The organism is Arthrobacter sp. B0316-5-4 (assembly GCF_059090325.1).
Genome location: NZ_JBNHFN010000001.1, coordinates 229,325 through 286,995 on the forward strand (window position 1 = coordinate 229,325; position 57,671 = coordinate 286,995).

A 57,671-nucleotide genomic window follows, 5' to 3' on the forward strand; every position below is an offset into this window, starting at 1 on the left:
CGTTGGCAACCACAATGCTGCTGTTGTGATAGTAAATGGTGGTCAGCGAGTTGCCCTGGACAACGCCGTGGGAAATCTTCACGCGCCAGCCGCCTCCGTCTGCTGAGTTCCAGCCGGAGTTGAAGACCTCGCCTGCCGCGGCCGCATAGACAGGGGTGCCGCACGCCGCACCGAAGTCGATACCGGTGTGCATGTAACCACCCGTGCCGTAGAAGTCGATGGTGCCCGGCGGCGTGGCCCGCCAACCGAAACCTGACGTGATGGGTACAGCGCTGGCGAAGGGGTGCCGCAAACCGAAGGCTGAGGGCGATCCCACTGCCGGCGGAACATATGGCTGCTCCGGGGGCGCCGGCTTGCCTTGTGCTGCCGCAGCCGCGGCCGCAGCGGCAGCAGCTTCCGCAGCAATCCGCCGCTGCTCCGCTTCCCACGCTTCCCGCAACTTGCGGTCCCGCTCCACGATTTCAGCCGCAACGCTGTCCTGCTCGGACTTCACCCGCGCAAGGTTGGCTTCAATCCCGGGCTTGGCCGCTTGCAGTTGACCATTCAGGCGGGTGGTGTCTTCGATCAGCTTGTCGACTTCGGCTTTCTTGCTCGCAGCCTCATCCCGCGCCGACTTTTCCCGCTCCAGCGCTGCATCTGCCTTTGCCTTCAGGTCCTGGATTTCCTCTTCGACTGCAACCAGCCGTGCCTGTGAGTTCACGTTGGTGGCGTTCTGTTGGGTCAGTTTGGTCATCGCAGCGTTTTGGCTGCGCATGGCCTGGTCAGCCAAATCCATGGACTCGGTCAGGCTTCCGGATTCACTGGACCCGAACAAAAGGGCAATGTTGGTCGGCACGCCGCCTGATTTGTACGCCTGTGACGCAATCTGCCCGATCAGCTTTTTGGTGTCAGTGATTTTCTGCTTATCACTTTCGAGCTGCTCGGTAATCTTCGCCTTGTTCTGCTGGGCAAGCTCAACCCTGGCAGCCAATGCTTCGACTTCCTTGACTGCGCTTGCAACCCGGCCCTGTGCTTCCAGCAGCGCCTGCTGGGCACCCGGGAGGCGGCCTTGGTAGATCACCAAGTCACCGGCAGCCTTCGCGATATTCGCATCAACGAACTCAAGGGAGGCCTGGACCCGGGCTGATTCCGCTTCGAGGGCAGCCTGCTGATCATCCAGGTTGTCGGCCTGCGCTGTCGGGGCACCCGACAGGAGGCTGACAGCCAGGCCCACGGCAAGGACAGCACCCAGAATCCGAGCTTGGCCGGACGCAAGTCGCCGACGCAGGGAGGCCGGGTCCAACGTGGTCATCAGGAGTCCTTTTCGCTTATCAGCACGGTTGTTCGGTGAAATGGCATGGTCACGGCTAAACCTTCAGGTATCGCCGCAAGGTCAATAGTGACGATATACCGGCCAGTCCAGCGCCCAGCGCAATGAGGACCGGCGCGATCACCAGGACCTGCGCTGAAGATATGAACGGCGTATTAAGGAATTGCCTGGACAGGTCGCCGTTGAGCCAGAAGTGAGCCATCAGCCACAAGGTGACCGATGCCAACACGGCTCCAACCACTGCGGCGATGACACCTTCGAGGATGAACGGCAGTTGGATCACCATCTTGGAGGCGCCGACGAGCCGCATGATGCCGGTTTCGCGGCGCCGGCTGAACGCTGAAAGGCGGATGGTGGTGGTAATCAGCAACACCGCGCAGAAAATCATCACCGCAGCCACCCCAATCGCAGCAACGGAGGCCCCGTTCATCCACGAGAAGATGCGTTCCAGAACCTGTCTTTGGTCACTGACTGTCTCAACACCCGGCTGGGAGGAGAACGTCTCGCTGATGATCTGGTACTTCTCAGGGTTCTTCATGTTGATGCGGAACGATGCCGGCAGCTGGTCTTCGGATACCGAGTCCACGATTGGCGAGTTGGAGAACTGTTCCTTGAAGTGAGTGTAGGCCTCGGCCTGTGATTCGAACTGGAAATCGTTGATGTACTGCTTTACGGCCGGCGACTCCAGCATGGCCTTCAGGTTGTCCTGCTGTTCCTGCGTGGCCGGACCGGAAGCGCAGCCAACCGCCGTCGAACCGTCGTTGCAGAGGAAGACAGCCACCTGGACTTTGTCGTACCAGTAGCCCTTCATCTGGTTGATTTGCATCTGCAACATTCCCGCAGCACCGACGAACGTCAGCGAAACAAAAGTCACCAATACTACAGAAATCACCATCGACAGGTTCCGGCGCAAGCCACTGCCGATTTCCCCGAGGATAAACAGGAGCCTCACAGCTGTGCCCCCTGAGCCCGGTCGAGTTCCTCGCCGCTGGCATCGCGCAAACGGCGCGACTCCCCCACCACAGGAATCATCGATGTGTACAGGGCCTTGGCTTCGTCGCGGATGACCTTACCGTTCTTAAGTTCCACCACGCGTCGGCGCATCTCATTGACGATGTCGTCGTCGTGGGTGGCCATAACCACCGTGGTGCCATTCTGGTTGATTTTGTCCAGGACGCCCATAATTCCCATCGAGGTGATGGGGTCCAGGTTTCCGGTCGGCTCGTCTGCCAGCAGGATGCCGGGACGATTCACGACGGCGCGGGCGATCGCCACGCGCTGCTGCTCACCGCCGGAGAGTTCGTGCGGCATCCGGCGTTCCTTGCCTTCCAAGCCCACCGTTTTCAGGACTTCGGGTACTGTCTCGCGGATGATCGAGCGGCTCTTGCCGATGACCTGCATCGCGAAGGCCACGTTGGCGAAGACATTCTTCTGGGGCAACAGTCGGAAATCCTGGAAGACCACGCCGATTCCGCGCCTCAGCTTAGGTACTCGCCAGCTCGAGATGTTGGCAACATTCTGGCCAGCAACGTACACGGAACCGGAAGAGGCTTTGTCTTCCTTCAGTATCAGCCGAAGGAAAGTGGACTTGCCTGAGCCTGAGGCGCCGACGAGAAAAGTGAATTCGCCGCGGTTGATCTCAAGGCTGACAGCGTCGAGTGCCGGTCGGGCATTCTGCTCGTAGACCTTGGTGACATTCTCAAATCTGATCATGGCCCTTTAGAACCCCGCCGGACATGACATAGTCGCCCAGTCCAACAGCCGGAGCGCGGGCTTTCGATGGGGGAAGTGAGAGCACCGGCCACTCGACTATACGCACGGGTAAGGAGCTAAACCGGACCTTTGGCGGGCGTGTCGCCGAATCCGGGCCGACTTCAGACAACCTTTGACAGGCTGCAGGATCGGCTGGTTACCGCGTTGGTGTGCTGGTTGCTGCGTTTCAGCTGGCTGCCGCGCTGCTTAGCTGGCAGCGGCGTTGCGGTTGCCCGTGCGCCACCGAATGCCGGCGTCGATGAAGTCGTCGATGTCGCCGTCCAGCACTGCCGACGTGTTGCCCACTTCATGTTCCGTTCGCAGATCCTTGACCATCTGGTAAGGATTCAGCACATAGGAGCGCATCTGGTCGCCCCAGGACGCTTTGACGTCACCGGCCAATGCCTTCTTCTCGGCGTCCTGTTGTTCCTTCTTAACCAACAAGAGCCGGGACTGCAGCACCCGCATGGCCGCTGCACGGTTTTGGAGCTGTGATTTTTCGTTCTGCATGGAGACGACAATTCCCGTGGGAAGGTGCGTCAACCGTACAGCGGAGTCGGTGGTGTTGACCGACTGGCCGCCAGGCCCCGAAGAGCGGAAGACATCCACCCGGATTTCGTTGTCCGGAATCTCGATGGAGTCCGTCTGTTCAATCAGGGGGATGACCTCTACGGCGGCAAAGGACGTCTGCCGCCGGCCCTGGTTATCGAAGGGACTGATGCGGACCAGGCGGTGGGTTCCCGCCTCCACGCTCAGTGTGCCAAACGCATACGGTGCCTTCACTTCGAAGGTGGCGGACTTCAGACCTGCCTCTTCGGCGTAGGAGGTGTCCATGACCGTGGTTGGGTAACCATGTCGCTCAGCCCAGCGCAGGTACATCCTCATCAGCATCTCAGCGAAATCGGCGGCATCAACGCCACCGGCCCCCGCCCTGATGGTGACAACGGCCTCCCGCTCGTCGTATTCACCCGAGAGCAGGGTAACGACTTCGAGTTCCTCCAACGCCTTGCGGATGGAAGCCAGCTCCTTCGCGGCTTCGGCCATGGAGGCTTCGTCGCCCTCGTCCTGGCCCAACTCCACAAGCACTTCGAGGTCCTCTATACGGGATGCAAGCTTCGACAGGCGCTCAACTTCCGACTGCCGATGGGACAACCGGGACGTGATCACCTGGGCTGCTGCGGGGTCGTCCCAAAGGTCCGGCGCACCGGCTTGCTCGCTCAGTTCAGCGATCTCAGCTTTGAGCGCATCAACATCAGTGACGTTCTCGATGGAGCTGTAAGTTGCGCGAAGGGCGCGGATTTCTGCGGGAAAATCAATGTCAGCCATGGTTATCCCAGCGTACGCTATTCACCGGACTCCCCTGCCGGGGCGACTCCTCGGGCCGGACCATCACTGCGTTAACCTCGACCTGGCAGTGGACTTTGCCTCCACCGCAATACCGTCGGGAAGCAAGAAGCTGATCACCGGCGGATGGGCGATGGAGGTCAGCACCACAACTGCAGTATCCCCCGGCCCTCGGCCTGTTTCAGCCTCCACAGTCAAATGGTCATGGCTCTCGAAAGCATGGCTTTTGGCCAGGTAGGAGCCTGCCGCCGCAAGCACCCTGTTGTCCGCCAAGGCGGTCGACGGCGAACTTCCTTCGCCTATCTCCCCCGCCACATATGAATCGGCGGCCGCGAGCGCTGCTCCGTCTGCCAGTGACAGCAGCTTCTTGTGTTCCAGGTACACCGCTGACGCGGCCATCACCGCTGTTGCCAAGAGGAGGGACAACGCCACGAAGCCGACGATAAGAACCGTCATCTGGCCGTCCTCGGACGTGTTCCTGCCCTTTCTGCAAGCCCTCACCGGTATCGCCCCACAACCTGGGTCGCCGTTGCACTCACCCTGCCCGCGGTCAGATGGCCGGAGTCCGCAAACGGCATCATGGGCAGGGGAACATCCAAGCGCACGACAACGGAAACCGTGGCGCCCGCCGACGAGCAATCCGATCGGTCGCATGAGATTTCAAGGCTGGCCCGGTCCGGAGCGTAGCCATAGTCCTTCAGGGCGATGAGGACACTTTGCTCCGCCGCCGTTTGCGCCTCCGCCGGATCGGGCTGGGCGACGAAGACCTTCGCGGCTTGGTCTGCCGCCCCAACCACAGCGAAGGAACCACCCTGCAGTTGGCCGACTGTGACCACGAAATAGACCACCGGAACCATTAAAAGGAGGGCCAGGAACGTGAATTCGACCACCGCACTTCCTTCCTGCGCCCCGCGGGGAATCGCACTCGGTGCGCGATCGGCCTCGGTTGCCGTTCTCAGGCATAGGGCGTCAGCGAGCCTTTCCCGCATGGCCTTCCACAGTGCCCCCAAGACGTCAGCCCGGGAGTACCGCATGGCCTTTCACCTCCAGCAGTCCGACGGGCCCGATCAATCCGACCAGCGGAAAAGGTGCCCTGACGGTGACCTCCAAGGTGCGGATGCCGTCAATAGTTGCTTCGGCCGAAGAAACCTCCCTCGGGAAGTCAGCATCAAGGGCAGAACCAATCAGTTCAGATGCACGTACTGTGGCGTCGGCAGGTGTCCTGTCCGCCAAGGAGCCGTAGCGCGCGCCTGAGGCCGCAGCATCGATGAGCGTATTACGAATGTGCAGGACCAAGGTGAACTGGATGATCGACAGGAAGAACAGGGTCAGCAAAGTCCCGACCAGCACGAAGTCGACCACCGCGGATCCCCGCTCTTCGGCAGTTGCCAAGGCCACTGACCGGCTACGGATATTCAAGGTACGGGCCCTTCCCCCACCCGGCCCTATTTGGCAACCTGGTGGATGGCCTGGTTGAAGAGGTCATTCAAAGCCGGTGCCGCGAGCGCCAGCAGCCCCGCGACCAGGACAGCTGACATCAAGGTGATCATCACCCAACCAGGCACGTCTCCGCGTTCATGGTCTTCGGCCGCCGTCGTTGTGCGCCCTACCGAGGCCGTGAGCCAGGAGCCGAAGCCTATGATCAGGACCAGTACCGCTGTGGTGCTTTGCGCTATTTTCTTCATGATTTCCCCACTATGTGTCGAGCTGGTGTTCAAGCAGCTTGTTGGTGAACAGGATGATGAGTTGGAGTTGGCCTGGTTCTAGAGGCTGATGTCCAGGGCAGCTATGGCCGGGAAGGCCGCGAAAACGACTGTGAGTGGAAGGACGCCAAAGACGAGCGGGACCATCATGGCGATCTCTTTTCGGCCCGCTGACTCCATAAGGTCCCTCTTTGCGGCGTCACGGACATCAGCGGCCTGCGCCCTGAGAACGGCAGCCAGCGGAGTCCCGCGTTCCACAGCAACCACCAGACCGTCAAAAAACCTGACCAAAGGTGGGAGCTCCGCCCTTGAGGAAAATCCCTGGAGAGCCTCTGGCAGCGGCTTCCCGGAGCGCGCGTCCGCGATGACTATGGCGAATTCGGCGGAAAGCTCGCCGCTGGAGCTACGGGTCACCCTATCCATCGCGCCCATGGCGCTCTCACCGGCAGCAACAGCCAAGGCCATGAGCTCGGCAAGGCTGGGAAATTCGGACAGCATCTTGGCCTCACGACGCTTGATGCGTTGACCAAGGACATAGTCACGGAGCAAATATCCCGCCATTGAACTTCCGATGACCGCGACCACCAGGAGTGCCGGACTGAACTGTCCCGCCGCTGCCCGGACAGCGACCACCAGCACGGCGAGCACGAAGCCGGCACCGGCCCACAGCAACTGCTCCGCCCGGTAATCGAGCGTTGTTTTGGGCGAACCGGCCCGCGCCAGCCGCTTGGCCAAAGCGGCAGAACCGACGTTGAACCGGGAAAGGTAGGTCATTGCATCACGAATCACGGGACGGAGTATTCGTTCCAGTGGCCCGAACGGCGTCAGGTTCTGCGTGGGAGGGCGCAGCAGGCGCGATTCGAGGTTCCTGGACTTCAGCTGCGGTTCGATACGTTCCGCCAAAGTTATGCCGCGCAGGAAAGGCAGGCGAACAATCGTCAGCCACAGTCCTGCCCCAAGCACGAGTCCGCACAGGACCGCGAGCGCCGTCACCGAACTCATCGGAGGATCCGTTCGTCCTCAGGCAACGCGCCAATCCGAAGCATGACTGCGTAGCAGAACACGGAGACCAACAAGCCCTCCAGCAAAACCATCGCGCCAAGAGTCGAGCTGTAGGCCAGCATCGCCTCCGGCCGGCTGGCCATCACCACCAGGACGATCCATGGAGCGGCCACGGCCAGGCGGGCGGCGTTGATCGTCCAGGACTGCCGGGCCTCAAGCTCGCTGCGGGTGCGGGCACTGTCCCGCAGGAACTCCGCGAGGGTGCCAAGCATGCGGCCAAGGTCGGATCCACCCACCTCCCGGGTCATCCGAAGTGCTTCGACGATGCGGTCGGCCACAGGATCAGCCAGTCGCTCTTTTAGCCTGCTCAACGCAGCATCGAATTGCCCACCCGACCTGTAGTCCGCCCCGAAGTCGAGGAACAGCGAGCGCAATTCATCCGGCCCGTTGTGTCCCAGTTGAATCAGCGCCTCCGGCAATGCCAGGCCTGCCCGGATGGCGGAGCGCAAATGGTCCACGACATCCGGCCAAAGGACGCGGAGTGCCGCGCGGCGCTTCTTCGCCCTCCAGCGAACCACGGCGAATGGCACCCAGGAACCGAAGATCGCGAAGCACACAGCGATGGGAAGTGACGCTGTCACCACGAAGAAGACAAGGAGGGCCAGAAGCCCAAATCCTGCGCAGGTCGCAAGAAGCCCTCGAGCCGTCACCTTTTCTATCCCCGCCGATACCAGCAGCACGTCCAATCGCCGTGGTCTGGCCTTCTTCTTTTCTGCGGGCTGCTCCCACGTGGACCACCACACAAGAAATACGCCGAGGCCGCAGAGACTCCCCAGAAGCGGGGCCATCAGTTCAGCTCCAGGAGCGCGGCAACATCAAAGCCTGACCGGGCAAATTTTTCGACCGCGGGCATGGAGTTGGCTTTAGGCTGCAACTGGCCGCCCACGATGCCGAACACTGGCGAGGACTCGATGATCCCGTTTTCCACCCGGCGGCCCAGGGAGAGCACCTCGGTTACTTGCCTGCGCCCGGTGGAGTGGCGACCGCAGTGCACCACAAGGTCTATGCATGAAGCGACCGTGGGTACAACGAAGGCACTGGAGATGTTAGCCCCTGCCAGCAGCGGCAAGGTACAGATCTTGGTTACGGCGTCATGCGCTGAGTTGGCGTGGACAGTACACATACCGGGGAGCCCGGAGTTAAGCGCGATCAGCATATCCAGGCTTTCGGCTTCACGGACTTCGCCGACGATCAACCGGTCGGGCCGCATACGCAGCGCTTCCTTGACCAGCCGACGCAAGGGGATTTCACCCTCGCCTTCCAGGTTGGGTTGCCTGCACTGCAGGCCCACCACATCGCGGAGCGGGAGTTGAAGCTCGAAGATTTCCTCGACCGTTATCACTCGTTCTCGAGAGCCCACGTTTGCCGCCAGGCAGTTCAGCATGGTGGTCTTCCCCGCCTGGGTGGCCCCTGACACCAGAATGTTGAGGCCGCTGGCCACGGCAGCGCCCAGGAACCTGGCAGCCTGGGGTGTCAGGCTTCCCAGCTCCACGAGGTGCTCCAGGCGGCTTGCCCTGGCAATGAATTTCCGGATATTGACTGCCCAGTGCTTCCGGGTGATGTCGGGGATGGCTACATGCAGCCTTGATCCGTCCGGCAGCGCAGCATCCACGAACGGTGATGACAGGTCCAGCCGCCGCCCCGAGCTTTTAAGCATCCTTTCGACGAGGTCGCGGACCTGCTGCTCAGTCAGGCTTATGGCAGTCAGTTCAGATTCCCCGTTACGGGCCACATAGATTTCATGTGGGGCATTGATCCAGACCTCCTCGATGGAGGGGTCATCCAGGAGTGGCTGCAGGGGACCGAAACCTGCGACCGCATCAAAGACGTGGCGGCGGGCTGTCTCGAGATGTCCCAGAGGCGGAAGTGGTCCGAGGAGCGCCCGCTCGTCGTAGTCGCTGACCGCGGCCTCCACGAGGCGCCTCACATCCGCGGTTTGTTCCAAGGGATCCAATCCCCTGCGACGGATGAGTTCGCGTACCTCGCCCTCGACGATTTTTACAGCGTCCACATCTCCCCCAATGATTCCCGGATTGGTCAAACGAGAGGCGTATCTCGAGTGACTCACGCTAGGCGAGCGCCAAGACGCCCTCAAGTCACTCAGGGGCACATGTGGATAAGTAGAAATCACGAGTCACTGCAGTAACCTCAACCCCACTAGTCACTCCAGTTCCGGAATGTTAGGGTAAGGCCGTTAGGAGCTGGCCTTTGGTCCCATGCGCAGGCGCCCGCCCCGGAGCTTGTCCGCAAGCCACACACTGCGCCGCTGAGCCGCGGCACAGGGCCGGAATGAAAATGACAAGATCTTCCCTTGAGGCGCCCCGACGGTTGACGTGGACGCACGCAGGCGTTGCCCTCGCGGTTGCCCTCGTAGCAGGCAGTTGCCTCGGAGCTCCCGCGCAAGCTGTGGCAAGGGGACCCCAGCCGGCTCCGTCGGCCACATCGCAGCCGGCGCCCCCGCAGGGCCCACAGCCCGCTCCGACGGGCACCGGCCCTGCCCAGCCCGAAAAGGACTCCAAACCGGGCATTCCCCCGACCGCACCCGCAGAACCCGAGCCGGGAACCGCCGTCGGACCTTCTCCGGCACTACCACCGCAGTCGGCCGCTGAATCGATGGGTAAGGCCGCGGCCCAGCCGTCCAGCACCACGGCACCGCCCGGCACGAGGCAGGACGCCGCGGCCTTGAACGCCGCCATGAAGGAAGCTATCCCATATGGGGGTGCTGAGATGGGACAGCGCTCTCCGCGAGTATTGGCGGCAACCGCGGATCACGCAACTCCCGCAGCCCGGGACGCGCAGACTTATGGGGACGAGACGGCCCAGCCCCAGGCAGCAGACACCGGCCACTGGCGCCCCTCCATTGGCATTGCAGGTCAGGATGTCAGCGCCTACCAAGGTAACGTCAACTGGCAGAGCCAATGGAACCAGGGCTCAAGGTGGGCTTACGTTAAGGCCACTGAAGGTAACTACTACCTCAACGAGAACTACGCCCAGCAGTACAACGGCTCACGCAACGTAGGCATGGTGCGCGGGGCCTACCATTTCGCCATCCCCAACTGGTCCTCAGGCGCTGACCAGGCCAGGTACTTCGTAGCGAATGGCGGCGGTTGGACTGCGGACGGCTACACCCTCCCCCCTGTCCTCGACATCGAGTACAACCCCTACGCCGGACGCACCATCAACGGGTTCTACTTCGGCAACACCTGCTACGACATGTCCAAGGCCCAGCTTGGGCAATGGGCGGCCGATTTCGGCAACACCGTCAAAGCCTTAACCGGACGTTTCCCGGTCATATACAGCACCACGGACTGGTGGAACACCTGTGTAGGAAACTCCACCTTCGGCAGCTACCCCCTGTGGATTGCCTCGTACTGGAACAACCCCACCAACACGCCTGGAACCTTGCCTCTGAGCTGGGATAGCTACTCCATGTGGCAGTACAGCAGCACCGGGCCGTTCGAGGGTGATTCCAACATCTTTAACGGCAGCTATGACCAGCTCAGGACATTTGCGCGCGGGGTTTCTTCCCCGTCCAATCCTTCCATCGCATCAGGAGCCGACATCCTCGCTACCAGCCCGGGAGGAGGATTGGACGCGTTCCCGGCCAGTGGAACCGGCCGCATCACCGGACCTGTAGCGATTGGCTCGGGATGGTCCGGGGCTTCGGCACTCTATGTGGTGGACTGGAACCAGGACGGCGTCCAAGACATCCTCTCGCAATGGTCAGATGGCACTCTGAAGGTTTTCAGGGGCGCTCCGGGAGGCGGTTTCTACGCTCCCATCCAAGTAGGCTCCGGGTGGCAGGAAATGTCGCTGACTGTTGGGTGGTGGAATCTCACTGACGGATACCCCGGGGTCGTAGGCCAGGACTATAAGGGCAACCTGTACCGCTACCCGAACAACGGAGGAGGCGGGCTCGGAAACGGTGTCCTCATCGGGACGGGTTTCAGTGGCCACCAGCTCAACCAGATTGACTTCGACGGTGACGGCAGCCAGGACATGGTCACCCGCACTGAGGATGGAACCCTCAGGATGTTCAGATCCAACGGCGTGGGCAGCTTCCTTAGCGAACCAAGCACCGTGATCGGGTCAGGCTGGGGTGGAATGACTGCAGTCAGTTCCGCGACGAACTTCTCCGGAGCTGACTCGCAAGGGCTGCATGCTCGCGCCTCCAACGGCGACCTCTACTACTACCCTGCAGGATCCGGGACGTGGGGAACCCGGAGCCTCATCGGCTTAGGTTGGAACGATGCGACCCTGATCAGCGGAATGGCTGTGGATGTGGATTCCACCTTGGGAATCGATCAGGAGGACGTCCTGGCAGTCCGGCCAGATGCCAACCTCTATCGGTATCCCGGCACCGGCACTACGGCACTGTTGCCGGAAGACTTGATCGGATCAGGTTGGGCCGGTCTCACGGCAGGTTTCGTTGCCGACTGGAACGGCGACGGCGCCTTGGACATCGTTGCGCAATGGTCCGACGGAAGATTGAACGTCTACCCGGGCAAGAGCGGCAAGGGATTCGGGGCCCCCATTTCCCTGGGAAGCAACTGGAAGGGCTGGACGCTGAGCGTCGGCACCTGGAAGAAGTCCGACGCCCACCCCGGAATCGTAGGCTACGACTCAAACGGCCGCCTTTACTATTTCAACAACCCCACCGGGAAGACAGTCTCCACCGGAGTTGCCATCGGGACGGGCTGGACCGGTCTGGATATTGTTCAAATGGACTTCGACAAGGACTCCAACGCCGACCTGCTGGCTAAAACCAGCACCGGGGACCTGAAACTGTACCGTTCAAACGGCAGCGGAAATTTCGTGCCCGAACCCGCCTCCTTGGTTGGAACGGGCTGGAACATCATTTCCAGTTTCGATGCCGTCAGTGGCTTCGCTGGCTCCGGTTCCAGCGGAATTATTGCCCGGACCACCATCGGGGAACTCAGGTACTACCCTGTGGGACCGAAGAAATCCTGGGGAACTGCAACCCAGATTGGATCAGGCTGGAACGGCCTGACAATATTGGCTCCGGCAGCGAAATAACCTCACTCGAAACCCCTCTCCGGCACCGTCAACGGAACGGTGCCGGAGGCGGAACTCACGCCTGCAGGCTGAAGACTCCGAGGCAGTTGGCGCACTTAGGCAAGCAGTGAATTCATGGCATTTATCAAGGTTGTCTCCACGCCGTTGGTACCGGCCTTGAAGTGAGCCAAGTGTCCATAGACAGTCATTGACCCCCCTGCAATTCCCGGGAAGTCAGGTTCCCAACCTCCTTCATAACTTCCGAGGGGCATGGATGGCGGGAAAAACTCGTTGCTGGGAATATAGCAGCACGACTCGTTGGCATATCCCCCAACGATGATCCCGTTGGTACCTCCGTTGCGGTTCCGGAAATACGCGGCATATCCACTGACGAGCTCTCCGCCGACCATGGCGATCTTCAACTGTGGGCTGCCGTTGAACTTCCACACCTGGAAGGGCGACGGCACAGCCGTTTCAAAACTGTTGCTGTCGATTCGTCCGATCATGACCTGTGCATGGCGCTGATACCACTGCGGTTGGCCATTGGGATTTCCGAGTCGGGCCACGTAGGCAGCGCGCACTGCAGCCAGATTGGCCGCCGTCGGAGTGATGTCCAGCGGCAGTTGGACTTCCTGGTACCGGGTCACTAGTGGCCCGCTGAGGGCACGGCCTGCGGACTGCATATTCGAGTTCACAGTAGCCCCGAGGGCATCCCCGTGCTGGTCCCTGAGTTCCCAGCTCCGCACGCCGCCCGGGTCCTGGTCCCCAGCAGGGCCCTGGATGAACATCGCAAAGCAATCTGGATTGCGATTCTCGATATAGTTGCAGGCGCCTGCAGCGAAATCCCCATCAAAGAGCGTACGCAGGCCTGCGCTGATCGGGTGGCAGCCGTAACTGAAAATGACAGCAGCCGGCGTGCCATTTCCGCGTCGGGCAACAAGAATGGGCACTGCCGTCTCGGTGTAGGGAAGGCCCACTCTGTTCGCAGAAAAATTCTGCGTCGACACTTTGTAGTCAAAGGTCACGGATGTTTCGTTCGCATCCAGGGCCTCTTGGGCGAGGTTGACAATCGTGTCCTCAAGGTCCGCACTGTAGGAACGCACAAGACCGAGATCTGCCAGACCATAAGCCATGAAGGGATGAAGGGTGTCTATCAGCGCCGGGCCATTGTGCGTATGCGTAGCCTGGATCAGAATGTCGCTGCTCGCCCAGCCCGCGAGACCGAGGATCCTGTCCCGGATGCGCTGGTGCATGGAACGCGGCAACGCCAGAACATCCAAGCTGATGATGATGTGGGGACTTGCGTCCTCCCAGATCAGGATGGCGCGGGCGTACAGAGGCTCAAAGGGCGAACTGCTCGTGGCCTCGCGACCACCATCTGTTGAACCATACCCGGCCATGTACGGATTGGTGCTCAGAGACGGCGTTATATCAGCGCTTGCAGTTCCAATTCGAAACGCCATAAAGATCACTCCCTTGATTGTGCGCAACGGGTGATCTTCGTTTGCCCCCAAACAAAGTCCGTTTCCCGATAACGATGAACAGCCAATACGTGAGACCACCTTCATTAGACCATGTGGTCACACAGTTCAGTACGGTTGAATGAGACGAATCCGCCCCCTGGAATTGCGGTCAATATAAATCGCCGCACCATGCATATTCGCGCATGTGGCTACCAGCTAACCTGCCACCGAAGTCTTGAGCCAGCGTGTAAGCAGGGCCGCCTGCGGAGCTAACGGCGCCAGAGTCAAAGCGCCCTTCACTACCGGGACTCCGTATGCCGCAAGGGACGCCGCGAGATTGCGTGGATCCGTGCGGGTACAGGCCCTGACGATGCGGAGGCATAGCTCTGAAACCTGCCCTGCTGGAGCGCCGGCGGCCACGGCAGCGTTGACTGCAGCCGTCTCCTCGGGGGTCAGCACCAAGGGTTCACTACCGACATACGTCACTTGGCAGTCCGTGATGTGCATGTATCTCGTCGACGCCCACACTTCTTCAAGACTCGAGAACTTGCCGATGAGGCTGCCGTCGGCAGCCGTGCAAGTGAATTGGTATCGAACCTTGGGCTCCGGCCGCTCAACGGCGACTTTGTTGTCCTTTGTGACAACCTGGGCCACATCGAGAGCGGAAGGTTGGGACGTATTTACTTTGATTCCTGAGCAACCGGCCAAGGCAAAAGTTGCCACACCGAGCTGAAGAACACTGCGCCTGCGCATGTCCACCGAGGGATCCCCACTTCATTCGGATGCTCCCCAGCTCCGCATGCATTGGTTATTCGCCCCAAGCCGTTTCCGGCTGCGTCTTAGTACATCTTCCCCCAAATTCCGCATTTGTCACTAGTAAAGTTCTGACCTTCCTCAAGAACCACCTGTTTGCCCGCTTCCGCCAGCCCGCCACGGGCGACCACCGAACCATCCGGTCCGGTGACTGTCCACGCGCATTCGTCGGCATTACCGCTTGGCTTCAGCAACTGGACAGCGCCCCCCACCACGCTGTCGCCCACGGCGTGAGTGCCGTCTCCAAACCTCTCGCCCCGCGCCCAAGCTGCGATGATCTTCCCTTGCGGGCCTTTGGGGCAGTATGCCGCGGAGGCAAGCAACGTCCCACGGCTTGCCCCATCGAAACCTCCCGGACCAGCCTCCTCGCTGATCCGGGCGCACAGGCGGAGGACGTCCAACAAGGTATCGAGACCGTTGCCAGAGCTCTCGCCCTGCGTTGACGCTGATGAAATCGCTTCAGATTCCCGGGGCGTCGGTTCGAAGGGTTCGGACCCCGCATAAGTGACCTCGCATGAGGCCATACGCGTGTAGTTGCTGGCGGCCCATACTTCAGCGAGACTCGATAGCTGAACCTCAGGGGACGCATCAAGGCTTGAGCAGAGGAACGAGAACCGGCCAGGCTCATCCTCCCCCGGGGTCTCATCTCGCCCAGTTACGCCGTTGAGGGTTCCAGACGTTGCTTGCCCGCCTGGGTCCAAGGTGGCCGTCGCGGAGGGGCTGCTGGATGGGGATGTCTCTGACCCCTGTTGGGGTGTAGCCGGCGTTGGTTGAGGCGAGGGGGCCGTGCAGGCGACCAAAAGCATCAGCACCGGCAGTGCAGTAGGAAATAGTCTGCGCATTGTGACCTCCACCTCAATCGTGCGTGGCGGCAGTTACGGGGTCAAGTCATCCTGGCCGTCACGGAATCGGTTTGGGATCGGCCAGGGCCAACGTTGCTGGGAGGCCGCAGAAAGAACATTCCGCAAACAGTAGTGACAAATGGTGCGATTGGTGGAAGATGTACGTAGACGCAGCCGGAGACGGCGTGGGGCGAATAACCAATGCATGCGGAGCTGGGGAGCATCCGAATGAAGTGGGGATTCCTCGGTGGACACGCGCAATCGCAGTGTTCTTCAGCTTGGTTTGGCATGTCTTGCCTTCGCCGGTCGCTCAAGAACCTTTCATCCAGCCACGCTAGCTTCTGCCCGCGGTGCAGCCGCATCGGAGCATCGCCGTCTAAGACTGACCGCGCTCCTGGCCACTGCCAGCTTGGCCACTGCCGCCCTAACCGGTGCGCTGACGGCGGGACCCGCAGCGGCAGACCAAGCCCGCCAAACCGTGACTACCGGTCTGACCAAGGCAGCGGGTTCGTTAGTGGATCCGCACGGCAAGCTGTGGGTTTCAGATGCCCGGGCCGGCTTTTGCCGTGTGACTGAAGCTTCAGGCTCAACGCCTGGAGGCATAGAAGTGGCCACGTGCCTAGGCGGGACCCTCTCTGGCCACGACAATGGACCAGCCTTAGCTGGTACCCCGGCGATGATCGATCCGACACCTGCCGCCGTCGGCTCAGGCGATGAGATCGCTTTCATTCCGGACGCCGCCGTCGGAAGTTCCGACGTCGTCCGTGCCCGCTGGAACTCTGGAAGCAGTACGTTCGAATACGATGGCGCGCTGACCATCTTTGATGGGGACCTGCGGCCGAATGCTGTCAGCGATGGCCCGGACGGCAACATCTACCTCTCGTTCGGGAACGCCCGGTCGATTGTAAAGATCGTGGACCCAACCGCCCTCCACCCGAGCATAGAGTCCATCGCCTCCGTCAACTCACGTTCCTTGGGCCTGGCAGCAACGCACCGAAACAGTGCCGGAAATGTGGTGGTGTATGTCGCTGAGACCTCAGGTTTGACCGTCTTCACAGCCCCGGACGACGGTGAACTGACCAATTTCATCCCTTCCCCTCTTTACAATGTCGGAAAGCCGACTGCCATCTACTACGACTGGCAGTCACCTTTGGTTCTCTACACAGGAACCGCAGGCGGAACCTCCACAGCCGACGCCGGAAAAGACACCATCTCACGCATCGACTTGAGCACGGACACCGTGGACAACAAGTGGGCCGTGGGCTTCAGCATGGTGGGAGGCCTGGGCATCCGGGACGGCAAATTGCTGGTCATGGAAGACCCGGGTCAGCTTGACCCCGCGAAGCCGAGCGAGCGCGGCAGGCTTCTGTCCTTGGGCGGCGTCGTTCCGTCAATCACCAGCGGCCCAACGGCTGCCGATGGCACACAAGCCCCCAACCCGGCGTTCACCAATGACTCCACCCCGACATTCTCTGTGGCATCCACCCCACCCGGCGGAGCCCTCGAATGCAGCTTGCAGTTGAGTACGGCGACGCCGGTATGGCAGGTATGCACGGCAGGCACCTTCACGCCGGCTGCTGCGCTGGCGAACGGGGCCTATACATTCTCCGTCCGGGCAGCGCCTTCGGGACTTCCGGTATCCCGGGCATTTACTGTCGATGTGACAGCACCTGCCGCCCCCGTAATCACGTCACCCGCGGCCGGATCGACGGTCAACGGCTCACCGGTCCTTGGTGCTACCTCGGAGCCGGATTCGACCCTGGCCTGCTCGGTTGACTCCACCACGACGTTCACGGCATGCGCCACTGGTTACGTGTTCAAGCTCGCAACCGCTGGACAGCACGTGCTTCGTGTGCGGGCCACGGATATGGCAGGAAACGTCAGTCCGATCGCGTCTGTAACCGTGACAGCCGACCTGACGGCACCCCAGGTATCGATCTCGTCCCCGGCCGAGGGGGCAACTGTTGGCATCTCGCCATCATTCACGTTCTCCTCCTCGTCCCCGGACATCGCAGGATTCAGATGCAAGCTCGGCAGCAACGCCTTCACGGCCTGCACATCGCCGAAGGCCTACACGAATGTTCCCAGCGGCCCTACCTCATTCACCGTGGAAGCTACTGACACTGCAGGCAATACGTCCACGGCGACAAGGAACGTGTCGGTCTTCGCCGCCGACACCCAGCCACCTGTGGTTTCCGTTGATCCGGCTGGTGGCACGTATGGGTCCAACAAAACCATCAACCTGTCAGTCAATGAGGCGGCCACCATCTTCATCACCACGGACGGGACAACGCCCACAACCGCCAGCACCGTCTACGCGGGACCCATACCGCTGACGTCGATGACCCTGAAGTACTTCGCCCGGGACACCGCCGGAAATACCTCAGCAGTCGCTTCGCAGACCTACGTCCTCGACAACCTGGCTCCAACGCTGACCGTCTCACCGGTCGACGGCGCGTACCCGTCGGGCCAACAGGTCACGATGTCGTCCACTGAGGCCGGTAGCATCTTCTACACAACTGACGGGACCAGTCCAGGCACCGCCGCCGCTGGAAGTACCAAGGCATACACAGCGCCCTTTGCTCTGGCAGGTAACACGACCGTGAAAGCACTGGCCGTGGACGCATTCGGAAACGCTTCTGGCGTGACATCCCGTTTGTACACCGTTCTGGATACAACTCCCCCGGTGGTTACCGTAACTCCACCGGCAGGCAGCTATCCTGCGAACCAGCAGATCACGCTAACGTCCAATGAACCCGGTTCGAGCATCTACTTCACCACCAACGGAACAAATCCGACCGCAACCGCCGGGAACAAGTATTCGTCGCCAATTACCTTGACCGCGGCCATGACCTTGAAGTATTTCGCCGTTGACGCTGCCAACAACAGCTCAACCATCGCTACGCAGGCTTACACGATCTCCGTGCCACCTGCCAATACGTGGAAGGACTACACCGGAGACTCCAAGAACGACGTCCTGGCACGCGACAACGCGGGCACACTGTGGCTCTACCCGGGTAGCGGCACCGGAGGTTGGCTAACGCAAAAATCGTTGGGCACCGGCTGGAACTCGCTGAATGCAATCGTCCCTACCAAGGACTTCAATGGTGACGGACGCAGTGACGTACTCGCCCGGGATACCAACGGCATCCTCTGGTTGTATCCAGGTAATGGGACCGGTGGGCTGCAGACCCGGGTACAGGCCGGGACGGCATGGACAAGCATGACGCTAATCCTGGCCCCGGGTGACTTCAACGGCGATGGAAAGGCCGATGTCCTGGCAAGGGATGCCGCTGGAGCCCTGTGGCTCTACCCCGGCAACGGCACCGGCGGTTTCACATCAAGCGTGCAGGTGGGCGCCGGGTGGAATGCCATGAATGCGATCCTCAGCACCGGTGACTTCAATGGCGACGGGAAATCCGATGTTCTTGCCCGCGACACCTCAGGCATCCTCTGGCTGTACCCCGGCAATGGAACCGGCGGGTGGCTCAGCAGGGTCCAGGTGGGAAGTGGTTGGAGCGGAATGACCGCCATCCTGGGCCCGGGTGACTTCAACGGTGACGGCAAGAACGACGTCCTCGCCCGGGACTCGGGTGGCAACCTCTTCCTCTACCCGGGCAACGGAACGTCCGGCTGGCTGTCCCGCAGCCAGGTGGGTTGGGGTTGGGGAGGATTCACCTCCCTCCCGTAGCTGAACAGGTTGCACAAAAGGAGAGCCCGAACGCATGATGCGTCCGGGCTCTCCCTTTGTCTTCTTGAGAGTCTTGCCTTCTAGGTACGTTCCTTCATGGGGTGCATGGAAGGCCTGTTGGGACTGGCTTGGATATCCAGTTGCAACGAGACCAACAGCATCTGCACACCCAGCACAAACGGCACCACAGCAAGCATCACCGACCCCGCCGTAGGTGAACCGACGCTAGCTGCCAGAACCCAGATCCCGGCCACCAGGCCCATGACGATCAGTGCGATCCCGGCAATGAGCAGGAGGGCCACAGCAGAGAAGGACCACACCATGTACTTCCACCACACCCGGCGCCAGAAACCACCGAAGAGCATCGCCAGCAGCTCCGGGATAACCTTCCGGAGCTTGATGCTGGACACCTCATTGCCGTACACCGCCGGAATGGGAACGTCCACAATCGGCACGTCCAGGATGTTCAGGTGGATGAGAAGGTCGTTCTCGAAGCTGTAGCGGGCCGCTACCTTGTTCATGGGCAGACGGCGGAGCACCTCGGTCCGGATGGCGGTATAGCCATTCTGGGGATCGAAGATGTGCCAGTAGCCGGAAGCCAGCTTCGTCATGAAGGACAAGACAATGTTGCCGAAGATGCGGTAACCGGGCATGCCGGCGAACGATTCTCCGGAGAAGAACCTATTGGCCTTGGCGAAACCATAGCCGTCAACCACAGGGTCCAGCAGCTGCGGAAGATAATCGGGATCCATCTGCGCGTCGCCGGCCATGACGACGTTGATGTCTGCACCCAGTTCCATTGCAGCCTTGTGTGCTGTCAGGACAGCGCCACCCACACCCTGGTTGACCTCGTGGCGGATCAAGGTGACCCGGCCGTCGTCGGCCCGGCGGGCAGCGCCAGAAGTGTCGTCGGGGCTGCAGTCATCAACAATGACGATGTCATCGACAAAGTCGGGCATCGTTTCGATGACCTGTGCAATGTGGTTTTCTTCTTTATAGGCCGGTACTACCGCGGCAATTCGAACGCCTCGATACATCGATTATCCTTCGCTGCTGTTAGGTGTGAGTTTTTGGGCCGGCAAGTCGGAGTCAGGCTCGCCATTTACAGGTTCAGTGGCGTTCTTCACTTGCTTTTGCTGCGGGAAGATCCAGTGCTTGTAGATGAAGTAGTTCCACCCCATGGTGACAATCGTCGCAACTACTTTACCCACTACATATCCGGCCCCCAGGAACTGGAAGAGCTCCACAATGCCCATGACGGCCACGGTGTTGAATGCCAGAAGGACCGAGTACCTGAGAACGCCGCCCAGAGCAGTGCCGCCACCGTTGAAGGCGAAATGGCGCTGCAGGAAGTAGTTGAAGAAGAAGCTGCCCCAGAAACCGGCTCCGGTTGCGAGCCACAGGGGCCAGCCGAAGACCTGGAAACACAGAGCCAGCAGGCCAAGGTCAACAAGGAAGCTCAGGCCGCCAACTATAAGGAACTTGAACAGGCTCGAGGCCATGAACTTTCCGATGAAAGCCTTCATGATCAGCAGATCCTTCCTAGCGGGGCAATGCCATCAGGCTTGGTGTTCTCAAGGATTCCCGAGACACCGTCAAGCTGAAGACGGTCCTTGGATGCGGCGTCGAACGCTTGTTTTCCGCCAGGGAGCTGGCTCCAGTCGATCTGATACAGTGCCGCGTTGCCTTCACGCACCACGAGCTTAAGGTACGGGATGGAATCCGGCTGTGTCAGGCCCGGCTTGGGTTCATCCCACGCACGGATCCGGCCATCGGCGATGTACACCCATTCGATGCCAAGCTCGGAAGCAGCGGCACGGGCGGCGTCGTCGGAGGCGAGGTCACCCAACTTCTGCAGGACCAGCAGCTGCCGGTTGGTGGGCAGGATTTCGAAGTGGCGGATCATGGGCATACGGTTCCCGAGCGCATACATCCACACGGAGCCATCGCAGGAATCGTTCAGCACGGTAGCGTCCTGCGGAACATAACGGTCCATGGTGCTGAGCAGATCCACCTCGGATTTGCTGAGCGTTGCGCCGTCCACCTTGGTGTTGATATTGATCCGCTCCGCGTTTTGCTTGAAGTACGGGATTGCGGCAATGCCGCTCACCAGGAGCACAGCGGCCGCCACGGCAGCCGTCAACACGGTGCTGCCCTTGTGCGACGAGCCCACTTCCCGGTTGGTGGAGCGTGAAGCGCGGACCCTGCCAACGAGCCAGGCAACTGCCTCTGCTATCTGGGCAATACCCAGGCCCGCCAGCGGTATGAGGAGCATGACAAGGATGCCGAAGATCCGCCACTGGTCATCGTAGAAAGGCGCCGTCAATGACATAAAGCGGGGGTTGTCCGTACCCATGGTGTAAACCGACAGGAACGCGAACGCCAGGACGGGGCCGAAATACCACCACATGCGGATCCTGAAGACGAGCGCAAGACAGCCCAGGGCCACCATGGCGGTGAGGATCGGCATCGCCATGGATCCGTGATTCAGGAAAATGATGTTCTGGATGGCACCGTTGCGGTCCGTGTCGGCTGCCCACACCTGCTTGGAAACCCGCTCGGATTCCTTCAGCATCTGGGTAATGATGGGCAGCCCCAGGACCACGGCCAGCACACCCGAGACCGCCAGGTAGACGGTAATTCCCAGAATTCTTCCCCTGCGGCGAACCAGCGCAGAAAGCATCCAGAAAACCAGCACCGGCAGGACCACGAAGGCCAGGGAGGGGTGAACGGCGATCAGGCCCACTGCGCCGAAGGCGATTCCCGGAATCCAGAATTTCCGACGGTCCACAGCACCTTTGACAGCGAGGTAAACGAAGGGGCCCACCAGCAACATTCCGGCAAAGAAAGGAATCAGCGGACCACGCCAGAGCAGGTCATAGGGATACACGGTAAACCAGCCTGACACGGCACCCGCGGCTGCCACTGCGAGGGGGCGACGGGTGACCACCATGGTCAGCGCCATGGTGCTCAGGGGCAACTGGACGCCCATCATCACCAGGACAAAGACGTTCAGGAACACGGGGATGCTGACGCCGCTCATCGGCCAGAAAAGTGAGAGCACGGCATGGAAGGCGATCGGGTAGCTACGGATCGGGGCTTCGGCAATATTGGTGTCGTAGTACGCAAAGTTGCCCGCGATGCTGGGATCCCACTCATGGTTGACCGAGATCAACCTGATCATGTTGGCGTGCCAGGGAATGTCCCAGTCCTGATTGATTCCCAGGAGACCCTCAGTGCCAACAGTCCACGACACCGCGGCGACGGCGCCGCCGGCCACCAGACCTGCGCCGATGACCAACCACGTCCCCTTGAAGTGGTGCTTCCCAAAGATGCTCTTTACCGGAGGATTATCGAACTTGTCCGGGAAACGCCGCTGGAGAGCCAGCCGCGCGACAAAAAGAACCCCCGACAGCAGCACCAGAACCAACACGACGGGCAGCAACTGCCAGCTCAAGCCCAAAGCGTTGCCCATGACGCCGATGACGGTCAGAACGCCCATCCCCAGCAACGGGGCCACCACGGGCAGCAAGATACGACGCACGCCCAGTGCCTCGCCCAGGAGCCAGCCTGGCCCCCACCACAACACAACGATCAGGAGTACACACAACAGCAGCGGGCCGATACCCATTCCTACGATCGCCTTTCTTAGATGCTTCTACTAGCCATCCGTTGACAGACGACTCTTGCAATTTATTCCGGTTAGTGGCGGTCCCGAAGCCATGCCACAGCCTGGTCAGCAGGTCCCTCGAACTGCACTGTTCCCGAGGACAGCACGACACCGCGGTCACAGATACGCGCGATCATGTCGAGGTCATGGCTTACCACCACCAAGGTTCTCCCCTCATCGGAGAGTTGCTTGATCTTGGCCAAACATTTCCGCTGGAAGGGTTCGTCGCCCACCGCCAGGATCTCATCCACCAGGAAGATGTCCGGCTGGGTGTGGACGGCAACGGCGAACGCGAGGCGAAGGAACATACCCGATGAGTAGAACTTCACTTCGGTGTCGATGAACTGCTCGATCTCCGAGAAAGCGACGATGTCGTCGAACTTTTCCTCGATCTCCTGCTCGGACATTCCCAGGATGGCAGCGTTGAGGTACACATTTTCACGGCCGGAAAGATCCGGGTGGAAGCCCGCGCCAACTTCGATCAGGCCTGCCACACGCCCCTTAGTGCGAACAGTCCCCTGGTCCGGCAGGATCACGCCTGAGATCAGTTTCAACAGCGTGGACTTGCCGGAGCCGTTGAATCCCAGCAGGGCCACCGTCTCACCAGGTTGGATTTCGAAGCTCACATCATGCAAGGCATCAAACTTTTTGGTCAGCTCCCCCTTGCGTCCCTTGACGAGCCACACCAGTGTTTCCTTCATGGAATGCGAATGGCGGAGGTTGAAGGTCTTTTTCAGCCCCTTGACGATTACTGCGGCGCCCAACTAAACCTCCTGCGCAAAGTGGCCTTCAAGGCGTCGGAAGACGATCTGGCCGATAACTAGGAACAATGCAGCCATGCCAAGACCAATAAATCCGGTCATCAGCAGGTGTGGTGGCAACTCAACTGGCTGGTTGACAGTCGGGTACCAGAAGGCCCAGTGGAACAGCTCCACAGCAACCGTGATGGGATTGAGCTGATAAATGGTCAAAACCCAGGGTGCGGCCAGGCGCCGGATCATGGTCCAGTCGTAGAGGACCGGGGATGTCCAGGTGACAATCATCATGAGCATGTCCACGATGTTCTCTGCGTCCCGGAAGAACACATTGATGGCACCGGCAAGCAGTCCCAAACCTGTGGCCGTGACCGCAACGATGACGAAACCGAGCAACGCACCGAAAAGCTGCGAAATATCAGGGTGCCAACCGTTGAGCAGCGCTGCTGCCAGCAACACGATCAACTGCGGCAGGAAATGTACTGCCGCAACCCACACCGAGGCTACGGGGAACAGCTCCCGTGGCAGATAGATCTTTTTCACCAACGCCGCGTTCGAAACGATCGACCTTGTGGCATTCGAGAACGCTTCGGAGAAGAAGTTGATGACAATAACGCCGGAGAACATGTACAGCGCATAGTTCGGGATCTGGTCCCCCACACGCAACACGATGCCCAACGCAAAGAACAGCACTACGTATTGAACCAACGGCTTGACGTAGGACCACGCCAAGCCCAGCACCGAGCCACGGTACCGGACACGGAGTTCCTTACGCACAATCAGCTTGAGCAGATACCTGCGACGGTAGACGTCAAGAAGCCCGGCGCCTACTCCGGGGACGGCGTATGTATCAGTGGAGTTCGACATCGCTACTTGGTGGGCTCCGAGGCTTCAAAGGTCTTCCGCCAGGATTCCATGGACGTGATCTCCGGCAGGGCCTCACGGTACTGGGTCCGCAGGGTCTCCCAGTTGGAGAACAGCTGTGCGTGGAGCTTGGCGGACTCAACCACCAGTTGACGGGCCAGCTGGGGATCACGCAGGTGCCATGAGGCACCAGTGCCATCGGCATTGGAAACCACGGCGCTGTCCAGATGCGCCAGGCTCCACCACTTGCCGTCCTGGTGCGCGACGTGCGCCTCAGGGTTGACCTTGGCAGAATCGCGGACCGGAGCCAACGCCTGTTTCAGGACGGTTTTCACTGCCCAGGGAAGCAGTCCAAGCGCGCCCGGCTGCTTGTAGGATTGGGGCTTCTTCGGGGGACGCTTGCGGAAGACTTCCGGGAAAGCAGACGGATCCGTCTTGATCTGGGAATCCTGGAACTCGTCACGCATGGCGCGAAGCTTCGGCATCATGGTGGGCAGTTGATCATGGAGATTCCCCGGGCCCGCCAGGACATCACGGAGAGCCATGATGCGTGCCTGCTCAGGGTAGTACTGCATCGATACCAGGTGTTTGACGTCGGCGTTCAAGCTTTCGCGCAGGATACGTCCGCCCTTGGGGAACGGTGAGTGCAGCAGCGTGGCAATAAGCCTGTTGCGCTCGTGGTAGTACGCCTGCCAGTCAACGGAGTCGTCCTTGTCTGCCCAGGAGACATGCCACACTGCGGCACCCGGGAGCGTGACGGTGGGGAATCCTGCAGCGCGGGCACGCAGGGAGTATTCCGCGTCATCCCACTTAATGAAGACGGGAAGGGACAGGCCAATGGTTTCCACCACTGTCTTGGGGATGAGGCACATCCACCAGCCGTTGTAGTCCGCGTCCCAACGCCTGTGGAGCTGCGGGGTGGACCGGAGGCCGGCAGCAGAGAAGTCGTGGTTGCCGAGACCTTCCACCGGGCCCCAGAGGAAGCGGTAGAAGTTCACTACCTCTGAGTAGGCGTGCAGTACCGACTTGTTGTACATGTCGAACATGTGGCCACCCACGATGGTGGGCTTCCGGCAGAGGTCAGCGAACGCGACAGCGCGCATGACACCCTCTGTTTCGAGCTCAATGTCGTCGTCCAGCAGCATGACGTAATCGCTCTTGTCGGACACGAGCATTTCGTACATGTTGCGGGCGAACCCACCGGAACCGCCCAGGTTGCCCTGGTTGATGACGCGCAGCTGCTCGCCCATGGACTCGGCCACCGAGTCAAAGCCTGCCTCATCGGCGACCTTCTTGTTGCCCTGGTCCACGATGATGAGCTCGGCGAGGATCTCACGGAGACCTGCATCCGCGTCAATGGATTTGATGGTCTCGAGGCAATAGTCCGCACGGTTGAATGTGGTGACACCCAGTGTGACCTTGCCCTGCGGGCGGCCTTCATCCGGCACTGCCCAGTGCGCGCTCTTTAGGGTCATGCCGTCGCCGCCGGCGATCAGGTCGAACCAGTACCAGCCGCCATCACCGAAGGGAGCCAGCGACAACTCGAAATCGTTGGTGGACGCGCCCTCTACAAGGATCGAGTCCACACGCTGCGCAGCACCACGGGCATTGGAACGGTAAACAATGACCGTTCCCTCCCCCTCGGTGTCGAGGTGAAGGACAGTCTTCGTTGCCACGGTCCACTTGCGCCAGTAGCTGGCGGGGAAGGCGTTGAAGTACGAACCGAAGGACAGGCGCTCACCCCTGCGGACCTGGACGGAACCACGGTCAAGGATGTCTTCCGGGTGCAGCTTGCGGGTCATGCCAACTGCCTGCACGACGGCGGTGCTGCCGCCGTCGTCCTTCTGCACCTTGCTGGTGTCCGGGTCGACATAGAGCGGAAGCGTGTCCAAGTCCCGGTTGGCGGGGAACACAACGCGCTGGACGATGCGCAGGGCCTGCTGGGCGGCGCTTTCAGTGGACTGAGCGGCAGTCATGCCTGCCTCCTGGCTTTCGTTGGTAGTAGTGGTCATGCGTCCACTCCCCCGCTTTCAAGCTTTGCGCCGCCGGTGAAGTGCGGCTTGATCTTGTTGTCGAACATGGACAGTGCCGAGCCGATGGCCATGTGCATGTCCAGGTACTTGTACGTGCCGAGACGGCCACCGAACAGCACCGACTTCTCGCCACGGGCGAGGTCGCGGTAGGCCAGAAGCTTCTGGCGGTCATCAGAGGTGTTGACCGGGTAGTAGGGCTCGTCGCCCTTCTCGGCGAAGCGCGAGAATTCGCGCATGATGACGGTTGCGTCCTTGGTGTAGTCACGCTCGGGGTGGAAGTGACGGAACTCGTGGATCCTGGTATATGCAGCTTCCGCGTCCGGGTAGTTCATGACCGCGCAGCCCTGGAAATCCTCGATGGGAAGGACTTCTTCCTCAAGGTCAATGGTGCGCCATGACAGGTCGCCCTCGGCGTAGTCAAAGTAGCGGTCCACGGGGCCGGTGTAGATGACCGGCACCTGGCCAAGAACCGACGAGCGGCCGTACTCGCCGTCGTCGAAGAAGTCAGCGTTCAGGGTGACCTCAATGTTGGGGTGATCCGCCATCCGCTCGATCCAGGCCGTGTAGCCCTCAACCGGGAGGCCCTCATACGTGTCGTTGAAGTACCGGTTGTCGTAGTTGTAGCGCACGGGAAGTCGCGAGATGATCTCCGCCGGCAGGTCCTTGGGATCCGTCTGCCACTGCTTGCCGGTGTAGTGCTTGATAAAGGCTTCATACAACGGGCGGCCGATCAGCTGGATGCCCTTGTCGTTCAAGTTCTGGGGATCCGTGCCCGCAAGTTCTCCGGCCTGTTCCGAGATCAGGGCCTTCGCCTCCGAGGGGCTCAGGGCAGATCGGAAGAACTGGTTGATGGTGCCCAGGTTGATGGGCATCGGGTACACCTCACCCTTGTGGTTGGTGTAAACCTTGTGCTGGTAGCTGGTGAACTTCGTGAAGCGGTTAACGTACTCCCAGACGCGTTCGTTCGAAGTGTGGAAGAGGTGGGCGCCGTAGCGGTGAACCTCGATTCCTGTCTTCTCTTCGTTTTCGCTGTAGGCGTTTCCTCCAATATGGTGGCGGCGATCAAGAACCGCGACCTTCAGCCCCAACTCGGTAGCGGCGCGTTCTGCAATGGTCAGGCCAAAGAAACCCGAGCCGACGACGACGAGATCAGCGTTCACAAACTCTCCTGTGTATTGGCGTGCGGGCACAGAAATGCCCACGTCTACTGGTCAAGGCTACCCGACAAGACTGGGGTTCCCTGTATCGGGCGCAGCCATCGGCCCACCGATCGGCAGGTTTCCAAACGGCAAAGGGAGGCTGGCCGTCGGCCAACCTCCCTTTGTGCTTGCGTCGAGATTGCTCCCTCAGAGCATGACGACGGAGCCGGATTTTGCGGAATCCAAAACTGCTTCCGCGACCCGCAAGGTCTCAAGACCTTCGGCCATCGTAACGACGTTCATCGACTTTCCAAGGACCGCGTCACGGAAGGCTTCGTGCTCCATCTTTAGGGGCTCACGCTTGGCCAACGCGAACCGCGTTGACGAGCCCTCCGAAACACCACGGAAGGCCGCAACAGAGTCCCAATCCGTCTGGAACGTACCGTTCTCGATAAATGTCAGGTCAGCCGAGATTGTATCGGCGATGTATGCGCCCCGCTCACCCAGGACAACAGTCGTCCGCTCTTTCATGGGGGACAGCCAGTTCACGATGTGGTTGGTCACCACGCCGCTCTTGAGGTGGCCGATTGCCGTAACCATGTCCTCGTGCTCGCGGCCACTGCGGGAGGTGGTGTGGGCAACGACATTGACGAAGTTACTCTGCGCGAGCCACGCCGTGAGATCAATATCATGTGTTGCCAGGTCCTTGACCACGCCAACGTCGGCGATCCTCGCAGGGAACGGGCCCTGACGGCGGGTACTGATCTGGTACACCTCTCCCAGGTCGCCGTTCTCCAGTCGCTCTCGCAAGCTCTGCAGCGAAGGGTTGAAGCGCTCGATATGCCCTACGGCACCAATGAGTCCCTTGGCCTCGAAAGCCCTGGCGATGCGACGACCAGACTCGGAGTCATTCGCGATGGGCTTTTCGACGAGGCAGTGCACGCCGGCCTCCGCGAGCTTCAAGGCCACTTCCTCGTGCAGCACCGTCGGCACAGCAGCAACAGCCATATCGATGCCCTGCTCGATCAGTTCATCCACGGAGCCGCAGACGGTCAAGCCATCAGCAACGTTGTGCGGGTCCCCGAAGGAATCCGCAACGGCCACCAGGTCCACGCCTTCGAGTTCACGGATGACGCGGGCGTGGTGGCGCCCCATCATGCCCAATCCGATGAGGCCTGCGCGCAGGTTTGCCACTAGCTTCCTGCCTTCGCAACGGCGTTGACCGCGGCAACGATCCGGTCAAGGTCGTCCTGGCTCAACGACGGGTGAACCGGGAGGGAAAGCACGCTTGCCGCCGATTCCTCGGTGACGGGCAGGTCATCAGAAGTCTGGAACGGAGCGAGGCGGTGGTTGGGGATGGGGTAGTAGACGCCACAGCCAACGTTGTACTCCTCGCGGAGTGCCTTCGCGAAACCGTCACGGTCCTCTGCGATGCGGATGGTGTACTGGTGGTAGACGTGCTCGTAGCCGTCCGCAACCTTGGGGGTGACGACGCCTTCGATGTTTGCATCGAAGAAAGCTGCGTTTTCCTGGCGGGTCTTGGTCCAGGCTTCAACCTTGGTCAACTGCACGCGGCCGATCGCAGCGTGGATGTTGGTCATGCGGCAGTTGAAGCCGACCAGCTCATTCTCGTACTGACGTTCCATGCCCTGGTTGCGCAGCAAGCGAAGCCGGCGCTCGACGTCGGCCAGGCCAGTGCTCACCATTCCGCCTTCGCCGGACGTCATGTTCTTGGTGGGGTAAAGGCTGAACATGGCGAAGTCGCCGAACGTACCGACCTTGCGTCCGTTGACCGCCGCACCGTGGGCCTGCGCAGCATCCTCGAAGACCTTGACTCCGTGCTTGGATGCGAGCGCGCCAATGGCGTCAACATCGAAGGGGTGTCCGTAAAGGTGGACAGGCATGATGGCGGCCGTACGGTCCGTGATCTTCGACTCTACGGAAGCGGGGTCCAGCGTGTAGTAGTCAGGGTCGACGTCGGCGAAGACGGGCGTTGCACCAGTCAATGCCACGGAGTTTGCCGTAGCAGCGAAAGTGAAGGAGGGAACGATGACTTCGTCCCCGGCGCCGATACCGGCAGCCAGGAGGCCAAGGTGCAAACCGGAGGTGCCGGAGTTGACCGCCACCGCTGCCCTGCCGTCGAGGAGTACCTGCGAGAATTCCTGCTCGAAGGATGCCACCTCCGACCCCTGGGCGAGCTGACCGGAAGCCAGCACTGCATCTACCGCCTTACGCTCATCTTCGCCAATGATGGGCTTTGCGGGGGGAATGAATTCGGGGCTCATGCCTCTACCTCTCGAAGAATCTCGTTCTGTTCAACATACGTGGCGCCGGTTTCGGGGCATACCCAGTTCTCGCCGCTGCGCTTCAGCGGGAAGCCGGCCTTGCCAACCCAACCATGGCGCTTGGCCGGAACTCCGACCATCAACGCAAAGTCCGGGACGTCTTTGGCGACTACTGCTCCGGCGGCCACAGTGGCCCATCGTCCGATGGTCACGGGGGCGACGCACACGGCGCGGGCGCCGATTGACGCGCCTTCGCGAATCGTCACGCCCACCGGTTCCCAATCATGGGCACTCTTCTGGCTCCCATCCGGGCCAACTGCCCGGGGGTAGGTGTCGTTGGTCAACACCACGGCCGGGCCGATGAAAACGCCGGCTTCCAGTTCCGCGGGCTCGTAGACAAGTGCATAGTTTTGAACTTTGCAGTTGTCACCCATCTTGACCCCGGTGCCAATGTAGGCACCCCGTCCTACGATGCAATTGACGCCAAGTTCGGCCTGCTCGCGGACTTGGGCAAGATGCCAAATCTTTGATCCATCACCAATTACCGCCTTGTCTGAAACATCGGCGCTCTCCGCAACCACTATCACCGGTGAAGGTCCTTCCTCATTGAGCACACGCGACAACGAATCTCATCTTAGCTGAGACACCATGCCCCGGCGTCAAGGCAGCGGCATGAGGCACAGGCTTGGCTTCGTTGTCCACATACGCCATTAAGGGTCCAGAACTCCCGTCGCGGAGTCCCTATCGTCAGTGGTGAAGCAAGCCATTGCGAGAGGAAACCCGATGACACTGGAGTGCACACTGGTCCATAGTCCCGGTGCTGGGCGGAATTCCGCGCCCGCGGAATTGTCCATTGCGGTGCCTGCTGGCACGTCCGGCGTCCACGTTCAATCCCTCATTGCGGAAGCCCATGGCACCGGCCTTCTTACACTTCAGGGACAGGAAGTATCTGCTCTGACCGTAGGAGTTCCCCCCTTGGTATCCGGAGCCATCCTGGTGGATGGCTCCCCGCAACCTCAGCATCCGGACGCCGGATCGGTGCCACTGGTGCTGCTGGCCCACTCTGGACCCGCTGCCGGCTCCGTCTTCCGGCTCCACCGTGGGCGGTTCATCATCGGTCGCGGTCCTGTCGATATCTCGGTGCCGGATTCCTCGATGTCACGGGAGCAGGCTGTACTGGAGGTTACCGGCACCGCCGTAACCTTGAGCCAAGTAGTCGGCGCTGCACCTGTGTCCGTCTGCGGTAAGGCAGCGAGGCGAAGCCCCATCAGCTCCGAATCCTTAATCCGCTGCGGCAACTCGACTTTCAGCATTTCCACCCATAAGAGTGCCCTTTCACCGCTCTCCAGCCTCGCCGGGTGCTCAGTGGAGGAACCCCTTGATGTTGTGCACACTTCGCCCACCCCCCGCCGCCTGCCCTTGGCGCTGGCCGCGGGACTGCCGTTAGTAGCCGGCGTAGCCCTGGTTGCTGTCACTGGTGCATGGATGTATCTGGGCTTCACCGCACTCTCCGCGGTCAGCCTCCTGGTCCCGCTGCTCACCGGCAGAAAAGGGCGAAAGGAGCGGGTCGTGGCCCTTTCACGGGCGGTTCAGGAAGATATCGCGCGACGCCGGCGGTGCTCTCCCTCTGCCGCCGACATCATCATGGCCACCTACCGTCCACCCCCGCCCATGGGCGTGGCTGGCCAAGAAACCCAGCCTCCGGCCTCGAAGCCGGGAGACGGTTCGACGCCGGCCGGGCTGCGACCGGTGGACGACGGCGCCTGGGTGCGGCTCGGCATCAGCAAGAGCGCCCAGGCGAATATTCGTATGGTTCCCCACGATCCCCATTTCCGGCCACCTCCCATCGGAATGGCCGCTGTGACCTTGGATCCGAAGCTCCCGCTGGTGAAGCTTCGTGGACGGCCGGACCATGTGGACGCGTTGCTCCGTTTTCTGCTGATGCAGCTGGGCAGCTTCCAAAGCTCGGCCGACACAGCAGTCATCGTGCTGGGACCGGTCAGTAGGTTGCCCCTGGCTGCCCGTTTCCTCCCCTGCGTGACTCTGGCAGCCAGTTACTTTGCCGCGCTCACAGCCCTCGACCAGCACGGCACCTCCACTGGCAGGCTTGTCGTGGTCGATGATCCCGGGGGAAGCGGTGTGGAATCCATGACATCGCTGCTTACAGCTGCCCACCGGATTGGCTGGCAGGTCATCGACTGCTCCGCCTCGCCGGCACATCTGCTGCCGGCTGTGGAATTGGCACCATCCGGGATCACTGGCGTCGTCAGGATGGACGGCAGCAGTCGCGACTTTATCCCGGACCTCACCCCCGTGGACGTGTTTGACGCTTTCTGTCGGCTCTCAGCCGCCGAGGCCTGGACCAAGTGGGCCAGCAATGGCCGCGCCATTCCCGACAGCTGCTCGTTCGGTGACCTGCATCCGGGCGGCCAGCGCAGGCTGCTGCGCCGCTGGGCCGACCCCACCAGCCGGAACGGACTGGTTGCCGTGCTTGGCCAGGGCCGCGAAGGTCCCATGACCTTCGACTTCAAGCTCGACGGCCCACACCTTTTGGTTGCCGGAACCACAGGCTCCGGAAAGTCTGAATTGCTGCGAACCCTGGTGGCTTCCATAGCGCTAAGCCACTCTCCGGACTCCGCAACTTTCCTGTTCGTCGATTTCAAGGGTGGTTCAGGACTGGGTCCACTGGCACGCCTCCCGCACTGCGTAGGACTACTGACCGACCTCACCAGGCATCATCTCGATCGAGCCCTCGTCTCGCTCCGTGCAGAAATCAGCCGCAGGGAGGAGGTACTCGCTGCGGCGGGCGTTTCGGACCTCAGCCAATACCACCGCATGGAGCGGCATTCCCCTCCAATGCCACATCTGCTTCTGGTCATTGATGAATTCCGCATGCTCGTGGAGCAAGCTCCGGGCGCCCTTCAAGAACTCATGCGCATTGCAGCCATCGGACGATCCTTGGGAATCCACTTGGTGATGGCAACGCAAAGGCCGCAGGGAGCCCTCACTGCAGACATCCGGGCAAACGTCACTTCCAGCATCGCGCTGAGGGTTCAATCGGACGCGGAGTCCTCCGACATCATCAACAGCAAGGCCGCCGGTTCCATTCGGGTCGGGACTCCGGGACGGGCGTTTCTAGCCCGGGCCTCTGGAGAAGCCGAAGAATTCCAGACAGCATCACTTGCCGTGCCTCCCGGAACCAGGGCTTCCGGTTCCGGGTCGGGCTACGGGCTGGTCCTCGTCAAGACCGTTGGCCAGGCCCTACTGCAACGCGCAGCCGCCGGGGCCGGACCCGCTGACAGGAATGACCAGATCGAGGATGGAACGAGCACCGTTATTTCCTCCCTCCAGGAACTCTGGCAAGCCGTCAGCGGGCTGCAGCCGCGGTCGCCAATAGCCCAACCGCTTCCCAGTTCAATAACCTGGTCCGACCAGCTCCTTGCCACCGGAACGGGCCCAGGCGCGGGCTCCACGACGCTGTCATCATGGTGCGTTGGACCCCTCGCACTGGTGGATAAGCCAGCCCAGCAAGTCGTCGAACCGTTGATATGGATTCCGTCCGAACATGGACATCTGGCAATGATCGGCAGCGCATCCAGCGGCATACTGACCTGCTTCAGGGCCGCGGCCGCCATGCTGGCCACGGCTCAACCGCAACCACATCTCTATGTCCTTGACGGCATCGGGCTGTTGGAGGACGTGGTTCAAAAGGAACGGCTGGGGGCCAGGGCCGGGCTGCATCAGCTGCTTCTGGCGGCGCAAATCGTGAAGCGCCTTGCAGCGGAGATGGACGCTCGGCGGGACCCCCGGAATGCGGTACGAACCGGCACCCCACTGGTTCTGGTGGTGACGGGATGGTGCTCGTGGGCAAACGCCCTGCGGAACGGGGTTTTTGGGTGGGTAGAGGCTGCATTGCAGGACATCGTCCGCGACGGCACGTCACTGGGCATCACTGTGCTGATTTCCGGTGAAAGGGAGCTCGTCAGCTCGCGCTTTTTTGCTGCAATCCCCAACCGGGCGTACTTTCCCAGCGGATCCACTGAGGAATCGCGTTTCCACTGGCCCCGCCTTCCCGATGTCGAGGACCTAGCCGGTCGGGGTGTCGTCACCGGCAATTTCGTTGACGGACAGACCAACGTGGCACAGTTCCGGGAAGCACCGAACTCCTGCGCGTGGCCCTTCAAGGACTTGGGGAGATCCCAACCGCCTTTCCGCATCAGGCCACTACCTGAAACCTTGGGCGCCGAGGACTTCTTCCAGCGCCTGGCGGAAGTACCGCAGCATGCCTTGGATTCGGGACCCTGCACGAATACTCCACTCCCCAACGATGCGGATTCGCCTGCCCCGGGTATGGCTGAAGAAGATGCGCTAACCCCACTGTGGATGGGCGTTGGGGGCGACGAAGCACTTCCCGTAGCCCTACCCCTTCCCAACCGGGGTGTCAGTGCCATCCTGGGTGGCCGCCATTCCGGAAAAAGCTCCGTACTGGCGGCCCTTCACCAACTCAACCCCTTGGTGCCATGGGTCTACCCTGACAGCACGGACGGGACAGGTTCATTTTGGGCTTCAATCGCACACGAAGCAGAAGCTGGAGTCTTGGACCCCAACAGCATCCTGTTGGTGGACGACGCCGACTCCCTGGATACGGGAGGCTGCCATGCGCTCGCCGCACTGGCCGGGAAAGTCCGGGGAATTGTGCTCACAGCCACACCCGGACCGGCGCTCGTGCATCGCCTGCCTCTTGCCGGCGACGTGCGGGCCTCTGGTACTGGGGTGGTCTTGGCTCCGTCGACGCCGCACGATGGCGAACTCCTCGGAGCAAGGCTGGACACTAATGGATCCGGACGCCCAGGCAGGGGTTTCGTCATCCACGGAAAGGACGTGACGCCGTTTCAAGGGGTCCTAACCGCTGGCCTGCCACCTGCTGGCACGGCAGGTGGCAGCCTATAGCGCCGCGGAAGCACCGCCGGTGCGCGATGCGTAGGCGATGACATCCTTTTGGAACAAGAACACTATCGCCACCAAGGCGGGAACGATCATCGCCAAGCCCGGCAGCACCAAACCGCCGGTCATCGTGGGGAACCCGATAGTGAGGACAAACAACTGGGCCACCAGGGCGGCCGCCCGGGTCCACCTGTACCCCCGGAACAGGAAGTGGCCCACGGCAAACAGCCACGCGGAAAACGCCAGGAGCAGCCCCAGAGTGAAGATCGCACCCCAGAACGTGAGGACAGGTGCTCCGGTAAGCAGTTCGAAAGCGTACCAAGCGGCAGCGCCCAGGAGAGCCAATGCTTCCAGTACGACAACCAGGGAAATAACTGTGACGCCAAGCGGCCGCGCAGTGCGTCCGGGGGCCCGGGATGCGCCGGACCTCGGTGCGTCCCGCCCGTCATTTCCGTCGGGTTCAGGCGTGGATTGGGCAGGGTTAACTGGAGGTCTTGACACACTGGCACACTACCGGACATAGTCATCTAGCAGTGAGGGCACTGGCAGCTGATGTGATGCATCGCTCACAGATTCCGGGCATTTCGTCCACTAACACCCCTTGTTTACAAGGCGTTAGCATGAAACGCTTGACTCAGACGACCAAGGGGGCCCATGCGGGCCCCTTTCCTTTGGAGCCTCTCGTGAATGTTTTCACAAAAGGGGCCCTACTAGTTCTCACGAATGGAGTGACTGATCAGCATGGATTGGCGTAATCGCGCAGCCTGCCTCGACAAGGACCCGGAGCTCTTCTTCCCAGTCGGCAACACCGGACCAGCACTTCTCCAGATAGAAGAAGCCAAAAGCGTTTGCCGTCGTTGCCCCGTAGTTGATACCTGCCTGCAGTGGGCCTTGGAATCCGGCCAGGACGCCGGCGTCTGGGGCGGCATGAGCGAAGACGAGCGACGGGCCCTCAAGCGCCGGGCAGCTCGCGCACGCCGCGCTTCCTAGGCAAAGAACTTAACAAAGAAGGCCGCGGACCCTAGGGTCCGCGGCCTTCTGTGTTAACCCGCCACGCTTCAGCTCGCCATGGGTCCAGCCCAGGCTACCCAAGGGTCTACCCTGAGTCACTCCCCGGGTCCCCGCTCCTCGGGCCCTAGGGACCGGCCCAAGGACCGGGACCTCTAGGACCGCGCCAGGTTCAAGACGATTTCGACGGCGGTGCCGCCCCCTTCGCGCGGGCTCCACTGGATCGATCCCCCGAGCTCGCTGGTGACCAGTGTGCGGACAATTTGAAGGCCCAGGCCCTCCGTGTATTGCCCATCGGGCAATCCGACGCCGTCGTCGGCAACGGTAACCGTCAGGAATTCGTCGTTCCCGTCCCCGTCCGCCCTGTCAGCCAACAACCATACGGTGCCCGTTCGTCCCTCCAGCCCGTGTTCCACAGCGTTGGTGACGAGTTCATTGATGACCAATGCCAGCGGAGTGGCAAAGTCGCTGGGCAATTCGCCGAACAGGCCTGAACGTTCTGTCCGTACCTGCTGGGAAGGCGAGGCAACCTCAGCCGACAACCGGAACTGCCGTCCAATCAGCTCATCGAAATCGACGCTCTGAGTCAGGCCCTGCGAAAGGGTCTCATGAACCAGGGCAATGGTGGCCACGCGCCGCATGGCCTGTTCCAGCCCTTGCTTGGCTTCGTCGCTGACCATCCGGCGGGACTGCATGCGCAGCAGGGCGGCCACTGTCTGCAGGTTGTTCTTCACCCGGTGATGTATCTCCCGGATGGTGGCATCCTTGGTAACGAGTTCCATTTCCCGCCGGCGAAGCTCCGAAACATCACGGCACAGAACGAGGGCACCAAACCGGTGCTGCTCGTCGCGCAGCGGAATGGCCCGAAGGGACAGGCTCACTCCCCTGGATTCGATTTCACTGCGCCAGGGCATCCGGCCCGTGACAACCAATGGCAGGGTTTCGTCCACCATGCGTCGATCCTTGAGCAGGCCCGCCGTCACTTCGGCCAGGGAACGCCCCTCCAACGATTCCACTTCACCGAGTCGGCGGAAGGCGGACACTCCGTTGGGGCTGGCATACTGCACAATGCCATCGGAATCGAGCCTGATAAGCCCGTCACCAACCCGGGGCGCTCCTCGACGGGACCCCGTGGGCGAGGCAAAATCGGGCCACAACCCGAGCGTTCCCATCCGCAGGAGGTCGTACGCGCACTGGCGATAGGTCAGTTCCAACCGGGACGGCATCCGTGAGCTGGACAGGTCCATGTGGGAGGTGACAACTGCAAGTGTTCGGCCGTTGCGCACCATGGGAACTGCCTCGACGCGCAATGCCATCTCGCTGCTCCAGCTCGTTTCGCTGGATCGTTCGATGGATCGGCTGTTCCACGCCTTGTCCACCAACGGGCGGAGGTCGGAGCGGATGCCCTCACCCACGAAATCCGCGTGGAACACCGTATGCGATGTCGACGGACGCACGTGGGCGAGGGCGATGTAGCCGAGCTCTGGATGCGGGAACCACAACGCGAGGTCCGCGAAAGCCAGGTCGGCGACCATCTGCCAGTCACCGACGAGGAGGTGCAGCCATTCGGCATCTCCAGGCCCGAAATCAGCGTGTTCCCTGATGGGGTCTGTAAAGATTGCCACTGCACCTCCATTTGCGACGCCGGGACTTGCTCCTAGCGTCGAACGATTGACCTCAAGAGCCTTAATGCTACCGACAGTGACGCCATGTCGTCGGCTTCGAGTGCGTTGACCTCATCAAACATGGTCTTGGCGCGGCCGAGCTGCTCGGCATTTTGCCCTTCCCATGCCTTGAGACGATCTTCCGCCAAGGCGCCGGACTCCGTCGACTCAAGTACCGACGTCGTCATGTCTGCCACCGTGGAATACAGGTCATCCCTGAGTGCCGCACGGGCCAGGGCTTGCCAGCGGTCGTCACGTGGAAGCGAACTGATCCGCTCCAGCAGTGAATCGACGTGGAAGCGGTTGAACACCGTGTAGTAGACGTGGGCGACGTCTTCGACCGTGTCGTTTCCGGTCCGGGCAATCCGGGCAATATCCAGGAGGGCATAGCTCTCGAACAGCTCCGCCCACCTGTGCGCCAGGTGATCCGGCAGTTCCCAACCGCGTGCCTTCTCCAACCAGCCGGTGATGCGGACCTTGTCTTCGCCCCGCAGGTAGTCCAGCAGCTTCGCGCGCAGCGGAGCCAGCATGGGCTTGAACGATTCCACGACCTCGGAAATGGGCTGGGACGCCATCCCTTGCCCCAGTACCCACCGCACCGCGCGGTCAAGCAACCGGCGTACGTCCAGGTGGACTTCACTCCAGTGTTCTGTCGGGAAGGACGCTGGGAGCGCATTCAGTTCAGCAACCATGGGATCGAGGTCGTAGATTTCCCGCAGGGCCACGAATGCCTTCGCGACCGCCACTTCATTGGCCGACGTTTCTTCCATGGCCCGGAACGCGAAGGTGATGCCGCCCAGGTTGATGATGTCGTTGGCGACCACAGTGGCGATGATCTCGCGCCGCAGCGGATGGGTGTCCAATTCGGCGTCGAACTTTTCGCGCAACTGCTTGGGGAAGTAGTTGCGGATGGTGTCCGCGAACCACGGATCATCGGCGAGGTTGCTGTCCCGAAGGGCGGCACCCAGTTCGATCTTTGCGTAGGCGGCCAGGACGGCCAGCTCCGGAGACGTCAGGCCCTGGCCTTGTTCCAACCGTGCACGCAGGGTATCGGTGGTGGGCAAGGCTTCAAGGTCGCGCTTGAGGTCCGCGGACTTCTCCAGCCAGTCCATGAGGCGCTCGTAGCTCGGGCTCCAGTCCGCAACCCGTGTCCGGTCGTTGAGGAGCAGGATGTTCTGGTCGATATTGTCCTGCAGGACCAGCCGTCCCACTTCATCGGTCATATCAGCCAGGAACGACGCACGGTCCGAGGCTTCCAGCTTGCCGGCTGCCACCATGCGGTCCACGAAGATCTTGATATTGACCTCGTGGTCGGAGCAGTCCACGCCGGCCGAGTTGTCAATCGCATCCGTATTAAGGATGACCCCTTGCAGGGCAGCCTCGATACGTCCGCGCTGGGTCAACCCGAGGTTTCCACCCTCGCCCACAACCTTGACCCGAAGGTCACGGCCATCCACGCGAATCGCGTCGTTTGCCTTGTCCCCCACCGCAGCATGCGTCTCCGTACTGGCCTTGACGTAGGTCCCGATGCCGCCGTTGTAGAGAAGGTCGGCGGGTGCCAGCAGGATCGCACGGAGTAGTTCCGGCGGGCTTAGCTGAGTGGTTCCGTCGGGCAGGCCCAGCGCCTTGCGGACCTGGTCCGAAACCGGGATGGTCTTGGCCTGCCGTGCGTATACGCCGCCGCCTTCGCTGATGAGGGAGCGGTCGTAGTCATCCCAGGAAGACCTGGGCAGTTCGAAGAGCCGCTGCCTTTCGGCGAAGGACGCCGCCGCATCGGGGGTCGGATCCAGGAAGATATGGCGGTGGTCAAAAGCGGCAAGCAGCCGGATGTGCCGGGAAAGCAGCATGCCATTGCCGAAGACATCGCCTGACATGTCCCCCACACCGACCACCGTGAATTCTTCGGATTGGGTGTCGAGGTCCAACTCGCTGAAGTGCCGCTTGACGGATTCCCAAGCGCCACGTGCGGTGATGCCCATGGCCTTGTGGTCGTAGCCGACCGAACCGCCGGAGGCAAAGGCGTCGCCGAGCCAGAAACCGTATTCGGCAGCCAGTCCATTGGCGGTGTCCGAGAACGTTGCGGTTCCCTTGTCAGCTGCCACCACAAGGTAGGAGTCGTCACCGTCGTGACGGACAACGTCCGACGGCGGCACGAGCCTCTCGCCGTCCGCGGAGGTGACGAGGTTGTCGGTGATGTCCAGCAGGCCCCGGATGAAAGTCTTGTAGCTCTCGATTCCTTCGGCCATCCAGGCCGCACGGTCCACGGCAGGGTTGGGCAGTTTCTTGGCGAAGAACCCGCCCTTGGCGCCGGTGGGGACGATCACTGCGTTCTTGACAGTCTGGGCCTTAACGAGGCCCAGGATCTCCGTGCGGAAATCTTCCCGCCGATCCGACCAGCGAAGGCCACCCCTGGCCACCTTCCCAAAGCGCAGGTGCACCCCTTCCACCCTCGGGGAGTAGACCCAGATCTCGAACATGGGACGTGGGAAAGGAAGCCCGTCAATCGAGGTGGGGTCGAGCTTGAAGCTGACGTAGTCCTTGTTTTGGAAGTAGTTGGTCCGCAACGTCGACTCGATGAGGTTGACGAAGGTCCGAAGGACGCGGTCGGCGTCCAGGGTGGCTACTTGCTCAATGGATTCCGCGAGTGCGTCCCGCGCAGCAGCCTGGCGTTCGGGCCTGAGGTCCTCCGCGACGGCGGGATCGAAGCGCGCCGAGAAGAGCTCATTGAGGCCCCGGGCTACATCGGGATTCCCGAGGAGTGTGTCAGCGATGAATCCAAAGGAGTTGGTGTTACCCATTTGGCGCATGTACTTGGCGTACGCACGCAGCACGACCACCTGCCGCCAGTGCATGCCTTCGCGGAGCACCAACCGGTCGAAGTTGTCCGACTCCACCGCCCCGGTGACCGCAGCCCCAAAAGAATCGCCCAGGAGGTCACCGGTTGTCAGGGGATCAACCCCGGCAGGGTACTTAAGCCCAAGGTCGTAAAGGAAGAAGTCCCGGTTGTCTGCGGTTTCAATCTCGAAGGGCCGCTCGTCCAACACTTCGAGGCCAAGGTTGTGGAAGTAGGGAAGGATTTGGCTGAGGCTCTTGGGCTCCATCAAATAGAGCTTGACGCGTGCGTCTTCTTCCAACGCCTCACCGGCACCCTCCGGAAGGTAAACGTGCACGCCGGGCTTGACCTGCTTGGTGGCTCCCCCGGCCCTTTCCGCTTGGGCACCGTACTTCTCGAAACGCTCGATGTCCTCCAGCGCATCTTCGACTTCGTAATCCACGCGGTAACCGGCCGGGAATGCCTCAGCCCACAGCGCCGACAAGACATCGGCTTCCGCCGCGGGACGGTTCTCGCGCAGGACTTCAGCAATACCTTCGCTCCAGGACCTCGATGCCCGCATCAGGCGGTGTTCGAGCTCTTCTACATTGACCTCGGCAAGTTCCGCGGTGCGGGGCAACCTGATCCTGAAGAAGACACGGGCCAAAGCCGACTCGGTAATCCGCGCCTCGTAGTCAATGCTCTCGGCCTGGAAAGTTTCGCGGAGTTCCTGCTCGATCCGGAGTCGGACGCTGGTGGTGTAGCGATCGCGGGGCAGGTAGACCACAGCTGACATGAACCGGCCGTAAATGTCCGGCCGGAGGAACAGCTTGGTGCGCCGACGTTCCTGCAGGCGCTGAATGCCTGTGGCTGTGGCAGCGAGATCAGGTATCTCAATCTGGAACAGCTCATCGCGGGGATACGTCTCGAGGATGCCCAAAAGGTCCTTGCCGGAGTGGGAGTCGATCGGGAACCCTGCATTGCGCAGGACAGCATCGACCTTGTCGCGCACAATCGGTATGCTGCGCACGGATCCGGTGTAGGCACTCGTGGCGAAGAGCCCAATGAAGCGCCTTTCACCGTTCACATTGCCCAGGGCATCGAAGCTTTTGACGCCGATGTAATCAAGGTAGGCAGGCCGGTGCACGGTGGAGCGCGAGTTGGCCTTGGTGATGACCAAGGCGCGCTTCTCCCTTGCGCGCTTTCGACCTGCATCCGTCAGGTGCTGGACCTGGCGGGTGGAATCTCCGGCGCGGAGCAGGCCCAGGCCGCTGTCTTCCCGCAGCTGAAGCACGTCTTCGCCGTCTTCATTGACGAGGTCGTATTCCCGGTACCCCAGGAAGGTGAAGTTGCCGTTATCCAGCCATCGCAAGAGGTCTTGGGCCTGCCGGAGCTCGGCAACCTGTTCAGGATGGGATACGCCCCCCAGCGCCTCAGCCAATTCGAGTGCCTTGCTGCGCATTTTCGGCCAGTCTTCGACCGCTGCCCTGACGTCGCCCAGGACTCGTTGCAGACCGGAAACCAATTGTTCGCGGACTTCATCGTTCACGCGGTCGATCTCGACAGCGATCCACGATTCCATGTGCGATGCGTTGTCGCCGTCACCGAGCAGGTGGGCCACGCTGGGCAGGGCTGCTGTATCGCCGCTGGAGATACCGACGTTGGAGGGGACCCTGGAGATCTTGGCCAGTTCCCCGGACACCCGATCGCGGGTAACCACGAACAAGGGGTGCATCACGAGTCGGATGGCGCAGTTCTGGCGAACAAGCTCCGCGTTGACCGAGTCGACGAGGAAGGGCATGTCGTCGGTAACGATATAGACGACGCTTCGGTCAGATTCGGCGGAGATTTCCACCACGGCGTTGCCTGGTCGGCGGGACTGGGCAACAGTCCTGTGATGGGATGCCCGCGACATCAACAGTTCAGGCGAGTATGCGCGGGAGTCCTCCTCTGCGAGATGCTCATAGTAGTCACCGAAGAACCCTTCACGGACAACTGCTGCATCGGACCGATCCTCCACGCTGGATCCTGACGACATCGACAAACGCCTCCATCACAAGTTGATTGCTGCGACTCTGCAGCCCACATGTTGAGCCTAGCGCTTATGGAACCGCAGGACTCTGGTTGATCGCCTGAAAGAATTGCGATTTCGCTGGACAGGCGCACAAACGAGCTGGGCGATTGCCTGACGGAGGGGCGAATCCGGGGCGGCTTCGAGTAACACGGAGCCAGTCAGAAGGGCGAGCTCGCAGGCAGCCGAATCCGCGGGTAAGTACGCATCGATGCCCGAACCAGGGCCGAACCGCTCCCAGGCTTCGTCCAATTGCCTTCTGGGCGAATGGCCCACGGTGGACCGCTTGACCTTGTTCAGCACTATTCGGGGGGACGCCTCTGGGATGGTTGCCTCCAGTTCGGCCAAGCCGCGAACCAGGCGCGGTATCCCTATGGGATCCGCTGCTCCCACGGCGAGCACCGCGTCGGCCATTTCCAGGCTGCGGAGGGTCGCCGCGTTACGCCGCGGAGTCATTGTGTCGAAGCTCAGTTCTTCATCCGACTCGAAGCAAAATCCTGTGTCCACCACAACGAAGTCCGCCGCGTGCCGGGCAAGGTCGAGAACCACGGACAGCGCCCCTGCCCTGAGTTCAGTCCAACGGTCCGCGCGCGTGGTTCCGGTGAGGACACGGAAAGCACCTGCTGTGGTGAACACGAACGCAGCCGCGGACTCCAAGGCCCTGTCATCGAGCAAGCCCTGATCGGCAAGCCTGCACGCCTGGGCCAGTCCAGCTGATTCATCCAGCAGTCCCAGAACCGCCGAAACACCGGCACCATAGCTGTCAGCGTCCACCAGGATCACGGATTTGCCGTCCGCCGCGAGTTCTGCCGCTATGTTGACTGCCACCAGAGTCCTGCCGGGCGCACCTGTTGGCCCCCAAACAGCGATGATCTCCCCTTGTCCGCGCGGCGGTTCCTCCAAAGCTTCCGGCGCCGGCACCGATGCAAGATCCGCGGACGGTTCCGCGAATCCACTGCCGTACCCATAGCCTGGTCCAGCAGCTGACGCCACACGCCCGACTGCTTCGGAGATGTGGTCGGCGAGGGCGGATGGATCGATTCCCGGAGCGGCGGCAACGACGCCAATCGATTGGAGTCGCCGCGCTTCCTCCGGATCATCCGTCAGGGCTACTACCGATACACCTACCGCCGCGAGGCGGTCAACGAGCGTTGAGGTCAACTCGCGGCAGCCTTCGGCGACGACGGCGGCCAGGGCAAGTCCGCTTTGGCATGCGGCAATCATTTCGGCAAGCTCGGAACAACGCCGGACAACCGTTACCGGGCCGTGCAAGCGCTCAAGCCCACCCACGACATCCTCTTCAGCCGCGCCAACTGTTATGACGGGAATGCTCACCGGGCCAACCCCGCCGGGTTCCAGACGACGGACACCTTGGCGTCGTTGGCCTGCGCACCGAGCAGCCTGGGCATTTGCTCATCCGTCACCAGCACCAGCACCACTTTGGTCTTCGAGGCACCCAAGGTAGTGGAGCCCTCCATCACCTGTGCGATTTCTGCGCCCGGCAACAACAGCTCAGGTTCCGCGAATGATCTGTCGGTTCCCGGCATGGCAACCCATACATCCACTCGAGCCCCAGGGACTGCCTGGGTGGGAAGCTCTTCATCCACGGAGATAGCCACCGGCTTGCGGTTGAGGAGGTCGGCCGTACCCAGGCTGTCCTGCGGAATCAATTGGTTCTTCGCCACCCTCTGTAACGCGACTTTGTCCGGCGGGAGTCCACTTTCGACGGTGACGTAGCTTGACTCAACGGCGTCCAAGCGCACTTTCACAATGGAGAAATCGGCTTCGGTGACGGGCTGGCCAACTGCTATGTTCTCCCGGGCAGCGTACACCTGAATAGTCTTGTCAGCCGTTCCCACCAGCGCCACGACGCCCGCAATGGAGAGAAGTACCAGAAGGATCCCGACCAGCAGCCGAGGGTCCTTCCATGACGGCTTCTTTAAGCGTGCGGCGGCAACGGCTGCGTTTGGACTCATTTTCCAGCTCCCCCATTATGAGTTTGGGCAGGTCCCGTGCACCTGCCTCCCCATTCTTACCGGCGGTGACCGGCTGCCCCAAAGCCAATGGCCCCAAATGGGCCGAAACTGTGGATAACTACCCCAAACAGCAATACCGATGGCAAAATGGAGCCATGCCCCGATTCCTGACTCTGGCGGACGTCGCCGAACAACTCCAAATAAACTCCCCCCAGGCTTACGCCTTGGTGCGAAGCGGGGAGTTGAAGGCTATACAGGTGGGAGGGCGCGGACAGTGGCGTATTGAGGAAACCATGCTGGAGCAGTACATCCAGGATCGTTATGCAGAAGCCAGCCGGATGATCGAAGAGTCCAGGTCCAAGACGGCGCAGCGCTAGAATCCTTGACCGCTGTTCGAGCTAATGGCCGTTAGGGAGTCGAACGGAACGGTCACTACTGCCGCCACGCTTCCAGCCCGCCTCTCTTCACCAGACACCACAACGGCCAGATCAAAGTGGCCCTTCCCTACCCTGTCGATAACCCCGTCGAGCTTGTGGCCGTCGCCTTTCCGGACAGCAAGGTAGACAACAAGTGGGACGCGGCCCCTGGACAACGCCCGCAACGCGGAAGCAATCCCCAATGAACGTTGCACGCGGGATGCTTCCTTGATGGCCAGCCTCCCAAGTCCTTGGTAAGAGAGCACGGATCCATGCGGGATCAACCATTGCCGCGCCCCTTCGGTAAGCACTATCCACTCGCTCCCGATATGGCTGAGCCCACCCCGGAGAATGGTGCCATCCACCAGCATGACCTTGATACCTGCGCCGACCACGCCGCGGAGGCGGTCGTTCAGTTCTACGGTGCCGAGCTCAACGCGGGCCCGCTCCGTTATCTCGGATTCGGACTCGAGGGCGCGTTCGGCCGAAAATTGTGCTTCCAAATCGCTGAAGAGAGAGTCCCATCTCATGTGGCCAGACTAGGCTGCACTAGGGACCCAGGACAATCCAACCGTCATCCGGTGGAACTGATTGGACAACCGAGTGCAGAACCCATCACAATGGGTCAAACACGGTCAAATGACATCAAACTAAGCTTTGGGGGCTTGGAATGGCGCACACACTACGCAGGGACCTGGCCCTTGCTGCTTCGTTACTCGGGCTTGGTTTGCTCCTTGCGTTCGTGGGCAGCATCCTGTTCAGCCAATGGTTGGCTGCTGAAAACCATCAGCAGCAGTCCTCCCTTGAACACCTTCTAGGCATTGCCGCAAGCGCCGTAGGCACCTCCATCGTGGCTTGGTGGGCCCTGTCGTTTTTCCTTGCCTTTCTGGCGACTGCCATGCAGCGGAGAGGTCAGTCAAAGACGGCCGGCACCATCTCCAAATTCAGTCCCGGCTTCATGCTGCGCCTTGCGGCAGCAGTGCTCGGTCTAAACCTCCTCGCCTCCGGTATCGCGCAAGCAGCAACACAACCGGAGCCGGGCTGGCACGCCACAGACACCGTGACCTCCAATTCCACCGGTGCATCGTGGACTCCCACATCGCCTAGCGCACCAAGCGCAGGCACTGCGGCGCCCGTCGGAACCGTTACACCACAGGTCGAGGCAATCAACCCCGGCTGGCGTCCGCAGCTCCCTGTTGTTGATCCTGGACTTCTGAGCCGGCCCGCGTCACGGCAGGACGCTTCCGCTGGCAAAGCGGACGTCATCGTGCAACCTGGAGACTCGCTGTGGTCCATTGCCGCTTCCCGGCTGGGTCCTTTCGCCACCGACGTAGACATCGCGCTGTCCTGGCCCAAATGGTACGACGCGAACCGCTCCACGATTGGTGCTGACCCGACCATGCTTCATCCAGGTCAGGTCCTGCAACCTCCTTCCCCCGGCTAGGTCAGCAGCCGCGGACCTTAGGGTTCGCATGGGAGCCCACTCAGGGGCTCCAACCGCACGTCGTTTCCCAACCAGCGTCATCCCAGCAGAAGCCACCCAGGCAAAGGCGTCCCCACGCCCGAGCCTATGTTGTGAATGCACGAGGTATGACCATGACCGTTACGACTCCAAGCAGGCCTGCAAGCCGCCAAAGCGGAAGAGGGACAAGCGCCGTCCGTGGCTCTAGCGGCACGGACGTCGATGTTCGGCTTGTCGCGCGGAGCATTGCCCAGGCCGCCTTGGAGGTCCTCGCCGGGACCCGGCCCCTCCAGCAGCTCTCACGCTCCCTTGACCCTGAGTGCTATCTAGCGTTGCAGCACCGGGCGGCCCTCACCCGAAAACATGCCGCGAGGGTCCGCGGCAGTCAGCAGCCCCACAGCAGTCCGATGGTCCGTTCCGTTCGGGCGTGCTCCATTTCGGAGTCCATCTGTGAGGCCAGCATCGTGGTGGCGGAGGAACAACGCTGCCGCGCGGTAGCTATGAGGCTGGAACGTGTGGATGGCGTTTGGCAGGTTACCGCACTCGAAATTGGCTGATGGTGGCCGAGGGCATCCGCATCGCAGGAGTGGGATCAATGGAAAAAGGGCGAACCCCGGACCTTGTGGTCCGGGGTTCGCCCTTAAGATCCGCAGCTTCCGAGGGGTCAGCGGCGCTTTTTCTTTGCCGGTTTACGTGGCTCCTGGCCAGCCGCCTTGGCGGGGTTGCCGGAACGACCTGAAGCACGGCCCTCGATCCGGGTCTGGGTTGCTCCGTCCTCGCCGGGGGCGGTGTACTGCAGCTGGGCCGGTTTCTCCGGTGCCTGCAGGCCAGCCGCCCGGATTTGGGGATCATGGTGCTCTGTGTGCGTGCCACGAGCAGTGTCGTCGGCAACCACTACGTCTTCGGCGGGCGTTACTTCTACTTCAAGGTTGTACAGGAACCCGATGCTCTCTTCGCGAATGGCTTCCATCATGCTCTGGAACATGACGAAGCCCTCACGTTGGTACTCGACCAGGGGATCGCGCTGGGCCATCGCCCGGAGACCGATTCCTTCCTTGAGGTAATCCATCTCGTAGAGGTGTTCTTGCCACTTTCGTCCAAGGACCGAGAGTACAACGCGGCGTTCAAGCTCGCGCATGCTCTCCGATCCGATGGCTTCCTCGCGAGCCTGGTACACGAGCCGGGCGTCGGAGAGGATCTCTTCCTTCAGGAACTCTGCCGTGACGCGCGACTTGCCGCCGGCCTCCTCGATGATGTCCTCGGGAGTAACTGTGGCCGGGTAAAGAGTCTTCAGGTTTGTCCACAACTGGTTGAAGTCCCAGTCGTCGCCGGTCCCTTCGGCGGTCGCCGCCTCGATGAGGGCATTGATGGTGTCTTCAAGGAAGTACTGGACCTTTTCGTGAAGGTCGTCGCCTTCGAGGATCCGGCGACGGTCACCATAGATGGCTTCACGCTGGCGGTTGAGGACGTCATCGTATTTGAGGACATTCTTGCGCTGTTCGGCATTGCGCGCCTCCACCTGGCCCTGGGCCGAGGCTATTGCCCGGGACACCAGTTTGGACTCGAGCGCAACGTCGTCGGGTACTGAACTGTTCATGAGCCGTTCTGCGGCTCCGGAGTTGAACAGCCTCATGAGGTCGTCTGTCAGCGAGAGGTAGAAGCGGGATTCGCCGGGGTCGCCCTGACGGCCGGAACGGCCTCGCAGCTGGTTATCGATACGGCGAGATTCGTGGCGTTCGGTACCCAGGACATATAGCCCACCGAGGTTCAGGACTTCTTCGTGTTCGTCCTTGACGGCCTGTTTTGCCGCTGCCAGGGCTTCGGGCCACGCAGCCTCGTACTCTTCCGAGTTCTCTTCGGGGTCGAGGCCACGCTTGGCGAGTTCGGCGATGGCGGTGAATTCGGCGTTGCCGCCGAGCATGATGTCAGTACCGCGGCCAGCCATGTTGGTGGCTACGGTTACCGCACCCTTACGGCCTGCTTGGGCCACAATGGAGGCCTCGCGTGCGTGGTTTTTCGCGTTGAGGACTTCGTGGCGGATACCTTCCTTGGCAAGCAGCTTGGAGAGGTATTCGCTCTTTTCAACGCTCGTGGTTCCGACCAGTACCGGCTGCCCGTTTTCGTGGCGTTCCGCGATGTCAGCGACCACGGCATCAAACTTCACGACTTCGTTCTTGTAGACGAGGTCAGATTGGTCGATGCGCTGCATATCCCGGTTGGTGGGAATGGGGACGACGCCAAGCTTGTACGTGCTCATGAATTCCGCGGCTTCGGTTTCGGCCGTACCGGTCATGCCGGAAAGCTTCGAATACATGCGGAAGTAGTTCTGCAATGTCACCGTGGCGAGAGTCTGGTTCTCAGCCTTGATTTCGACATTTTCCTTGGCTTCAATGGCCTGGTGCATGCCTTCGTTGTAGCGGCGGCCAGCAAGGATGCGTCCCGTGTGCTCGTCGACGATCAGGACCTCGCCATCGAGGATGACGTAGTCCTTATCCCGCTTGAACAATTCCTTTGCCTTGATGGCGTTGTTGAGGAAGCCAATCAGGGGGGTGTTGGCAGATTCGTACAGGTTTTGGATTCCGAGATAGTCCTCCACCTTTTCGATGCCGGCTTCCAGCACACCAACGGTCCGCTTCTTCTCGTCGACCTCGTAGTCGACCTCGGGCTGAAGCCGCGTGACAACCTTGGCGAATTCGCTGTACCACCTGTTGGTGTCACCCTGTGCCGGCCCGGAGATGATCAGCGGCGTCCGCGCCTCGTCGATGAGGATGGAGTCCACCTCATCAACGATTGCGAAGTTGTGGCCGCGTTGCACCAGTTCGCTGGCATCCCAGGCCATGTTGTCGCGCAAGTAGTCAAAGCCGAACTCGTTGTTGGTGCCGTAGGTGATGTCTGCAGCGTACTGTTCACGGCGCACCGTCGGGTCCTGGTTGGACAGGATGCAACCGCTGGTCAGGCCAAGGAACCTGTAGACGCGTCCCATGAGTTCGGACTGGTATTCGGCAAGGTAGTCGTTCACCGTGACGACGTGGACGCCTTTGCCAGTGAGGGCGTTGAGGTAGGCCGGCGCGGTCGCAACGAGGGTTTTACCTTCACCGGTTTTCATTTCGGCGATGTTGCCCAGGTGCAAGGCTGCGCCACCCATGAGCTGGACATCGAAGTGCCGCATTCCCAGGGTCCGGGATGACGCCTCGCGAACGGCGGCAAAGGCTTCGGGCAGCAGGGCCTCGAGGGTGTCGCCGTCTTGGTGGCGGGCACGGAGGCGATCCGTTTCCTCACGGAGTTCAGCGTCCGTGAAGGACTTGAAAGAGTCTTCCAGGGCATTGATGGAATCGGCATAGTTCCGCAGTTGCTTGAGTGTCTTTTTATCACCCGTGCGGAGAAGTTTTTCGATTAGTGATGCCACGTGAAATTGCTCCCAGTCTCATGCTGCCGAATTCTGGCTGTTTCAGTCTACGGGAGAGACCAACGCCACGTTGCCGGGTTCACCTGTGAGCGGACTGCCTGGCTGTGCTTGCGCAGCAGGATCGACACTGCGGATTGCCGCCTCCTTGGCCAGGCTGGCTGCAAGGTCGCCAACCGGCCAAACCACCACTTCACCCAAACCCAGCCAGCGGGCCATGAGGCAAAGCTCCGCCGCAAGTTCGACGGCGGTATCCGCCGGTGCGCCGGCCTCGCCGAACGCCGAGCGCACCAGGAGCTGCCCAGAGGCCCTGTCGGCCTTGAGATCCACCCGGGCCACGATCCGTTCCCTGAGGAGGAACGGCAGAACGTAGTAGCCGAAACGCCGCTTGGCGGCCGGGGTGTAGATCTCAATCCGATAGTGGAAGCCAAAAAGCTCTTCCAGGCGTCTTCGTTCGAAAACCAAGGAGTCAAAGGGACTGAGCAAAGCGCGTCCTTCCGCCTTTCGCGGCATCTTTGCCTCGACGTGCTTGAAGGTTTCACGGTCCCAGCCACGGATTGACACCGGTTCCAGTCGGCCGGACTTCACCAAACGCCGGACCGATTCCGCTCCGGCCTTCACCGGTGTACGGAAGTAGTCGGAGAAACACCGTACCGTGCCAATGCCGTGGGCTTCGGCAGCGGCCTCGATCAGGCGGTCCAAGGATGCTTCGGGATCAAGCACCGCGGGCGGCAGGTCAGGGACAACCCTGGCAGTCAGGGTGTATTTGCGTTCGAATTGCTGGGTCCTTGAAGCCGCGGAGACCTTTCCTTCTTCAAAGAGGTGCTCCAGCACGCGCTTGACCATATTCCAGTTCCAACCCCACTGGTCACGTGCAGCGTCGTGGACGTGTCCGAGCTTCGCCGTCAGCTCAGATGCGGTCATTGGGCGCCCCGAGGCAAGGGCTGCGAGTATGCGTTCCTCCATGCCCTGGCGTTCCAAGGGATCCAGATGGTGTGCGCCAACCCAGGCGCGTTTTTGCCACAGAAGCAGGTCGTGGAAGTGCTCCGGCCGGATGAAGCTGGCCTCGTGCGCCCAGTACTCCATCATTTTGCGCGGCTTCCGGCCGGCCATGATGTGCAGGATGTCCGGGTCGTAGTTGCCCAACCGGGAAAAGAACGGAAGGTAGTGGCTGCGTGCCACTACGTTCACGGAATCGATCTGGACCAACTGGCCGGGCAAAGGTCCGGCCCACCGCCCGTGGTGTCACGGGGCCGGTGGGCCGTTCCTTTGCCAAACCCTGAGCTGCCAATGCGATCCGCCGTGCCTGTGAGAGGCTCAGCGAAGCGGTCATTGAAGTCCCTTCATGCAGGAGTTGACGCCTTACTTGGCCGTAGCGGCCTGGTCATCCGAGCGATAGGCGTGGATCTTCTCTTCCACGGCCTCCTCGCCGGGTTCGCATGTGGAATCGAGGGTAATCACGCCATAGGTCCAACCACTGCGACGGTAAACGACCGAAGGCGCGTTGGTTTCCTTGTCCAGGAACAGGTAGAAGTTGTGACCAACAAGTTCCATGCTGTCCACAGCGTCGTCAAGTGTCAGGGACGCTGCGGGGAAAACCTTCCGGCGGATCAGGACGGGTGAATCGCCTGCCGGGATGTCGTTCTCAATCTCGTAGGGAGAACGCTCATCAGTTTGTGGCTCGGACTCCTGGTGATTGCTTGCCTCGACGTAGAGCGGCTCGCTCGCGCTGGCCGGCTCCAGTGTTGCCGTGGCTTCCCGCACGGCCTTGGGTGTGTGGCGGCCGTGGTGGACCTTCTTGCGGTCCTTTGCACGGCGAAGCCGTTCGAGCAGCTTGTTGTACGCAAGATCGAAGGCAGCGAATTTGTCAGCGGCTGTGGCCTCGGCACGGATAACGGGGCCTCGGCCCAGGACTGTCACTTCGACGGTGAGCTGGCCCGGCGTCTGCCGGGGATTGGTTTCCTTGGAAACCTTGGCGTCTACTCGCTGGACCTTATCCCCCAGCGATTCAATCTTCGAGATTTTTTCGCCGGCGTATTCGCGAAAGCGGTCAGAAACTGTCAGATTTCGTCCGCTGATCATGAACTCCATGGTGCCCTCCAAATAACTCGGTGACACGACAACGACTCTGTTGGGGGCTGGTCTGACGGACAGTCGAGCCCCTTTCCGAGCCGCTATCGACAGGTACATCTGTTCTTGGTACCCACAACCGACGTTAGTTCATCGTCACGTGTTATTCATCCTTTAGCCGTTTATTTTTTGATTTTGTCTTATCAACCACCCTGGGGTCGTCGCCGGTCACTACGGAGGCGTAGGCTGGTGGCCTCGTGGCCGCGAGAACCACGGCGCCGCAAACCACACCGCCCGCCGCCGTCACGGCCCGCGCCGCCTCGGCAAGGGTGGCCCCCGTAGTGAGCACGTCGTCGATCAGGATGCACCGTGCACCTTTGAGCTCCTTGGACCATCGATGCCGCACACGCATGGATCCCCTCACCCTGCTGGCCCTTCCGCCCCGCCCCAGCCCCTTTTGCCCGCCCCGATCGTTGCCGGCGTCACGGCCCAACACGACGTTGGCAAGCCAGGCAGCAAGGTTGCCGGGTGAGAACCGGCTGAGCCCGTGCCGGATCGGACGTGCCGTCTTCACAAGCGCATCCAAGGCAGGGCATTGCGGATGCATCCTCCGCAGCCGCATCCAGAGGAGCAGGAGGTGCACAGGGCTGAATCCGCGCTTCGCGAACGCTGATGTACTGGTTGGTACCGGGACAAGGCGATAGCCCTGCTGGCCACCGGTGGCAGAGGCCACGGCCTTGCCAAGGCAGGTGGCCAGTACACCGGCCAGCCGCCACTGGCCATAGTGCTTGAAAGAAAGCAGGCACTGCGCCAACTCATCGCGGTACGGCCCGGCAGCCACCACCCCGATCTTCGCCGTGCCATCAACGTCGACCAAGGCCGGGGCCTCCTGCTCCGCCCGAAAGGGCTCCCTGCACAGTTGGCGGACCCGCTTTGCGCACGATCCGCAGAGGACGGTGTCTTCGGCATTGCAGCAGACGCACTCCACAGGGACCAGCAGGGCAAGCAGTTCAGCCAGGGTCTTTTGGAGCGCGAAAAGCACCCTGCCGATGGGTTGCCTGTCCAGCCCACGATAACGTGCACGGCCAGTGACCGGTGCCCGGAGGTCAGGGTCTTCGCGACGACGGCGGCCGGCGGCCTTTGGGGCGAGAGGGAAGGAAGTCATTCCGTCAGCCTGTGCCAGCCCCCGGGTGTGCGGAAGGCCATCGGCGCCGTATGTGGAAAAGGGGGCCTGAATGCGGCCGGACGAAGACGTCAGCCAGGAAACGCCGGTTCCGTGGGTCCTTTGAGTTGGAGCTCCCAGCCGTTGCCGACCCGCTGGAAAATCCCTGCATCCGACTGACCATAGATCTGCTCAGATCCGTTGCCGGCACTGAGAGTGGTCAGGCCGTCCCACGGAGCGAGTTGCTGGGGTTCCCCCGAAGCCAAACTGAGCAATTCCGGAACCACTGTGGACGTCGCCGAACCGGACATCACGGCAACTGTCGAGCCGTTGATCCACACGCCCTGATTTGCCGTACCGGTGCTTAGGAGGGTGACCGGAGTTGTGAGGTCTTTGGGCACGCCGTCGGGAGTACGGACTATCCCCGTTATCTGTACTGCGGATTTGCCGTTGGCCTCCGAAATTACCAGGGCCCGGGTCCCTTCCCTGGACACGCGGAAATCCTTAACTGTCCGGCCAGAGAGCCAGGACGGGGTGATGGTAACGGCCGGCACGGTGGTGCCCGGTGGAACCCCGGTGGGTTTGTAGGCCACCACCTCGGCAGCACCGTTGGCACCAGGGCCTGCCGTCCAGACCCAGTCATGTGGGCTGAAGGATGGCCCGGTCAGTGTGCTCCTGGTGGTCAGTTGGCGCGCAGGCTGCCCGGGTTCGATGGAGTAGAGGGTGGTCTTGTCGCCGTTGAGGAAGGCGGCCGTCTGGGACACTGGCGACTCCGCAGGGGCATGCGGCCCCAAGCCTGCCACCGACTGGATGTCCGGAAGCGGGGTCACCCTGTTGTTCTCGTACCGCACCAGGTCACCATTGCTCACGGCGATCTGGCGGGCGGGGACGTTCTTGTCCAGCACCGGCGGCAGAACCGTTCCGTTGTCCTCGACACGGACCAGGTCCTGGTCTGCCCGAAGTTGGACGTTGATGACATCGGGCTGGCTCCTGAACGTCAGGGCCAGCTGGTTTTGCATCCTCTGGCGATCCTCCGCGGAGGCATCAAACAGTTCCTTCGCGGAAAGGTCCACCTGCGCAGCGCCTGAGACCACGGGTACGGACTCGCGGGCCAGTTTCATCCCCGACGGGAATGCGCTGACCACCGCGCCACGAAGGTAGGGAGCCGGACCGGCCAACAAGGCGCTGGTCATCGACTTGACGGTGTTCTTCTTGATGAACCAACGATAGTCAGGAACCGCGGAGGTGAAGGTCGGATCATAGAAGTAGATGGGGTTCGCCCCGTAAATGACCTTGAACGTTTCTTCCGGAATGGCCGTGCCGTCCGGGACCTTCGAAATGCGCCACTCCCCCTCGACCTGCTCCAACGTCAGGGGAATTGTCTCCTTGGTTCCCGGTGGGAACTGGGTGGCAACACCGTCGGCGTCCACGGAGTAGGCGAGGTCAAGTTCGTAAAGGTATTCGTTTTCCGCGGCCGTCTTGACCACGTGCGCCTCACGGAAAACGATGGCCCTCTTGTCAGGCTTCCACGTCACCGACTGCGCCTGCGTCAGGTACTGGCGGGCAACTGGGTAATCGTCCTCATAGCCGCTGCCGGCCATGTAGAAATCCTCGATGATTGTTTCCGGACTGGAACCGGCGCGGGGAGCGGCAGGGAAGAACACCGGCGCATTCGGATTGCCCGCCCCCTCATCCTTGCTCTTGCCCACTGGACCTGATCGGGGAATCTGCGCACAAGACGTGAGCAGAAGCACCAGCATGGCCAGAATGGCAACGACTGCCTTGGAGCGACGGAAGCGCGTACTCGTCACGGTGCCTCTCCTGTTCCGTCACCTGTTTGCGGACTCCGTCCGGCATCCGGACCCGGCTGCACGGGATTGCCCGCGGATCCTGTACCAAGCACCAGCATGTGGCGTTCGCTTGCCGATCCGGGGAATTCGAAGTCAGCGGGCTCCAGAAGCAACGGCGACTTCACGATGGTGCCGCCCTGGCGCAGCGGCAGTGTCAGGCGGAAATTGGACCCCGAACCCTTGCGGCCCCATGCCTGCAGCCATCCGTTGTGCAGCTTGGTGTCCTCGGCAGCGATCGACAGACCAAGGCCGCTTCCTCCCGTGGTTCGGGCGCGGGCAGGATCCGCCCGCCAAAAGCGGTCGAAGACCCTGGCTGCCTCGGCCTGGCTCATGCCGATGCCGTGATCCCTGACGGACACGGCCACAGCATCGTGGTTGGCTGCAACTGAAATATGGATAGGCCTGCCTTCACCATGTTCGAGTGCATTGAGCAGCAGGTTACGGAGGATCCGATCGATTCTCCGGGAGTCCATTTCCACCACGATGCTCTTCTGGCGGGCGCTCAGCCGTACTTCCGAACCGTATTCCTCGGCCACGGGCGCCGCGCCGTCTATAACGTGGGAAATAACCTGCAAAATGTCCTGCGGTTCGGCGTCGAGGACAGCGGCGCCGGCGTCGAACCGGGAAATCTCAAGCAGGTCCGAAAGCAATGACTGGAAGCGCTCAACCTGGTGATAAAGCAGCTCCGCCGACCTTTTGTTCATGGGGTCGAACTCGTCACGGGCGTCGAAGAGCACCTCCGCGGCCATGCGCACCGTCGTCAGTGGGGTGCGGAGCTCGTGGGAGACATCGGAGACGAAGCGCTGCTGCATCTGGGACAGCGTCGCCAACTGGGTGATCTGTTCCTGGAGGCTTGCAGCCATGTGGTTGAACGAGGCGCCCAACCTTGCAACCTCGTCCTCGCCCTTTACCACCATGCGTTCTTGGAGCTGTCCGGCGGCCAGCTTTTCCGAGACCACTGCCGCGTGGCTCACGGGGCTGACCACATTTCGGGTGACGTACCAGGCAATGGCACCAATCATGAGGACCAGGGCGGCACCACCGGCCCAGAGGACATTCTGGATCTCATTCAGGGTTTGTTGGGCCGAATTGAGGTCGTAGATCAGGTACAGCTCATAGGCCGTGCCGTTGAACGTCACCAGGTTTCCGACGGCGATACCGGGTCGGTCCTCGTTGCCCACCGGGAACTGCGTGGAAGCCCAGAACTGCTGCTTCCCGCCTTCCTGGACGGCTTTGCGCAACTCCGGCGGTATGACCCGAACGGTCAGTTGGTCCGAGGCCCTCGACTCGACCCACCGGTTTCGGGGCTTGGTCTGCTCGGGTTTAGCTTCAAAGACGTATCGGCGTTGGATCACCGATCCCCGGCCTTCCACAGCCGTCAAGGTGTCATAAACCAGGGTGATGACGCTCGACTGGTCGGTGACCTGGGCGCCGTCGAACGTGTCCTGGACCTGCTTGACGTTGTAGCGCGACTCGGATTCCGCCTGCGCGAGGCGCTCTTGGAAGAGGTTGTTGGCGATTTGGTTGGACAGGTACGCGCCAACGATGGCGAATGAAGTCACTGCAAGGAGCAAGGTGGTGAGGACCGTCCGGAATTCCAGGGAACGGCGCCACCGGCGCAGCAATGACCTCCACAGGAAGCGCAGGCCGGGCCTGATATGCCGGATGCCGGTGGAAACCAGCCGCGACACCCGAAGGACCAGGATCAGCGCCCGACGCGTCCAAATCCGGCCACGGGTCAGGAACCACGAGAGGTTCCGTACCTGACGCGGGGATGGCTCCGGGGATGACTCTGGCGGTTCGGGGGTAGCCGAAGTAGCCGGCGTCGGGTCTTCGACGCCGGCCGTTCCAGAAACCTCGGGGGCCGCATCCCCTTTTGCCGTGCCGGCCTCGCCGGCCGCGGACTCAGGAACCTGCTTTATATCCGACACCACGCACCGTCAAGACAACTTCTGGCGCTTCCGGGTCGCGTTCAATCTTTGAGCGCAAACGCTGGACATGGACGTTGACCAGCCGCGTGTCTGCGGCGTGCCGGTAGCCCCACACCTGTTCGAGGAGGAGCTCGCGGGTAAAGACCTGCCACGGCTTCCGGGCCAAGGCCACGAGGAGGTCGAATTCGAGGGGCGTCAGCGAAATGCGCTCCCCGCCACGGGTCACCAAGTGACCGGCGACGTCGATGGTTACGTCCGCGATACGCAGTGTTTCGGGGGCCTTCTGTTCGCCCGGACGCAGGCGCGCACGAACACGCGCCACCAGTTCGGCGGGCTTGAAGGGCTTTGGCACGTAGTCGTCGGCACCGGATTCGAGGCCCCGGACCACATCCGACGTATCGGACTTCGCCGTGAGCATGACGATCGGAACGTCCGACTCACCGCGGATCTGGCGGCACACTTCGATGCCGTCCGAACCAGGGAGCATGAGGTCCAGGAGCACGAGATCGGGCTTCGAGGAACGGAAGATCTCCAAGGCCTGTCCGCCATCTGCGCAGAAAACGGGCTCGAAGCCGTCGTTGCGCAAGACGATGCCAATCATCTCCGCGAGTGCTTCGTCGTCGTCCACTACCAGAATGCGTGCCTTCATAGTTATATATTCCCTTATCGCCAAGTCTTTGTCCCGTTGGGCACGGCGCACGGCATGGCGCCCCCAGGGCAATTCCACCGTAACGCACCACGGCGCGCCCACGCTTGCCGGAGGCTGCGCGGCGACAGGCTAGGAGCCACGACGGCGGGACTATAGGCTGGGGGCGAAGGTCCGTGTGGGGGACGTCGGACGTCGGCGGAGCGGGCCTTATGGGGAGGATATCGTGTCACAACCACAGCACGGCCAGGATGGGGTGCCAGGCAACCAGCCCGCCTGGGGCAACCAGCCACCGCCAGGCAACCAGCCCGCCTGGGGCAACCAGCCACCGCCAGGCAACCAGCCCGCCTGGGGCAACCAGCCACAATGGGGCGGCCCTCCGACGTGGGCGGCTCCGCAGGCCGGTGGACAAGGCCAGCCGGGCCAGCCGACACCAGTCTGGCCGCCCGGAGCTCCTTATGGTCAGCCCCTTTACGTTGCTCCCCCGAAACCCGGTGTCATTCCACTGCGACCGT

The 57,671-nt window shown here is 61.5% G+C and carries 44 protein-coding genes and 1 pseudogene (2 of these 45 running past the window's edge); 8 read left to right on the forward strand and 37 right to left on the reverse strand.

The features are described from left to right. The 11 genes from AC5RU9_RS01070 to AC5RU9_RS01120 form a co-directional block, all read right to left on the reverse strand. Positions 1-1,291, reverse strand: the 5' portion of a protein-coding gene (locus AC5RU9_RS01070) for a peptidoglycan DD-metalloendopeptidase family protein (protein ID WP_494015014.1). It extends 125 nt beyond the left edge of the window; the window shows 1,291 of its 1,416 coding nt (coding positions 1-1,291); the start codon lies at positions 1,289-1,291; the stop codon falls past the left edge of the window. A 55-nt stretch (positions 1,292-1,346) separates the two neighbouring features. After that, positions 1,347-2,261, reverse strand: coding sequence for a permease-like cell division protein FtsX (gene ftsX, locus AC5RU9_RS01075; protein WP_494015015.1), 915 nt, complete (start codon positions 2,259-2,261; stop codon positions 1,347-1,349). After that, positions 2,258-3,022, reverse strand: a complete 765-nt coding sequence (ftsE, locus tag AC5RU9_RS01080; protein WP_211711496.1) for a cell division ATP-binding protein FtsE — start codon at positions 3,020-3,022, stop codon at positions 2,258-2,260. The genes ftsX and ftsE overlap by 4 nt, the downstream gene beginning before the upstream one ends. Positions 3,023-3,268: 246 nt before the next feature. Continuing rightward, on the reverse strand, positions 3,269-4,387 hold the full coding sequence (gene prfB / locus AC5RU9_RS01085) for a peptide chain release factor 2 (RefSeq protein WP_211711495.1): 1,119 nt from the start codon (positions 4,385-4,387) through the stop codon (positions 3,269-3,271). 63 nt (positions 4,388-4,450) lie between these two features. Next, positions 4,451-4,861: a pilus assembly protein TadG-related protein gene (locus AC5RU9_RS01090; protein WP_494015016.1), complete on the reverse strand. Its 411-nt coding sequence runs from the start codon at positions 4,859-4,861 to the stop codon at positions 4,451-4,453. Positions 4,862-4,902: 41 nt separating this feature from the next. After that, positions 4,903-5,439 (reverse strand): hypothetical protein, encoded by a 537-nt coding sequence (locus tag AC5RU9_RS01095; protein ID WP_494015017.1) that lies wholly within the window; start codon positions 5,437-5,439, stop codon positions 4,903-4,905. Beyond that, a complete protein-coding gene (locus AC5RU9_RS01100; protein ID WP_494015018.1) occupies positions 5,420-5,824 on the reverse strand; it encodes a TadE family protein in 405 nt (134 codons plus the stop codon). Before AC5RU9_RS01100 ends, AC5RU9_RS01095 begins: the two co-directional genes overlap by 20 nt. A gap of 26 nt (positions 5,825-5,850) precedes the next feature. Next, positions 5,851-6,090 (reverse strand): hypothetical protein, encoded by a 240-nt coding sequence (locus AC5RU9_RS01105; RefSeq protein WP_494015019.1) that lies wholly within the window; start codon positions 6,088-6,090, stop codon positions 5,851-5,853. 78 nt (positions 6,091-6,168) lie between these two features. Continuing rightward, positions 6,169-7,110, reverse strand: coding sequence for a type II secretion system F family protein (locus AC5RU9_RS01110; protein ID WP_494015020.1), 942 nt, complete (start codon positions 7,108-7,110; stop codon positions 6,169-6,171). Beyond that, positions 7,107-7,958: a type II secretion system F family protein gene (locus AC5RU9_RS01115; protein WP_494015021.1), complete on the reverse strand. Its 852-nt coding sequence runs from the start codon at positions 7,956-7,958 to the stop codon at positions 7,107-7,109. The genes AC5RU9_RS01110 and AC5RU9_RS01115 overlap by 4 nt, the downstream gene beginning before the upstream one ends. Further along, positions 7,958-9,181, reverse strand: a complete 1,224-nt coding sequence (locus AC5RU9_RS01120) for a TadA family conjugal transfer-associated ATPase (protein ID WP_211711782.1) — start codon at positions 9,179-9,181, stop codon at positions 7,958-7,960. The genes AC5RU9_RS01115 and AC5RU9_RS01120 overlap by 1 nt, the downstream gene beginning before the upstream one ends. A gap of 284 nt (positions 9,182-9,465) precedes the next feature. On the opposite strand from AC5RU9_RS01120, the gene AC5RU9_RS01125 reads away from it, so the two are divergent. Next, on the forward strand, positions 9,466-12,207 hold the full coding sequence (locus AC5RU9_RS01125; protein WP_494015022.1) for a GH25 family lysozyme: 2,742 nt from the start codon (positions 9,466-9,468) through the stop codon (positions 12,205-12,207). Between the two features lie 95 nt (positions 12,208-12,302). On the opposite strand, the gene AC5RU9_RS01130 is transcribed toward AC5RU9_RS01125, so the two are convergent. From AC5RU9_RS01130 to AC5RU9_RS01140, 3 genes are all read right to left on the reverse strand, one after another. Beyond that, complete coding sequence (locus AC5RU9_RS01130; RefSeq protein WP_494015023.1) at positions 12,303-13,754, reverse strand: hypothetical protein; 1,452 nt, start codon at positions 13,752-13,754, stop codon at positions 12,303-12,305. Positions 13,755-13,865: 111 nt separating this feature from the next. After that, complete coding sequence (locus AC5RU9_RS01135; RefSeq protein WP_494015024.1) at positions 13,866-14,303, reverse strand: hypothetical protein; 438 nt, start codon at positions 14,301-14,303, stop codon at positions 13,866-13,868. Positions 14,304-14,488: 185 nt separating this feature from the next. Next, positions 14,489-14,986: a hypothetical protein gene (locus tag AC5RU9_RS01140; RefSeq protein ID WP_494015025.1), complete on the reverse strand. Its 498-nt coding sequence runs from the start codon at positions 14,984-14,986 to the stop codon at positions 14,489-14,491. A 994-nt stretch (positions 14,987-15,980) separates the two neighbouring features. Here AC5RU9_RS01140 and AC5RU9_RS01145 point away from each other — a divergent pair. Next, entirely contained in the window at positions 15,981-18,995 is a 3,015-nt protein-coding gene (locus tag AC5RU9_RS01145) for a chitobiase/beta-hexosaminidase C-terminal domain-containing protein (protein ID WP_494015026.1), read from the forward strand. Positions 18,996-19,075: 80 nt separating this feature from the next. On the opposite strand, the gene AC5RU9_RS01150 is transcribed toward AC5RU9_RS01145, so the two are convergent. The 10 genes from AC5RU9_RS01150 to AC5RU9_RS01195 form a co-directional block, all read right to left on the reverse strand. Next, positions 19,076-20,032 (reverse strand): glycosyltransferase family 2 protein, encoded by a 957-nt coding sequence (locus AC5RU9_RS01150; protein WP_309994559.1) that lies wholly within the window; start codon positions 20,030-20,032, stop codon positions 19,076-19,078. A 3-nt stretch (positions 20,033-20,035) separates the two neighbouring features. After that, positions 20,036-20,521 carry a GtrA family protein gene (locus AC5RU9_RS01155; protein WP_494015027.1) on the reverse strand — a complete coding sequence of 162 codons (486 nt, stop codon included), beginning with the start codon at positions 20,519-20,521 and terminating at the stop codon, positions 20,036-20,038. 2 nt (positions 20,522-20,523) lie between these two features. Continuing rightward, positions 20,524-22,626 (reverse strand): DUF6541 family protein, encoded by a 2,103-nt coding sequence (locus AC5RU9_RS01160; protein WP_494015028.1) that lies wholly within the window; start codon positions 22,624-22,626, stop codon positions 20,524-20,526. A gap of 71 nt (positions 22,627-22,697) precedes the next feature. Next, positions 22,698-23,429 (reverse strand): ABC transporter ATP-binding protein, encoded by a 732-nt coding sequence (locus AC5RU9_RS01165; protein ID WP_309994563.1) that lies wholly within the window; start codon positions 23,427-23,429, stop codon positions 22,698-22,700. Beyond that, entirely contained in the window at positions 23,430-24,287 is an 858-nt protein-coding gene (locus AC5RU9_RS01170; protein WP_167263120.1) for an ABC transporter permease, read from the reverse strand. A gap of 2 nt (positions 24,288-24,289) precedes the next feature. Further along, positions 24,290-26,296: a glycosyltransferase gene (locus tag AC5RU9_RS01175; RefSeq protein ID WP_494015029.1), complete on the reverse strand. Its 2,007-nt coding sequence runs from the start codon at positions 26,294-26,296 to the stop codon at positions 24,290-24,292. After that, positions 26,293-27,477, reverse strand: coding sequence for a UDP-galactopyranose mutase (gene glf / locus AC5RU9_RS01180; protein WP_494015030.1), 1,185 nt, complete (start codon positions 27,475-27,477; stop codon positions 26,293-26,295). The genes AC5RU9_RS01175 and glf overlap by 4 nt, the downstream gene beginning before the upstream one ends. A gap of 186 nt (positions 27,478-27,663) precedes the next feature. Further along, positions 27,664-28,650 carry a Gfo/Idh/MocA family oxidoreductase gene (locus AC5RU9_RS01185; RefSeq protein ID WP_309994565.1) on the reverse strand — a complete coding sequence of 329 codons (987 nt, stop codon included), beginning with the start codon at positions 28,648-28,650 and terminating at the stop codon, positions 27,664-27,666. Beyond that, positions 28,650-29,741: a DegT/DnrJ/EryC1/StrS family aminotransferase gene (locus AC5RU9_RS01190; protein WP_211714184.1), complete on the reverse strand. Its 1,092-nt coding sequence runs from the start codon at positions 29,739-29,741 to the stop codon at positions 28,650-28,652. The genes AC5RU9_RS01185 and AC5RU9_RS01190 overlap by 1 nt, the downstream gene beginning before the upstream one ends. Next, positions 29,738-30,355 (reverse strand): acyltransferase, encoded by a 618-nt coding sequence (locus AC5RU9_RS01195; protein WP_211714185.1) that lies wholly within the window; start codon positions 30,353-30,355, stop codon positions 29,738-29,740. Before AC5RU9_RS01195 ends, AC5RU9_RS01190 begins: the two co-directional genes overlap by 4 nt. A 361-nt stretch (positions 30,356-30,716) precedes the next feature. Between AC5RU9_RS01195 and AC5RU9_RS01200 the strand changes: the two genes are divergently transcribed. After that, positions 30,717-34,691, forward strand: a complete 3,975-nt coding sequence (locus AC5RU9_RS01200) for a type VII secretion EssC family protein (RefSeq protein ID WP_494015031.1) — start codon at positions 30,717-30,719, stop codon at positions 34,689-34,691. Here AC5RU9_RS01200 and AC5RU9_RS01205 read toward each other — a convergent pair. Next, on the reverse strand, positions 34,686-35,186 hold the full coding sequence (locus AC5RU9_RS01205; RefSeq protein WP_494015032.1) for a hypothetical protein: 501 nt from the start codon (positions 35,184-35,186) through the stop codon (positions 34,686-34,688). The two genes, AC5RU9_RS01200 and AC5RU9_RS01205, sit on opposite strands and share 6 nt — an antisense overlap. A gap of 240 nt (positions 35,187-35,426) precedes the next feature. On the opposite strand from AC5RU9_RS01205, the gene AC5RU9_RS01210 reads away from it, so the two are divergent. Next, positions 35,427-35,675 carry a WhiB family transcriptional regulator gene (locus AC5RU9_RS01210; RefSeq protein WP_003804966.1) on the forward strand — a complete coding sequence of 83 codons (249 nt, stop codon included), beginning with the start codon at positions 35,427-35,429 and terminating at the stop codon, positions 35,673-35,675. A 173-nt stretch (positions 35,676-35,848) separates the two neighbouring features. On the opposite strand, the gene AC5RU9_RS01215 is transcribed toward AC5RU9_RS01210, so the two are convergent. The 4 genes from AC5RU9_RS01215 to AC5RU9_RS01230 are packed head-to-tail and all read right to left on the reverse strand — an operon-like array spanning position 35,849 to position 44,216. Next, entirely contained in the window at positions 35,849-37,318 is a 1,470-nt protein-coding gene (locus tag AC5RU9_RS01215; protein WP_494015033.1) for a sensor histidine kinase, read from the reverse strand. A gap of 32 nt (positions 37,319-37,350) precedes the next feature. Continuing rightward, entirely contained in the window at positions 37,351-42,207 is a 4,857-nt protein-coding gene (locus tag AC5RU9_RS01220) for an NAD-glutamate dehydrogenase (protein ID WP_494015034.1), read from the reverse strand. Positions 42,208-42,264: 57 nt separating this feature from the next. After that, entirely contained in the window at positions 42,265-43,575 is a 1,311-nt protein-coding gene (locus AC5RU9_RS01225) for a CpaE/TadZ family protein (protein ID WP_494015035.1), read from the reverse strand. Then, entirely contained in the window at positions 43,572-44,216 is a 645-nt protein-coding gene (locus AC5RU9_RS01230) for a CpaB family protein (RefSeq protein WP_494015036.1), read from the reverse strand. Before AC5RU9_RS01230 ends, AC5RU9_RS01225 begins: the two co-directional genes overlap by 4 nt. Before the next feature lie 155 nt (positions 44,217-44,371). Here AC5RU9_RS01230 and AC5RU9_RS01235 point away from each other — a divergent pair, with 155 nt between their 5' ends. Next, positions 44,372-44,593 carry a helix-turn-helix domain-containing protein gene (locus AC5RU9_RS01235; protein WP_211714191.1) on the forward strand — a complete coding sequence of 74 codons (222 nt, stop codon included), beginning with the start codon at positions 44,372-44,374 and terminating at the stop codon, positions 44,591-44,593. On the opposite strand, the gene AC5RU9_RS01240 is transcribed toward AC5RU9_RS01235, so the two are convergent. Further along, positions 44,590-45,162: a hypothetical protein gene (locus AC5RU9_RS01240; protein ID WP_494015037.1), complete on the reverse strand. Its 573-nt coding sequence runs from the start codon at positions 45,160-45,162 to the stop codon at positions 44,590-44,592. The two genes, AC5RU9_RS01235 and AC5RU9_RS01240, sit on opposite strands and share 4 nt — an antisense overlap. 140 nt (positions 45,163-45,302) lie before the next feature. Here AC5RU9_RS01240 and AC5RU9_RS01245 point away from each other — a divergent pair, with 140 nt between their 5' ends. Next, the gene (locus tag AC5RU9_RS01245; protein ID WP_494015038.1) at positions 45,303-46,076 is read left to right on the forward strand and encodes a LysM peptidoglycan-binding domain-containing protein; all 774 of its coding nucleotides are present in this window, start codon (positions 45,303-45,305) and stop codon (positions 46,074-46,076) included. 152 nt (positions 46,077-46,228) lie between these two features. After that, positions 46,229-46,651, forward strand: a complete 423-nt coding sequence (locus AC5RU9_RS01250) for an Rv3235 family protein (RefSeq protein ID WP_494015039.1) — start codon at positions 46,229-46,231, stop codon at positions 46,649-46,651. A gap of 107 nt (positions 46,652-46,758) precedes the next feature. On the opposite strand, the gene secA is transcribed toward AC5RU9_RS01250, so the two are convergent. The 7 genes and pseudogenes from secA to mtrA form a co-directional block, all read right to left on the reverse strand. Continuing rightward, positions 46,759-49,500: a preprotein translocase subunit SecA gene (gene secA, locus AC5RU9_RS01255; RefSeq protein ID WP_211714194.1), complete on the reverse strand. Its 2,742-nt coding sequence runs from the start codon at positions 49,498-49,500 to the stop codon at positions 46,759-46,761. Positions 49,501-49,542: 42 nt separating this feature from the next. Continuing rightward, positions 49,543-50,830 (reverse strand): annotated as a pseudogene (locus AC5RU9_RS01260) (winged helix-turn-helix domain-containing protein). Positions 50,831-50,859: 29 nt separating this feature from the next. Then, positions 50,860-51,588 (reverse strand): ribosome hibernation-promoting factor, HPF/YfiA family, encoded by a 729-nt coding sequence (gene hpf, locus AC5RU9_RS01265; RefSeq protein ID WP_211714290.1) that lies wholly within the window; start codon positions 51,586-51,588, stop codon positions 50,860-50,862. 142 nt (positions 51,589-51,730) lie between these two features. Further along, positions 51,731-52,732, reverse strand: coding sequence for a ComF family protein (locus AC5RU9_RS01270; RefSeq protein ID WP_494015040.1), 1,002 nt, complete (start codon positions 52,730-52,732; stop codon positions 51,731-51,733). Between the two features lie 89 nt (positions 52,733-52,821). After that, a complete protein-coding gene (locus AC5RU9_RS01275) occupies positions 52,822-54,540 on the reverse strand; it encodes an LpqB family beta-propeller domain-containing protein (protein ID WP_494015041.1) in 1,719 nt (572 codons plus the stop codon). Then, positions 54,537-56,513, reverse strand: coding sequence for an MtrAB system histidine kinase MtrB (mtrB, locus tag AC5RU9_RS01280; RefSeq protein ID WP_494015042.1), 1,977 nt, complete (start codon positions 56,511-56,513; stop codon positions 54,537-54,539). Before mtrB ends, AC5RU9_RS01275 begins: the two co-directional genes overlap by 4 nt. Then, positions 56,485-57,159, reverse strand: coding sequence for an MtrAB system response regulator MtrA (gene mtrA / locus AC5RU9_RS01285; RefSeq protein WP_211714198.1), 675 nt, complete (start codon positions 57,157-57,159; stop codon positions 56,485-56,487). Before mtrA ends, mtrB begins: the two co-directional genes overlap by 29 nt. Before the next feature lie 223 nt (positions 57,160-57,382). Between mtrA and AC5RU9_RS01290 the strand changes: the two genes are divergently transcribed. After that, positions 57,383-57,671, forward strand: the 5' portion of a protein-coding gene (locus AC5RU9_RS01290; RefSeq protein ID WP_494015043.1) for a DUF7847 domain-containing protein. It continues 1,025 nt past the right edge of the window; the window shows 289 of its 1,314 coding nt (coding positions 1-289); its start codon is at positions 57,383-57,385; its stop codon lies beyond the right edge, outside the window.

Bases quoted from the DNA above. Each gene is read 5' to 3' on its own strand.
- AC5RU9_RS01270 (WP_494015040.1), bottom strand. From the start codon at position 52,732: ATGACTTCCTTCCCTCTCGCCCCAAAGGCCGCCGGCCGCCGTCGTCGC.
- AC5RU9_RS01160 (WP_494015028.1), bottom strand. From the start codon at position 22,626: ATGGGTATCGGCCCGCTGCTGTTGTGTGTACTCCTGATCGTTGTGTTG.
- hpf (WP_211714290.1), bottom strand. From the start codon at position 51,588: ATGGAGTTCATGATCAGCGGACGAAATCTGACAGTTTCTGACCGCTTT.
- AC5RU9_RS01190 (WP_211714184.1), bottom strand. From the start codon at position 29,741: ATGAGCCCCGAATTCATTCCCCCCGCAAAGCCCATCATTGGCGAAGAT.
- AC5RU9_RS01240 (WP_494015037.1), bottom strand. From the start codon at position 45,162: ATGAGATGGGACTCTCTCTTCAGCGATTTGGAAGCACAATTTTCGGCC.
- AC5RU9_RS01125 (WP_494015022.1), top strand. From the start codon at position 9,466: ATGACAAGATCTTCCCTTGAGGCGCCCCGACGGTTGACGTGGACGCAC.
- AC5RU9_RS01210 (WP_003804966.1), top strand. From the start codon at position 35,427: ATGGATTGGCGTAATCGCGCAGCCTGCCTCGACAAGGACCCGGAGCTC.
- AC5RU9_RS01245 (WP_494015038.1), top strand. From the start codon at position 45,303: ATGGCGCACACACTACGCAGGGACCTGGCCCTTGCTGCTTCGTTACTC.
- AC5RU9_RS01110 (WP_494015020.1), bottom strand. From the start codon at position 7,110: ATGAGTTCGGTGACGGCGCTCGCGGTCCTGTGCGGACTCGTGCTTGGG.
- AC5RU9_RS01105 (WP_494015019.1), bottom strand. From the start codon at position 6,090: ATGAAGAAAATAGCGCAAAGCACCACAGCGGTACTGGTCCTGATCATA.
- AC5RU9_RS01250 (WP_494015039.1), top strand. From the start codon at position 46,229: ATGACCGTTACGACTCCAAGCAGGCCTGCAAGCCGCCAAAGCGGAAGA.
- AC5RU9_RS01175 (WP_494015029.1), bottom strand. From the start codon at position 26,296: ATGACCACTACTACCAACGAAAGCCAGGAGGCAGGCATGACTGCCGCT.
- AC5RU9_RS01090 (WP_494015016.1), bottom strand. From the start codon at position 4,861: ATGACGGTTCTTATCGTCGGCTTCGTGGCGTTGTCCCTCCTCTTGGCA.
- AC5RU9_RS01170 (WP_167263120.1), bottom strand. From the start codon at position 24,287: ATGTCGAACTCCACTGATACATACGCCGTCCCCGGAGTAGGCGCCGGG.
- AC5RU9_RS01095 (WP_494015017.1), bottom strand. From the start codon at position 5,439: ATGCGGTACTCCCGGGCTGACGTCTTGGGGGCACTGTGGAAGGCCATG.
- AC5RU9_RS01230 (WP_494015036.1), bottom strand. From the start codon at position 44,216: ATGAGTCCAAACGCAGCCGTTGCCGCCGCACGCTTAAAGAAGCCGTCA.
- AC5RU9_RS01220 (WP_494015034.1), bottom strand. From the start codon at position 42,207: ATGTCGTCAGGATCCAGCGTGGAGGATCGGTCCGATGCAGCAGTTGTC.
- AC5RU9_RS01140 (WP_494015025.1), bottom strand. From the start codon at position 14,986: ATGGCCTCATGCGAGGTCACTTATGCGGGGTCCGAACCCTTCGAACCG.
- ftsE (WP_211711496.1), bottom strand. From the start codon at position 3,022: ATGATCAGATTTGAGAATGTCACCAAGGTCTACGAGCAGAATGCCCGA.
- AC5RU9_RS01235 (WP_211714191.1), top strand. From the start codon at position 44,372: ATGCCCCGATTCCTGACTCTGGCGGACGTCGCCGAACAACTCCAAATA.
- AC5RU9_RS01145 (WP_494015026.1), top strand. From the start codon at position 15,981: ATGATCGATCCGACACCTGCCGCCGTCGGCTCAGGCGATGAGATCGCT.
- AC5RU9_RS01115 (WP_494015021.1), bottom strand. From the start codon at position 7,958: ATGGCCCCGCTTCTGGGGAGTCTCTGCGGCCTCGGCGTATTTCTTGTG.
- prfB (WP_211711495.1), bottom strand. From the start codon at position 4,387: ATGGCTGACATTGATTTTCCCGCAGAAATCCGCGCCCTTCGCGCAACT.
- AC5RU9_RS01150 (WP_309994559.1), bottom strand. From the start codon at position 20,032: ATGTATCGAGGCGTTCGAATTGCCGCGGTAGTACCGGCCTATAAAGAA.
- mtrA (WP_211714198.1), bottom strand. From the start codon at position 57,159: ATGAAGGCACGCATTCTGGTAGTGGACGACGACGAAGCACTCGCGGAG.
- AC5RU9_RS01155 (WP_494015027.1), bottom strand. From the start codon at position 20,521: ATGAAGGCTTTCATCGGAAAGTTCATGGCCTCGAGCCTGTTCAAGTTC.
- AC5RU9_RS01130 (WP_494015023.1), bottom strand. From the start codon at position 13,754: ATGAAGGTGGTCTCACGTATTGGCTGTTCATCGTTATCGGGAAACGGA.